This window comes from Mesorhizobium sp. WSM4809, assembly GCF_055811655.1.
In genome coordinates, this window is the sequence record NZ_JBVVQW010000012.1 from 112,920 (window position 1) to 154,857 (window position 41,938).

37 protein-coding genes, 6 pseudogenes and 1 riboswitch (1 of these 44 running past the window's edge) are annotated in these 41,938 nt (G+C 63.6%); of the genes and pseudogenes, 15 read left to right on the forward strand and 28 right to left on the reverse strand.

The window, feature by feature from the left end; genetic code table 11:
* Positions 1 to 177: the 5' portion of a 16S rRNA (guanine(966)-N(2))-methyltransferase RsmD gene (rsmD, locus tag AC0L24_RS24840; protein WP_127810766.1), read on the reverse strand. The gene continues 378 nt to the left of window position 1, outside the view; only the first 177 of its 555 coding nucleotides appear in the window; its start codon is at positions 175 to 177; the stop codon falls past the left edge of the window.
* Complete coding sequence (locus AC0L24_RS24845; RefSeq protein ID WP_473564229.1) at positions 177 to 2,282, reverse strand: pseudouridine synthase; 2,106 nt, start codon at positions 2,280 to 2,282, stop codon at positions 177 to 179. Before AC0L24_RS24845 ends, rsmD begins: the two co-directional genes overlap by 1 nt.
* 281 nt (positions 2,283 to 2,563) lie before the next feature.
* On the opposite strand from AC0L24_RS24845, the gene AC0L24_RS24850 reads away from it, so the two are divergent.
* Entirely contained in the window at positions 2,564 to 3,013 is a 450-nt protein-coding gene (locus tag AC0L24_RS24850) for a nucleoside deaminase (RefSeq protein ID WP_127271509.1), read from the forward strand.
* Positions 3,014 to 3,049: 36 nt separating this feature from the next.
* Here the strand turns inward: AC0L24_RS24850 and AC0L24_RS24855 are convergent, their stop codons facing one another.
* From AC0L24_RS24855 to AC0L24_RS24865, 3 genes are all read right to left on the reverse strand, one after another.
* Entirely contained in the window at positions 3,050 to 3,730 is a 681-nt protein-coding gene (locus tag AC0L24_RS24855; RefSeq protein WP_127271160.1) for a hypothetical protein, read from the reverse strand.
* Positions 3,731 to 3,936: 206 nt separating this feature from the next.
* Positions 3,937 to 6,897 (reverse strand): isoleucine--tRNA ligase, encoded by a 2,961-nt coding sequence (gene ileS / locus AC0L24_RS24860; RefSeq protein WP_127810768.1) that lies wholly within the window; start codon positions 6,895 to 6,897, stop codon positions 3,937 to 3,939.
* A 233-nt stretch (positions 6,898 to 7,130) separates the two neighbouring features.
* Complete coding sequence (locus AC0L24_RS24865; RefSeq protein ID WP_127810769.1) at positions 7,131 to 7,937, reverse strand: MipA/OmpV family protein; 807 nt, start codon at positions 7,935 to 7,937, stop codon at positions 7,131 to 7,133.
* Between the two features lie 194 nt (positions 7,938 to 8,131).
* On the opposite strand from AC0L24_RS24865, the gene AC0L24_RS24870 reads away from it, so the two are divergent.
* Positions 8,132 to 8,686, forward strand: a complete 555-nt coding sequence (locus tag AC0L24_RS24870; protein WP_127331536.1) for an HdeD family acid-resistance protein — start codon at positions 8,132 to 8,134, stop codon at positions 8,684 to 8,686.
* A gap of 15 nt (positions 8,687 to 8,701) precedes the next feature.
* On the opposite strand, the gene AC0L24_RS24875 is transcribed toward AC0L24_RS24870, so the two are convergent.
* Together AC0L24_RS24875 and AC0L24_RS24880 are read right to left on the reverse strand one after the other, a co-directional pair.
* Entirely contained in the window at positions 8,702 to 9,682 is a 981-nt protein-coding gene (locus AC0L24_RS24875) for a bifunctional riboflavin kinase/FAD synthetase (protein ID WP_127810770.1), read from the reverse strand.
* Positions 9,683 to 9,688: 6 nt separating this feature from the next.
* The gene (locus AC0L24_RS24880; RefSeq protein WP_164873864.1) at positions 9,689 to 10,549 is read right to left on the reverse strand and encodes a TIGR01459 family HAD-type hydrolase; all 861 of its coding nucleotides are present in this window, start codon (positions 10,547 to 10,549) and stop codon (positions 9,689 to 9,691) included.
* Between the two features lie 387 nt (positions 10,550 to 10,936).
* On the opposite strand from AC0L24_RS24880, the gene AC0L24_RS24885 reads away from it, so the two are divergent.
* Positions 10,937 to 12,100, forward strand: coding sequence for a pilus assembly protein (locus AC0L24_RS24885; RefSeq protein WP_164874005.1), 1,164 nt, complete (start codon positions 10,937 to 10,939; stop codon positions 12,098 to 12,100).
* 180 nt (positions 12,101 to 12,280) lie between these two features.
* Here the strand turns inward: AC0L24_RS24885 and AC0L24_RS24890 are convergent.
* The 3 genes and pseudogenes from AC0L24_RS24890 to AC0L24_RS24900 all read right to left on the reverse strand — a co-directional run bounded on the left by AC0L24_RS24890 (position 12,281) and on the right by AC0L24_RS24900 (position 14,846).
* Positions 12,281 to 13,097: pseudogene (locus AC0L24_RS24890) on the reverse strand (dienelactone hydrolase family protein).
* A gap of 14 nt (positions 13,098 to 13,111) precedes the next feature.
* A pseudogene (locus AC0L24_RS24895) lies at positions 13,112 to 13,937 on the reverse strand (DUF2189 domain-containing protein).
* A 204-nt stretch (positions 13,938 to 14,141) separates the two neighbouring features.
* Positions 14,142 to 14,846 (reverse strand): glutathione S-transferase family protein, encoded by a 705-nt coding sequence (locus AC0L24_RS24900; protein ID WP_127395620.1) that lies wholly within the window; start codon positions 14,844 to 14,846, stop codon positions 14,142 to 14,144.
* A gap of 106 nt (positions 14,847 to 14,952) precedes the next feature.
* Between AC0L24_RS24900 and AC0L24_RS24905 the strand changes: the two genes are divergently transcribed.
* Both AC0L24_RS24905 and AC0L24_RS24910 read left to right on the forward strand, forming a co-directional pair.
* On the forward strand, positions 14,953 to 15,309 hold the full coding sequence (locus AC0L24_RS24905; protein ID WP_127395619.1) for a winged helix-turn-helix transcriptional regulator: 357 nt from the start codon (positions 14,953 to 14,955) through the stop codon (positions 15,307 to 15,309).
* 59 nt (positions 15,310 to 15,368) lie between these two features.
* The gene (locus AC0L24_RS24910) at positions 15,369 to 15,878 is read left to right on the forward strand and encodes a CAP domain-containing protein (RefSeq protein ID WP_127322629.1); all 510 of its coding nucleotides are present in this window, start codon (positions 15,369 to 15,371) and stop codon (positions 15,876 to 15,878) included.
* A 2-nt stretch (positions 15,879 to 15,880) separates the two neighbouring features.
* Here AC0L24_RS24910 and AC0L24_RS24915 read toward each other — a convergent pair whose 3' ends face one another.
* The 3 genes from AC0L24_RS24915 to AC0L24_RS24925 all read right to left on the reverse strand — a co-directional run bounded on the left by AC0L24_RS24915 (position 15,881) and on the right by AC0L24_RS24925 (position 19,377).
* Entirely contained in the window at positions 15,881 to 17,413 is a 1,533-nt protein-coding gene (locus AC0L24_RS24915) for a DHA2 family efflux MFS transporter permease subunit (RefSeq protein ID WP_127331522.1), read from the reverse strand.
* Between the two features lie 306 nt (positions 17,414 to 17,719).
* Entirely contained in the window at positions 17,720 to 18,901 is a 1,182-nt protein-coding gene (locus AC0L24_RS24920) for an HlyD family secretion protein (RefSeq protein ID WP_127271614.1), read from the reverse strand.
* Positions 18,898 to 19,377: a MarR family winged helix-turn-helix transcriptional regulator gene (locus AC0L24_RS24925; protein ID WP_027038640.1), complete on the reverse strand. Its 480-nt coding sequence runs from the start codon at positions 19,375 to 19,377 to the stop codon at positions 18,898 to 18,900. The genes AC0L24_RS24920 and AC0L24_RS24925 overlap by 4 nt, the downstream gene beginning before the upstream one ends.
* A gap of 194 nt (positions 19,378 to 19,571) precedes the next feature.
* On the opposite strand from AC0L24_RS24925, the gene AC0L24_RS24930 reads away from it, so the two are divergent.
* The 6 genes from AC0L24_RS24930 to AC0L24_RS24955 are packed head-to-tail and all read left to right on the forward strand — an operon-like array spanning position 19,572 to position 25,369.
* A complete protein-coding gene (locus AC0L24_RS24930; protein WP_127810772.1) occupies positions 19,572 to 20,180 on the forward strand; it encodes a CDP-alcohol phosphatidyltransferase family protein in 609 nt (202 codons plus the stop codon).
* A 39-nt stretch (positions 20,181 to 20,219) separates the two neighbouring features.
* Complete coding sequence (locus tag AC0L24_RS24935; RefSeq protein ID WP_164874006.1) at positions 20,220 to 22,004, forward strand: bifunctional alpha/beta hydrolase/class I SAM-dependent methyltransferase; 1,785 nt, start codon at positions 20,220 to 20,222, stop codon at positions 22,002 to 22,004.
* A gap of 5 nt (positions 22,005 to 22,009) precedes the next feature.
* Entirely contained in the window at positions 22,010 to 23,335 is a 1,326-nt protein-coding gene (locus AC0L24_RS24940) for a phosphatase PAP2/dual specificity phosphatase family protein (protein WP_127810774.1), read from the forward strand.
* Positions 23,332 to 23,775, forward strand: coding sequence for a hypothetical protein (locus AC0L24_RS24945; protein WP_127810775.1), 444 nt, complete (start codon positions 23,332 to 23,334; stop codon positions 23,773 to 23,775). Before AC0L24_RS24940 ends, AC0L24_RS24945 begins: the two co-directional genes overlap by 4 nt.
* Positions 23,772 to 24,434, forward strand: coding sequence for a lysophospholipid acyltransferase family protein (locus tag AC0L24_RS24950; RefSeq protein WP_473564230.1), 663 nt, complete (start codon positions 23,772 to 23,774; stop codon positions 24,432 to 24,434). The genes AC0L24_RS24945 and AC0L24_RS24950 overlap by 4 nt, the downstream gene beginning before the upstream one ends.
* The gene (locus AC0L24_RS24955) at positions 24,434 to 25,369 is read left to right on the forward strand and encodes a phosphatidate cytidylyltransferase (protein ID WP_127289053.1); all 936 of its coding nucleotides are present in this window, start codon (positions 24,434 to 24,436) and stop codon (positions 25,367 to 25,369) included. The genes AC0L24_RS24950 and AC0L24_RS24955 overlap by 1 nt, the downstream gene beginning before the upstream one ends.
* A gap of 37 nt (positions 25,370 to 25,406) precedes the next feature.
* Here the strand turns inward: AC0L24_RS24955 and AC0L24_RS24960 are convergent.
* The 8 genes and pseudogenes from AC0L24_RS24960 to AC0L24_RS24995 all read right to left on the reverse strand — a co-directional run.
* Positions 25,407 to 25,541 (reverse strand): annotated as a pseudogene (locus tag AC0L24_RS24960) (iron chelate uptake ABC transporter family permease subunit); the annotation flags it as partial.
* A gap of 33 nt (positions 25,542 to 25,574) precedes the next feature.
* Positions 25,575 to 26,261, reverse strand: a complete 687-nt coding sequence (locus AC0L24_RS24965) for an ABC transporter ATP-binding protein (protein WP_127271619.1) — start codon at positions 26,259 to 26,261, stop codon at positions 25,575 to 25,577.
* A complete protein-coding gene (locus AC0L24_RS24970) occupies positions 26,258 to 27,007 on the reverse strand; it encodes an ABC transporter ATP-binding protein (RefSeq protein ID WP_127321152.1) in 750 nt (249 codons plus the stop codon). Before AC0L24_RS24970 ends, AC0L24_RS24965 begins: the two co-directional genes overlap by 4 nt.
* Positions 27,000 to 27,971: a branched-chain amino acid ABC transporter permease gene (locus tag AC0L24_RS24975; protein ID WP_127810777.1), complete on the reverse strand. Its 972-nt coding sequence runs from the start codon at positions 27,969 to 27,971 to the stop codon at positions 27,000 to 27,002. Before AC0L24_RS24975 ends, AC0L24_RS24970 begins: the two co-directional genes overlap by 8 nt.
* Positions 27,972 to 27,979: 8 nt before the next feature.
* Complete coding sequence (locus AC0L24_RS24980; RefSeq protein ID WP_127270515.1) at positions 27,980 to 28,900, reverse strand: branched-chain amino acid ABC transporter permease; 921 nt, start codon at positions 28,898 to 28,900, stop codon at positions 27,980 to 27,982.
* A gap of 137 nt (positions 28,901 to 29,037) precedes the next feature.
* The gene (locus AC0L24_RS24985) at positions 29,038 to 30,174 is read right to left on the reverse strand and encodes an ABC transporter substrate-binding protein (RefSeq protein ID WP_127270513.1); all 1,137 of its coding nucleotides are present in this window, start codon (positions 30,172 to 30,174) and stop codon (positions 29,038 to 29,040) included.
* Positions 30,175 to 30,216: 42 nt separating this feature from the next.
* Positions 30,217 to 30,362 (reverse strand): annotated as a pseudogene (locus tag AC0L24_RS24990) (tryptophan 2,3-dioxygenase family protein); the annotation flags it as partial.
* A gap of 1 nt (position 30,363) precedes the next feature.
* Positions 30,364 to 30,548, reverse strand: a pseudogene (locus AC0L24_RS24995) (2-aminobenzoate-CoA ligase); the annotation flags it as partial.
* Between the two features lie 273 nt (positions 30,549 to 30,821).
* Here AC0L24_RS24995 and AC0L24_RS25000 point away from each other — a divergent pair.
* A pseudogene (locus AC0L24_RS25000) lies at positions 30,822 to 31,163 on the forward strand (phosphatidate cytidylyltransferase); the annotation flags it as partial.
* A 25-nt stretch (positions 31,164 to 31,188) separates the two neighbouring features.
* Here the strand turns inward: AC0L24_RS25000 and AC0L24_RS25005 are convergent.
* The 3 genes from AC0L24_RS25005 to AC0L24_RS25015 all read right to left on the reverse strand — a co-directional run bounded on the left by AC0L24_RS25005 (position 31,189) and on the right by AC0L24_RS25015 (position 34,096).
* Positions 31,189 to 32,175, reverse strand: a complete 987-nt coding sequence (locus tag AC0L24_RS25005; RefSeq protein WP_473564242.1) for a FecCD family ABC transporter permease — start codon at positions 32,173 to 32,175, stop codon at positions 31,189 to 31,191.
* Between the two features lie 135 nt (positions 32,176 to 32,310).
* Positions 32,311 to 33,258: an ABC transporter substrate-binding protein gene (locus tag AC0L24_RS25010; protein ID WP_473564231.1), complete on the reverse strand. Its 948-nt coding sequence runs from the start codon at positions 33,256 to 33,258 to the stop codon at positions 32,311 to 32,313.
* 49 nt (positions 33,259 to 33,307) lie between these two features.
* The gene (locus AC0L24_RS25015) at positions 33,308 to 34,096 is read right to left on the reverse strand and encodes an ABC transporter ATP-binding protein (RefSeq protein ID WP_127267057.1); all 789 of its coding nucleotides are present in this window, start codon (positions 34,094 to 34,096) and stop codon (positions 33,308 to 33,310) included.
* Positions 34,097 to 34,258: 162 nt separating this feature from the next.
* Positions 34,259 to 34,465, reverse strand: a riboswitch (cobalamin riboswitch).
* Positions 34,466 to 34,720: 255 nt separating this feature from the next.
* On the opposite strand from AC0L24_RS25015, the gene AC0L24_RS25020 reads away from it, so the two are divergent.
* Positions 34,721 to 35,554, forward strand: a complete 834-nt coding sequence (locus AC0L24_RS25020; protein WP_127331504.1) for an AraC family transcriptional regulator — start codon at positions 34,721 to 34,723, stop codon at positions 35,552 to 35,554.
* Positions 35,555 to 35,558: 4 nt separating this feature from the next.
* On the opposite strand, the gene AC0L24_RS25025 is transcribed toward AC0L24_RS25020, so the two are convergent.
* Genes AC0L24_RS25025 through AC0L24_RS25035 form a run of 3 tightly spaced genes read right to left on the reverse strand, consistent with a single transcriptional unit; the run spans position 35,559 to position 39,176 of the window.
* On the reverse strand, positions 35,559 to 36,698 hold the full coding sequence (locus AC0L24_RS25025) for an alanine racemase (RefSeq protein ID WP_473564232.1): 1,140 nt from the start codon (positions 36,696 to 36,698) through the stop codon (positions 35,559 to 35,561).
* Positions 36,698 to 37,975 carry a D-arabinono-1,4-lactone oxidase gene (locus AC0L24_RS25030; protein WP_473564233.1) on the reverse strand — a complete coding sequence of 426 codons (1,278 nt, stop codon included), beginning with the start codon at positions 37,973 to 37,975 and terminating at the stop codon, positions 36,698 to 36,700. The genes AC0L24_RS25025 and AC0L24_RS25030 overlap by 1 nt, the downstream gene beginning before the upstream one ends.
* 13 nt (positions 37,976 to 37,988) lie before the next feature.
* The gene (locus AC0L24_RS25035) at positions 37,989 to 39,176 is read right to left on the reverse strand and encodes an MFS transporter (RefSeq protein WP_473564234.1); all 1,188 of its coding nucleotides are present in this window, start codon (positions 39,174 to 39,176) and stop codon (positions 37,989 to 37,991) included.
* A gap of 124 nt (positions 39,177 to 39,300) precedes the next feature.
* On the opposite strand from AC0L24_RS25035, the gene AC0L24_RS25040 reads away from it, so the two are divergent.
* Entirely contained in the window at positions 39,301 to 39,927 is a 627-nt protein-coding gene (locus AC0L24_RS25040; protein WP_473564235.1) for a TetR/AcrR family transcriptional regulator, read from the forward strand.
* Positions 39,928 to 39,953: 26 nt separating this feature from the next.
* On the opposite strand, the gene AC0L24_RS25045 is transcribed toward AC0L24_RS25040, so the two are convergent.
* The gene (locus AC0L24_RS25045) at positions 39,954 to 40,805 is read right to left on the reverse strand and encodes a hypothetical protein (RefSeq protein WP_473564236.1); all 852 of its coding nucleotides are present in this window, start codon (positions 40,803 to 40,805) and stop codon (positions 39,954 to 39,956) included.
* 112 nt (positions 40,806 to 40,917) lie between these two features.
* Between AC0L24_RS25045 and AC0L24_RS25050 the strand changes: the two genes are divergently transcribed.
* Positions 40,918 to 41,715, forward strand: coding sequence for a class I SAM-dependent methyltransferase (locus AC0L24_RS25050; RefSeq protein WP_473564237.1), 798 nt, complete (start codon positions 40,918 to 40,920; stop codon positions 41,713 to 41,715).
* Positions 41,716 to 41,938 lie beyond the last annotated feature (223 nt).

Genomic DNA, 41,938 nt, shown 5'->3' on the forward strand with positions numbered 1-41,938 from the left:
CAGCGCACCGGTGCCGGCGAACAGGTCGAGCACGCGCGCGCCGTCCAACTGCTCGGCAAAGCGATGCGCCAGCACGTTGAAGACCGCCTCGCGGGTGCGATCGGTCGTCGGCCGGATGGCGTCGCTGCGCGGCGTGGCCAGCGGACGCCCGCGAAACTCACCGCCGACGATCCGCATTACTTGCCCTTGGGGCCGCCGCGCGGCCGCTCACCGCGTGTGCTGGTCGGACGGTCGCCGCGCGGCTTGCCGAACGGCTTTGCGCCGGCCGGTTTGCCATAGGTCGGTTTGAACGATGCCTTTCGCGCCTTTGCTTCAGCGGCCTTGGCTGCGTCTGCATCGGCCCTGCCCTTGCCGATCGGCCGCGCGCCCGGTGCCATCCAGACATTGGCCTTGCGCTGGCCGGGCGGCTCGATCGGCCGCTGCTCGCGCTCGGATTTCTTGCCGCCGCCCGGCTTGCCGCCAAAAGCACCACGCGGCTTGTCGCCGAAGCCGCCGCGCGGTTTGTCTCCAAAACTGCCGCGTGGCTTGTCGCCAAAGCTGCGTTCGGGACGCGGGCCGCGTTCGCCAAAACTCTTCTCCGCGCTTCTGTCGGGGCTTGTCGACAGCTTGCCCAGAGCCTCGTCGCGGCTGCCTTCGCGGCGTTTGCGGTTCTTGATCAAACCGCCCTCGCCGATCGGGCGGCGCTCACCGTCGCGGGTGAATTTCGGCCGCTCCGGCTCCGGCTCGCGAACTTCCGTGCGCCGCACCGGCTTGTTGGAAAACGGCTTGGTGACATCGGCGTCGAAATTGGCGCCGGATTCCTCGACCAGGCGCTCGCCGAGTTGGTCACGCAGAACCCTGCCCTTGATCTCGAGCACATGGCCCTCGGCGAGGTCATCGAGTTGGAACGGCCCGTAGGAGATGCGGATCAGCCGCGTCACGTCGAGGCCGAGCGAGCCGAGAATGTTTCTGACTTCGCGGTTCTTGCCCTCGCGCAGGCCGATCGTCAGCCAGGCATTGGTGCCTTGCTCGCGGTCGAGCGTGGCTTCGATGGCACCGTAAAACACGCCGTCAACGGCAATGCCCTCGCGCAGGCCCGCAAGCGCGCTTTCCTCGACCTTGCCGTGGACGCGCACCCGGTAGCGGCGCAGCCAGCCGGTGGCCGGCAGTTCGAGCACGCGCGACAGGCCGCCATCATTGGTGAGCAGCAGCAGGCCTTCGGTGTTGATGTCGAGCCGGCCGATGGTCATCAGCCGCGGCAATTCAGCCGGCAGCACGTCGAAGACGGTCTTGCGGCCCTCGGGATCGCGGTTGGTGGTGACGACGCCGGCCGGCTTGTGGAACAGGAACAGCCGGGTGCGCTCGATCGGCGGGATTTCCATGCCGTCGAGATGGATGATGTCATCAGGCATGACGTTGAAGGCCGGTGAAGTCAGGGCGCGGCCATTGACCTTGACCCGGCCGGCAGCGATCAGCTCCTCGGCATCGCGGCGCGAGGCCAGGCCGGCGCGGGCCAACCGCTTGGCGATGCGCTCGCCTGCCTCTTCCGCGCCCTCGGCGGGACGCTGGCGTGGCTTGAAGCTGCCGCCTGCCGCGCCTTGCGGCCGATCGTTGAAATCCCGCTTCGGGCGATCGCCGAAATCGCGCTTGGGGCGATCGGCGAAGTCACGCTTCGGGCGATCGCCGCCGTCGCGCGGCGCGCGGTCACTGAAATCACGCTTGGGACGGTCGAAACGCTTTTCGCCGCCCGCTGCCGCCGCAGCCGGCCGGTCGCCCCGCGGTGCATAGGGTTTGCGCGGTCCTTCGCGCTTTTCATAGGGCTTGCGCTCGCCTTCGGCGGCCATTGGCCGGTCGCCACGTGGCGCATAAGGCTTGCGCGGCCCCTCGCGCTTTTCATAGGGCTTGCGCTCGCCTTCGGCCGCCACCGGGCGATCGCCGCGCGGTGCGTAGGGCTTGCGTGGTCCCTCGCGCTTCTCATACGGTTTGCGCTCACCCTCGGCGGCCATCGGGCGGTCGCCGCGCGGTGCGTAGGGCTTGCGCGTCCCTTCGCGCTTCTCAAAAGGCTTGCCTTCGGGACGCGGGTCTTTGCTGAAAGGCTTGTCGCCGCCCTTGAAATCGCGCTTCGGCCGCTCGCCATCGGCAGCCATCGGCCGATCGCCACGCGGTGCGTAAGGTTTCTTGGCGCCAAAGGACGGCTTGCCGCCCTTGCCCGCAGCGCCATCACGGCTGCGCGGTCCCGCGGCTTTCGGCCCACTCTTGGCCGGACCCTTCCTGGGTCGGAATTTCTTGTCGCTGTCGTCCATGTGGCCTTTATCCGTTTGCGCTGCTACAGCGTGGCGCATCCTTTCGGGCGCGCAACGAACGCTGTAGCACTTTTGATGTGGCGCATGATCATTTTCGAAAACCGAGTCCCGATTTTCGAGGTCCTGCGCTCAATAACAGGATCACTGGAGTTTGTCAGGGAAAAGTGGAGACCGGTTTTTCCAAAAAGACAAACGAAAATCAAAAGCCTGGAGCAAGTGCGGTTCATTCGAAACGAACTTGCTCCGTCAGGTGGCGAGGAGATAATCGGAGTGGAAATCGCGTGAAGCGGCCCGATTTCATGGCGCTGGCGCTGAAGGAGGCCGAGGCTGCCGCCTTGCGAGGCGAAGTGCCGGTCGGCGCCGTCATCGCCAATGGCGCTGGTGTTGTCGCCAGCGCCGGCAACCGCACACGCGAACTTGCCGACCCGACCGCGCATGCCGAGATGCTGGTCATCCGCGAAGCTTGCCGCAAACTGTCGGCCGAGCGGCTGACCGGCCATGATCTCTATGTGACGCTGGAACCTTGCGCCATGTGCGCCGGCGCCATTTCCTTCGCCCGGCTGCGCCGGCTTTATTTCGGCGCCGCCGACGACAAGGGCGGTGCCGTGGTCAATGGCGTACGTTTTTTCGCCTCGCCGACCTGCCACCACGCGCCCGACATCTATCCGGGCATGGGCGAGACCGAAGCGGGTCTATTGCTCAAGGAATTTTTCCGGGAACGGCGCGGCTGAACCGGGCGCAACGCCCGGCGACACAACGTGGTGTTCTTACAGAGACGGCATCCAGTCGAACCAGCCGCTGCCCTTCTTGCCTTCCGCCTCTTTCTTGAGGCGGCGTTCCTTCTTGTACTCGTCCTCGCCAAGCTGATCTTGCGGCGCCGTGCCGGCCGCGACACGATATTGCACTGGAGGCTCGCTCAGATATTTTCGGGTGTTCGGATCGCCTTGCTTGCTGTCGGCAAGGCGGCGCTGGATCTCGGCGGCACGGCCCTTGTCGGAATCGGCCGGTGTCCATGCCGGCGGGTGGCTCGACCCTGACTCCGCCATCGCCCTCTTCACCGAGGCCGGGTCCGTCTGCACGTCGTCGATGATCTCCGACTGATAGGCCGGGTCGTTCTGATGGGCGGTGGCGTCGGCGCGCAAGCGGGCGCGGCGCTGCTCGGGCGATTCGGGCCATTCGGCGCTCGCCGTCTCGATGCTGTCCTGCGGGGCCGGCAGCGCTTCCTTCTGGCCTGGCGCCGGCTTCACGAGCGTCGGACGCGGCTTGTAGTCGATCTGTTCCTTGCGCTTCGGCGCGAACGAAAAGGCGCCCGAAATATCGCCGGCCAGCTGTTCGCCGGCGGTCTTGTCGGTGCCGTAGGTCGGAGAGCCCATGCAGCCGGACAAAGCGAGGCCCGACGCGACAAGCGGCGCCAGCAGCGCCAAGCGCGCATTATATCTCTCGGTCATGCGAAAAAGTCCCACTCTAGACAGCCTCTCGATTGCCACCAGCCTTGTGGCCGGTCCCCATCGTCCAAGCACTTGCGACGGAAATCCGGCGACAATTTGTCTTCCGGAGTTTCGCGTGTTTACCTCAACCACTCGTTAAGGGCAACGCGCGGGCGGTTTTCGCCCGCCCGGCGTGGCATTTGTGCACCGATCCAGCCGACTAACCGTTAAAGCCGGCCAAGCGCCTTCAATTCATGCAGCACCGCCGCATCCCTGGCCGAAACATCCGGGAATTCCGGATCCTGGCCGACATCGGCGGTGTAGCGCCAGGAGCGTGCACATTTTAACAGGCCACGATCCTCGGCCTTCTCGACCACCACGGCGACACCCTTGACGTCGTCGATCGCGAAGGCGCCAGCCGGTGCCTCGCCATGAGCGATGACCAGATCGCTGGTGATCGCCATCTCGGCCATGTCGACATCTGAAATCGCCGCTTCGAGCGCTGCGTCGTTGATTGTGACGACCGGCACCGCTTCCAGCGACGATCCGATCACCTTCTGGGCGCGTGCGATCTCCAGCGCGCCGGTGACGACGCGCCGCACCTGCCGCACCTGGCGCCACTTTTCCGCCAGCGCCTCGTTCTTCCAGTCCGCCGGGATTTGCGGGAACTGGTCGAGATGCACCGAGACGGCGTCGGGATGACGGTCAAGCCAGGCCTCCTCCATGGTGAAAGGCAGCATCGGCGCCAGCCATTTCACCAGGCAGTCGAAGAGATGGCGCACCACCTGCACCGAAGCCTTGCGCTTCAGGCTCGACGGCGCGTCGCAGTAGAGCGCGTCCTTGCGGATGTCGAAATAGAACGCCGACAGCTCGACCACCATGAAATCGAGCAGCATGCGGGTGATGCGCTTGAATTCGAAGGCGTCGTAGCCCGAGCGCACGACCTCATCGAGCTCGGCCAGCCGGTGCAGCATCAGCCGCTCCAACTCCGGCATTTTCTCCAGCGGCACCTCTTCGCCATCGTCATGGGCAAGCGTACCCAGCATCCAGCGGATGGTGTTGCGCAGCTTGCGGTAGGCGTCGATGTTGGTCTGCAGCACGTTCTTGCCGAGCCGCTGGTCCTCCCAGTAGTCGGTCGTCACCACCCACAGACGCAGTATATCGGCGCCCGACTGCTTGATGACGTCCTGCGGCACCACGGTGTTGCCCAGCGACTTCGACATCTTGCGGCCATCCTCGTCCATGGTGAAACCATGGGTGACGACGGTGTCGTAAGGCGCCCTGCCCCTGGTGCCGCAGCTTTCCAGCAGCGACGAATGGAACCAGCCGCGATGCTGGTCGGAGCCTTCGAGATAGACGTCGGCCGGCCATTTCAGGTCAGGACGATCTTCCAGCGTGAAGGCGTGCGTCGAGCCCGAATCGAACCAGACGTCGAGGATGTCCATCACCTGCTTCCACTTCGAAGCGTCGTGATTGCCAAGGAAACGCTCCTTGGCATCAGCCGCGAACCAGGCGTCGGCGCCCTCCTGCTCGAAGGCGTCCATGATGCGCTGGTTGACCGCTTCGTCCTTCAGCACATTGCCGTCGGCATCGGCGAAGACGGCGATCGGCACGCCCCAGGCGCGCTGGCGCGACAGCACCCAGTCCGGGCGCTCCTCGATCATGGCGCGGATGCGGTTCTGGCCGGCGGCGGGCACGAAGCGGGTGTCGTCGATGGCCTTGAGCGCCCGGCTGCGCAGTGTCGAGCCGTCGCCGAGGTCCTTGTCCATGTAGACGAACCACTGCGGCGTGTTGCGAAAGATGATCGGTTTCTTGGACCGCCAGGAGTGAGGGTAGCTGTGCTTCAGCCGGCCGCGCGCGAACAGCGCGTTGCGCTTGATCAGCTCGTCGATGACGGCCTGGTTGGCGTTGCCCTTCTTGCCGTTGTCGTCGATGACACGCGCCGGTCCACCCTCCCGGTCGGGGCCGAAACCCGGCGCGTCCCTGGTGAAGAAACCGCCGTCGTCGACGGTGAACGGGATGGCGGGATCGATGCCGCGTGCGCGCAGATCCACCGCCGCATCCATCCAGGCGTCAAAGTCCTCGCGGCCGTGGCCGGGCGCGGTGTGGACGAAGCCGGTGCCGGCATCGTCGGTGACGTGGTCGCCGGCGAGCATCGGAACGGCAAAGTCGTAGCCGCCGCAAAGGCCCTTGAGCGGATGCGAAAGCGTAAGGCTTCCAAGCTCTTGCGCCGAAACACTGCGGAGACGATTCAAGGTGACCTTGGCCTTGACCGAGGAGTCTTCAGCCAGCGCGTCGGCAAAAATCAGTTTTTCACCCGGCTGCGGGCCGAATGCGTTCTCGGCTGCCGTGACCTCATAGAGGCCATAGTTGATGCGCGGCGAATAGTTGACGGCACGGTTGCCGGGGATCGTCCATGGCGTCGTCGTCCAGATGACGACATGTGCCTGCAGCAGATCGAGTGCGCCCTCCGTCAGCTTGGTCTCGCCATCGACAGGGCGGGCCAAGCTGGCGACCGGAAACTTCGCCCAGATCGTGTCGCTCTCATAGTCGTGGTACTCGATCTCGGCCTCGGCCAGCGCCGTACGCTCGACCACGCTCCACATTACCGGCTTGGAGCCGCGATAGAGCTGGCCCGACATGGCGAATTTCAAAAGCTCGCCGGCGATGCGCGACTCGGCATGGAAGGCCATCGTCGTATAGGGATTCTCGAAATCGCCGATGACGCCGAGGCGCTGGAACTCGGCCCCCTGCACAGCGATCCAACCCGCGGCGAACTCACGGCATTCCTTGCGGAATTCGTTGACCGGCACCTCGTCCTTGTTCTTGCCCTTGGCGCGGTACTGCTCCTCGATCTTCCACTCGATCGGCAGGCCGTGGCAGTCCCAGCCGGGCACATAGTTCGAGTCGTAGCCGCGCATCTGGAACGAGCGGGTGATGACATCCTTGAGGATCTTGTTCAGCGCATGGCCGATATGGATGTTGCCGTTGGCGTAGGGCGGCCCGTCATGCAGCACGTATTTCGTGCGGCCGGCAGCGCTCTCGCGCAGCTTTCGGTAGAGATCCATGTCCTGCCAGCGCTTGACCAGCAGCGGCTCCTTCTCCGGCAAGCCGGCGCGCATCGGGAAATCCGTCTGCGGCAGGTAAAGCGTCTTGGAATAATCGATCGTTTCAGTTGTATCGGTCATTGGTCTGCCATTTGCATTGCCCGGCGGGCGTACAAGCTCGGGCGTGAACTATCATGTTATGGAAAAAGCGCGAGGGGGCGCGCAGAAACTCCCGGCGGCTCCGGCGGCGCTCAGGCCACCCGGAACACCGGGCCTGTAATTCGTATCGCGATCGCGAAAAGGCGCGAAAAGCTGGTCATGGCTGGGCTTTTAGCCGAAGCCACGGCAGGAATAAAGCGTCTCGTTCGATTCACTTACATCGTGAAATCGAAGCGATAGGTGGTCGACACGCCGACCGTGAACTGGTTGCGGTCGCCACGCTCCTTGACCAGGCTGGAATCGGCCGCCGGTCCCATCAGGCGCGAATATTCGCCAAACAGGCTGGCGGTCATCGGCTCGGTCACCTTCCAGGTGATGGCGCCGCCGAGGCCTGTCGATTTAAGCCCGCCACCGGGATGATATTCGCTCAAGCCCGAGGCCACCGCTTCCTGCGCATTGACGCCATAATAGGCGTCGAAATAGTTACCCGACGCGAAGGAAACACGCGGTCCGCCCGAAATCCGCACGGTTGGCGTCACATCGTAGAAGGCGTCGGCAGCGATGTCGGCGACAAAGCCGTTGTGAGCGCGAATGCCGTGGCGCAGTTCGGCGCGGGCGCGCAGCCAATCCGTCGGATAGAATTCGAAGAAGCCGCCGACTTCGCCGCCCCAGCGCACCGGATCGAGGCCCTTCAGCTCGTCGGCATTGTCGTCGTCACGGGAAAACAGGAATTTGCCGGTCAGGCCGGCGCGGAAACCGCCATCATCGACCAGCGCCAGCGAGATGTTGTCGTTGCGCGAGACAAAGCGGGCAGCAGGTCCGGCCTTGCCCAGCGAAATGATCGGCGAGGCGCTGAGCAGGTACTTTTTGCCGCCCTCGAAATTCGGCGCCACCATGCCGGTGGCACCTACGGTCAGATACCAGTCGCCGGACAGCCAGCTGCCCTCGCCCGCATTGGCAGCGCCCGTCCCACCCAGCACCGCAGCGGCCAACACAAGAGAGATTCTTCCGACCGAACTCATGGCCACTCCACTAACACAACGCATATGATTGCCGATGACAGCTTTGACGGCCGTTTGGTAAAATTTGATTTAAACCCGAGACATATGCTCGCCCTTTGCCGCGATCCCGCTGCCGGTCATCGGCTGGACGTTGGCTCGCGCCCGGATTACCTTCCATCCGCAGTATTCCGCAGCCCTCGATGGAGACCGCGACAATGACCCTGCATGGCGATGCCTTGAAGATTGGGATCGAACAGACACGGACAAAATGGGGATGGTTTGTCGCACTCGGTGTGCTGCTGCTCATCTTCGGCGGCATTGCCTTCGCCAATCTGTTCGTCGCCACGGTGGCTTCCGTCTACGTCGTGGGATGGCTGATGCTGATGGCGGGTATCATCGAGATCGTGCACGCGTTCGGCGTCAAGTCCTGGAATCGCTTCTTCTACTGGCTGCTCAGCGGACTGCTGTACGCCGTCGCCGGCTTCTTCGCTTTCGGCAATCCGTTGCTTGCCTCGGCGGTGCTGACGTTCCTGCTGGCGATCGCGCTGGTCGCGTCAGGGGTGCTCAGGGCCTGGGTCGGCTACAGCCACCGGCCGGAACGCGGCTGGGGCTGGCTCGTCGCCGCCGGTGTCATCAGCGCGCTTGCAGGTCTGATCATCGCCATGGGCTGGCCGGTCAACAGCCTGTGGGTGCTCGGTCTGTTCCTTGCGATCGATCTGATCTTCCAGGGCTGGACCTTCATCGCCGTCGGCCTGGCGCTGAAAAAGTAGGGATCATGCCTGGACTCAAAAAGCCATGGCCGCGTCGAGATCGGAGAGCGGCTTGACGCCGGCAAGCAGCGCGCGTGCCTCGGCTTCATCGCGCTTCATCTGCGCGACCAGCGCGTCGAGCCCATCGAACTTCACCTCCGGGCGCAGGAAACCGAAGAAGGAAACCTGACAGACCTCGCCATAGAGGTCTTCGGAGAAGTCGAAGACGAAGGTTTCCAGCAGCGGCGCGCCATTGTCGTCGACGGTCGGGCGACGGCCGAAGCTGGCGACGCCGTCGTGAAGCGTGCCGTCGGAGCGGCGGAAGCGGACGGCATAGATGCCCTCCTTGAGTGCGGCTTCAGCCGACAGCCTCATATTCGCGGTTGGAAAGCCAAGGGTGCGGCCAAGCTGCTGTCCGCCCACCACCTCACTTTCGACGGTGAAGCGGTAGCCGAGCAGACCGGCGGCTTCAGCCACTTCGCCCTCGCCCAGCAATCCGCGGATGCGGCTGGACGACACCACCTCGGCGCCCTCGTCCCGGAAGGCGTCGACGAGCGTGACGCCGAAGCCGTGACGCTCACCCGCCGCCATCAGGTAGGCCGGGCCGCCTTGACGATCCTTGCCGAAGTGGAAATCGAACCCGGTCACGGCGTGGGTAATGCCAAGGTTCGTTTCAAGCACGTCCGTCACGAACGCTTCCGCCGACAGCGAGGCGAAGTCGTGCGTGAACGGCTGCTCGACCAGCGCGGCAAAGCCCAGCAGCGACAGGAGCCGCGCCTTCATCGGCGGCGGCGTCAGCACGAACAACGGGATATCAGGCCTGAAGATCTTGCGCGGATGCGGTTCGAACGTCAGCACCAGGGCCGGTACGCCGCGCCGTCCGGCCTCGGCAGAGGCGCGCTCGAGCACCGCCTGATGGCCGCGATGGACGCCATCGAAATTGCCGATCGCCACCACGCCGCCGCGCAGGTCGGCGGGAAGCGGCGCGGTTGCCAGGACGCGTTGGAAGGCTGCCATCGTCACCTACCGAAGTCTGGGAATGACGGCCACCGGACCATAGCCATGCTTTTCCAGGAACGCCGCCAGTCTTGCCGGATCCGGTTGCAGGGCATCGCCATAGTCGCGGGCATGGATGCCGCCGGAGACATAAAGAACATCGAAGCCATTGTCGGCGGCGCCCTTCACATCGGTCATCATGCCGTCGCCGATGGCCAGCACCTGGCCGCGCTCGACCGGCTGGCCAAGAATCTCGGCGACCTCCTTCATCGCGAGATTGTAGATCGGCGCGTATGGTTTTCCAGCGATCAATGTGCGGCCGCCAAGCTGGGCATAGTCACGCGCCAGCGCGCCGGCACACCAGATGATGCGTTCGCCACGCTCGACCACGATGTCGGGATTTGCGCAGATGAAAGGCAGGTTCCTGGCGCGCAGCCGCCGCAGGAGCTCCGTGTAATCCTCGAGTTTTTCGACCTCGTCGTCGAACAGGCCGGTGCAGACGACGCCGGACGCCTCGAACTCCTCGACAAGCTCGACGTCGAGACCTTCATAGAGGGTGAAGTCCCGGTCGGCGCCGATATGGAAAATCTTGCGCGGCCCTTCGGCGATCAGATCCCGCGTCACGTCGCCTGAGGTAACCACCCGGTCGTAGGCTGACGGTGGAACACCGATCGCGTTCATCTGCGCCACGACATCGGCACTTCTGCGCGGCGAATTGGTGATCAGGACGACGGGGATTTTCGCCTCTCGAGCCCTTGCCAGTGCGGAAGCCGCCACCGGGAAATGCGTTTCACCATTGTGGACCACGCCCCAGACATCGCACAGGATTGCCGAATAGGCTTTCGACACGTCTTCGAGCGAGCCGATCATTTCAGGCGAATCCGCCATGCCGTTTCCTTCAGTCATGATCGTTGCGATCGCTGCCACCGACGGTTCGCCGCAGCCGGTTCGGATTAGCCGAACCGCCCCGGCCTGTCACCAGTTTTCGCCAGGCGCGCGAGCGGCAGTGGATGTCTCGCGCGAAAGGCTGCGATGGGTAAGTCCAAGGTTTCCTCGCTTCAGTAGCTGCAATGGCGGCGCACTATCGTGCCGTGGGGCCGGCATGGTTAACTAGCCTCCAAAAAACTGGCCGGTCTTTGACGCATCCAGCAACGTGAAAATTAGCGTTTTATGAGCATCGTCATGCCGACCACTGGTTTCTGGGCTGGGATGCTAAAAGCGATGATCCTCGGATTCGCGCGCGACAGGCGCGGCAACTTTGCCTTGGCAACCGCCATGGCGATGCTGCCGATGATGCTTGGCGTTGCCGGAGTCATGGATCTGGTGGGCACCAGCGAGGATGCCGCGCAATTGCAGAACTCACTGGACGCGGCGGGGCTCGCCGTCGGCACAAAGTATTCGCCCGGCATGACGGCAGGTGATGTCCAGGCGCTCGGGCTGACATTTTTCGCGGCCAATATGAGCATTGCCGACCAGCAAGAATATTCGGGCAGCGTCTCCGCCTTTTCGGCAGCCGCGAGCGGCGACCCGAGCGCCTACTACATCTCGGTTTCGTCCAAAATCAGCCGAGCAAGCTTCATCAGCGGCGCGCCCGCTTGGCAGGCTCATCGCTCGGCCTCGGTCAAACTTGAGCCTGGCGCGCAAGCCTGCGTGCTGGCGCTCGATCCGCAGGCATCCGCCGCCGTGAGCCTGCAGGGCTCGACCAGCGTCTCGATGAGCAACTGCGTGATCGCGGCAAACTCGGATGCGCCCGACGCCGTGAACAGGGGCGGTTCCGCACTGGTTTCAGCGGGCTGCGTCTCGACTGTCGGCGGCACTTCCGGGCTTTCGTCACCCAACGCCACACTCACCTGTGGAATGCCGCTCGAACATCAATATGCGTCTTTTGATCCTCTGGCCGACGTCGTCCCTCCCCCCTTCACATTGTGTCTGCCGGTCCCGAACGGCAAAACCTACACGCTGTCGCCCGGCACGTATTGCGACAAGACATTGTCGGGGGACATCACACTTGATCCGGGCGTCTACATCCTGCGCGGCACCACCATCAAGCCCGGCGGCAACGGTAGCCTGACAGGCCACGGCGTGACTATATTCCTCATGGAAGGCGCACAGCTCTACATAAATGCCAATGAGAAAGTGGACCTTTCCCCGTCCACCAGCGGCCCCTATGCCGGCATCACCATTTTCGAGGATCACGGGAACACGTCCGCCTTGACGCTCAATGGCGGGGCAAATTCCACGATCAGCGGTTTCGTCTATGCGCCTGACGCGCCCATTTCCTACGCTGGCAACTCAGATATGAGCAGTCAGGGCGATTGTCTGAGGCTTGTCGGCAAGACCGTGCTGATGACGGGAAACTCGTCCGTCAGGACGGATTGCACGGCCATGCTTGGAAATCGCGAGATGTATGCCAGTCGCCGCATCACTCTCGCGAAATGAAGAGGCCACGTTTCGTGCGTCAGCGGTAGTGAAAGCGCCGGTCGCCCACCGTCTCGATCGGCACATCGGTTGCGAAAATCGGTCATCCGGCGCCGGATGATGGCACGGTGCGGAAGGCACTCGCGCTGAAGATGGCGACAGACGCGCAGCGCTGAGAGTGCAAAACGGCAGTCGCCACTATCAGCCGCCGAAGACGTCTTTCAGGAATGCATGAGAGGCAAGGATGGATTGCTCGGCCGCATTGTACTGCATCCGGTGACCATAGGTCTCGATGCCAGTCTTCAATCCTGCGGAGTCAAATCCGTGACGAGCACCCGGGTAGACGTCAGCTGTACGGAGCTTCCCTTGCCGCTGCGCTGCGTAGCGCCGATCAGTATCAAGGTCGGGGCCGCCATGTCGCCATTCGTTGCCGAACAATCCGGATAGTAGGCGATCGCAGCCTTGAATTTGCGCTCCATAAGCCGCTCGTCTCCACCAGATTGCAAGGCCTCGAGCGTTGCGTTCCCGCCAGCGGAGAACCCCATCAACGCAATGCACCGCGGGTCGCAAAACTGTATTTCGATAGGAATTCCAGAGCGCCGTAGGCGTCATATATGCGATCAACAGAGTGGAGGCCATCACAGGTCTCCTTTATGCCGCGGTTGCTGAAGCTGTCGACGACGAGGACGACGTAACCCCAGGAGGACAGTCGCTCGGACCAGGTTTTCTTTACACTTCCGGGCAGACCTGAACATCCGTGCAGAACCACGACAGCCGGCAACGGCCCCTCACCCGGCGGACGCGTTAAATACCCCTGCAGCGGCGTGCCGGGAACGGCCTTCGGGACCTTGCCGCCTGCTTGCGCAATGCGCTTCTGAAATGACGTTGGCTTCGAAGCCGCGCTTTCAAACTGCACCGGCTGGTCAGCGCGCGCTGGCGCGGCAGGCAGATAGCTACCGATACAAAGGCAGGCCAGACAGACGATCTTGTTGGGCAGGCTCGGCAGGGTGAAGGCCATGGGTGCCTGCTTCGTTACATCGGCCGCCTTATCTGCTGTACCCGCTCGGGCTCGACCACCTTGCGGTAGAGATGCCAGGTGGCATGGCCGAGCACCGGCATGACGACGGCGAGCCCGGCAAACAGCGGGATCGAACCGATCACCAGAAGCACGGCGACCAGCAAGCCCCACAGCGCCATTTGCAGCGGGTTGGCCATCACCGCCCGGGCCGAGGTCTCGATCGCTGAAACGGCGCCGACGTCACGGTCGAGCAGCAGCGGGAAGGCAACCACGGTGGTGGCCAGCACAACTACGGCGAAGACAAAGCCCGCGGCATTGCCGGCAAGGATCAGCGTCCACCCCTTGCTGGTGGTCAGCACGTCGCGGATGAAGCCACCAATCGAGGCCGGCGGCTGGTCGCCAAACAGCCCAGTGTAGATCGATTGCGCGGTGTAGAGCCACAGCAGGAACAGCGCCACCAGCATGACGCCGATGACAGCGATCGACGGAACCGCGGACGAGCGCCGCACGTCAAACGCGTGCCGCCAGGAGGTGTTCATGCCGAGCTCGCGCCGGCGGCTGATCTCGTAAAGGCCGAGGGCCGCAAATGGCCCAAAGCAGCGCGAAACCCGACATCAGGGGATAGATGAGCTGGATGGCATTGGCGCCGGACGTCCACTGCGTCAGGATCAAGCCGACAATGGGATAGATCAGGCACAGGAACACGTAGTGCGATGGTTTTGCCCAGAAATCCTCGAAGCCGAGACGCAGCGCGTCCCAAAGGTCCGACGTGGTGATGCGGCGCACCGTTGGCTGCACATGCATTCCACGTGCGTCCGCCATGACATGAAAGCCGGCCATAACCTTCCTCCCGTGTGTCGGGGCGGTGTGTCGGGGCGGTCACCGCCTGGATGGCCGCCCGGAGCTGCCATTTCTCGTACAGCGTTATCCTAGCCGATTTAGAAGCAGTTGTCGCCAAGTCCGCCGGTAACGGCTGGTTGAACCGGGCGGCAGCAGACTTGGCGCCGCGCGCCGCCATGCACTTGGCGCCGCGCGGCTGGCAACTTATGAAGCGAAGCGATCGATCACCTCAGTCAGGGGGACGTGGCCAAGGCAGGCGCCAGAACCGGCGGGCTGTTCGCCATCCTCGACAGCCAGCGCATAACGCACGGCCGGATCGGATTCGATGCGAAGGCGCAATCCGGCCAGCTTGGGATAGGCAGCGCCGTCGATCGCCTGGTGAAACTCCGCCCAGCGCGCCACGCCGATCAGCGTGGTATCGGCCAGCGTCAGCCGGTCGCCGACCAGGAAATCCGTGTCGGCGATCATCGCCTCGAGCCGATCATGACGTTCCGCAACGGCCTTGCGGCCGAACTCCCGCAAGGTCGCCTTCAGCGCCGGTTCATCCGCCGCCATTTCCAATGCCACCCAGAGCGGGCTGAAGGCGGCGGTGAAACCGGTGTTCACGAAGGCCATCAGCTGGTGCATGCGGTCGGCTTGCGGCGTGCGCGGTTCGAAGCTGATGCGGCGCTGTGTGTCGCGGGCTTCGAGCCACGAGGCGATGGCCATTGTCTCGGTGAGCACCCGGCCTTCGTCGGTGATCAGCACCGGCGTTTCCTGACGGTCGTTGATGCTGGCATAGGCATCGTTTTTCATCTCGGTGAGCATGTCGACGCGGCACAGGCGATAGGGTTGCCCGACGCGTTCAAAGGCAGCGACAAGCCCCATCGAGCTTCCCGCCGGGAAGCCGTAAAGGAGGATAGGTTCCATTTGTTTTCTTCCGTGATTGAGAGGATCACGCCGCGCAGCGAAACTTGACCCTAAACGCTTGTCGTCCCATGTAAATTACGCACAATTCTGTAACCAGGATCCGCCCATGAAAGACGTCGTCTCACGCTGCCCGATCGAAGAGACCATGCGCGTGCTCAGCGGTCGCTGGCCCACACTGCTGCTCTATTATCTGAAGGACGGGACCAAGCGGTTCAGTGAACTGAGACGTGACAACCCGACCGTGTCGCATCGCATCCTGACCCTGGAACTGCGCAAGCTGGAAGAAGCCGGCATCGTGCGGCGCACGGTGCGTCCGGGTTATCCGTTGCGGGTCGACTATGACCTCACGGCGCCTGGCCGCCGGCTTGTACCGCTCATCGACGCGCTCGGGTCGTGGTGGGTGCATACGGAAGACGACCGGATGGGCGGTTCCTCGGACGCAGATCTCGATACTGCCGCCTAACATCTTCGATTTTCGCGGCCCTGCCCGGCAAAAGCCATGATCGACGTTATCTCAGGGGCATGACCATAGCGAAAATCGAAACCCACCCGATCCCGAATCTGCACAGACGCATGGTGCTGACCGGCCTCGCAGCCTTGGCGGGCCTCGCCGCCTGCAGCACCGTTTCACTGCCGTCAGGCGAAGGCGCCGGGGTCTCCTCCTCCGCCACCAGCACGCTGGCCAGCATCCGCGCCTCGGCGGGGCTCGCGCCGCTGGTCGCCGACCGGCAACTCGAACAGGCTGCCCTGCAGCAGGCCGGCTACATGGCGCAGCGCCGCCGCATGAGCCACACCACCGGCTGGGGCAAGGATTTCGCCTCGCGCGTCAAGGACAATCGAATCTCCGGCGCCGCGGCGGAGAACATCGCCGAGGGTCGTTTCGACCTCGAGAAGCTGTTCGACATCTGGGTGCATTCACCTGGCCATCGCCGCAACATGCTCGACCCGCGCTTCACCCGCTTCGGCCTTGCCTATGTGCGCGACGGCGGCGACAGCAAGCTCCGTTACTGGAGCCTCGTGCTCGGAAAATAGAGCTAGTCCATATGCGCTGCCGGCGCGCCGCCGGCAGGCGCCTGCTTGGGCTTGCGCAGCAGGAAAACAAACGGGATGGCAAGCAGCGTCATCACCATGAGTATTTTGAAGTCGTTGACGTAGGAAATCATCATCGCCTGCAGATTGACCATGCGATCGACCTGCGAAAGCGCCGTCGGATCGCCGCTCGCGGCGGCAGGAGAGACCGCCCAAAGATTGGGGTTGAATGGGTTGATGAAGGCCGAAAGCTCGGTGTGATTGATCTGCGTGTTGCGCACCATCAGAACCGTCACGACCGACACGCCTATGGACGAGCCAAGATTGCGCACCAGGCTGAACAGGGCCGTGGCATCGGTGCGGAAGCGAACGTCAAGCGTGGCGAAGGCAACGGTCGACAGCGGCACGAACACCATTCCCATCCCCAGGCCCTGGATGACGCCGGAGCTGATGATCAGCCAATTGTCCATCTGCGGCGTGAAGCTGGACATGGTGTAGAGCGACTGTGCGGTCAGGAGGAAGCCGATGACCACGAGGATCCTGGCGTCGATCTTGCTCATGAGCCGGCCGACGACCAGCATTGAAATCATGGTGCCGACACCGCGTGGCCCTATGACGACGCCGATGGTGACGGTCGGATAGCCGAAGATGGTCGACAGCATTGGCGGCAACAGCGACATGCTCGCCAGGATGAGCACACCCATGATGAAGATGAACGCCAGCCCGGTCACGAAATTGCGGTCGAGGAAGATCTTGGGATCGATGAAGGGGTGTTCGGCGGTCATGGTGTGAATGATGAACACCCAGAAGCCGGTGAGCGAAAGACCAAGTTCGATCCAGATCTCGACCGAGGAAAACCAGTCGACCTCGCCGCCGCGATCGAGCAGCAGCTGAAGCGCGCCGACGCCGAGCGATATCATGGCGAAGCCGAAGAAATCGAAGCCGCGCACCCGCCGGGCAACGGCCGGCAAGTAGGCGGCCATGCCGAGAAAGGCGACGATGCCGACCGGCAGGTTGATGAAGAACACCCAGCGCCAGTTGAAATTTTCGGTCAGCCAGCCACCCAGCGTCGGGCCCAGAATCGGCCCCAGCATGATGCCGGCGCCCCAAATAGCCATCGCCTGGCCATGGCGTTCCCTGGGGTTGATGTCGAGCAGGAAGGTTTGCGACAGAGGCACGATCGCCGCGCCGAACACGCCCTGCATCAGCCGGAAGAACACTATGCTCTCCAGGCTCCAGGCGATGCCGCACAGCATCGAGAATATGGTGAAGCCGACCACTGCCGTCAGGAACAGTTCCTTGCGGCCGAAGCGGTCGGCCAGCCAGCCAGTGACCGGCGTCATGATGGCGGCGGCAACGATGTAGGAGGTCAGCACCCAGTTGATGTTGTCCGGCGAGGCGCCGAGATCGCCCGTCATTGTCGGCAGAGCGACGTTGGCGATCGTCGTGTCGAGCGCCTGCATGACCGTCGCCAGCATCAGCGCGACCGTGATCAGGCCGCGATGCGGCACTTCTTTGAAGGGTTCGGGCGTGCTCATGGCGTGGAACTTCCAGCAGGTAACAAAAACGTGTACAAGGGGTTTCCGGGCGGCAACGCCTTCCGTTGAGAGACCCTCGTCGCGGTGGGACGCGATCGTCGATGTGGGGGTTACATCGACTGAAAGTCTCTGATGAGCGGATGCCTGCCGCCCGGAAACATGAGGACCGATGGGTCCGCGTCGGAGATTTCAGATTTCGGCCAGGCCGCGACGCGGCAGCGCCAAAACGCTGATCCTTCCAGCTCTTCCCATCAGACCAATCCTGCTATTCACCTCCGCTGCTGGTCCTGCGGCATTCTGTTGACGTTACTGCGCGGCCTCGCCAGCCGTGGCGTGACCGAAGATCGAAGGCAGGCCACGCGCCACGCCGGTGTCGACGGTAACGGTGGCGCTCATGCCGGTGCGCAACGCCATCTTGGCGTCCGCATCGATCAGTTCGAGACGAACCGGGATACGCTGTGTGACCTTGACCCAGTTGCCGGTGGCATTTTGGGCCGGCAGCAGCGAGAACTCGGCTCCCGTGCCGGCGCCGATCGCCTTGACCGTCGCCTCGAAGGTGCGCCCTGGATAGGTGTCGACCACGATCTCGGCCTTCTGGCCGGGCTTCATGTGGGTGAGCTGCGTTTCCTTGAAATTGGCATCGATCCAGGTGTCACCGGTCTCGACCAGCGAAAACAGCGGCGTGCCGGAACCGACATACTGACCGACCTTGAACGACGAGGCCTGGCTGACGATGCCGTCCGCCGGCGCCTTGACCGTTGTCTGGGCCAGGTCGTAGGCCGCCTTGTCGCGCGCGGCGAGCGCGGCCATCACGGTCGGGTGCTTGTCGGTCTCGATGTCGGGATTGCCGCCAAGGCCTGCCTTGGCGCTGATGATGCCTTGCTCGGCAACCGCCAGCTGCTGCTTGGCCTTGTCGAGATCGTTCTTGGCTTCGTCGAGCGACGATTTGGCGTTGATGCCCTTCTGGGCGAGGTCGGCGGCGCGGTCGAACTGCGACTGGGCGAAGGCGACCTGGCTGGCATCGGACTTTTGCTGAGCCATCGACTGGCCATAGGCCGCGCGCAACTGCTCGACATTGAGACGCGCGCCCGCAACCGCGGCGTCGGCCTGCGCCAGCGCGATCCGGTACGGCTCGGGGTCGATGGCAAACAGCTCGTCACCCTGCTTGACCAGCTGGTTATCGAAGATGTCGACCTTAACGATGCGGCCGGCCGTGTCGGAAGCGATCGACACCTTGGCCTGCTGCAGATTGGCGTTCTCGGTCTCCTGATAGCGGCCGCCGGTGACCCAGACATAGCCGCCGCCGACAGCCAATGCCGCAGGCAGCGCTACCATCAGCAGGAAGCGGCCCAGCCGGCGCTTTTTCTTCACGGGCACTGGGGCCGGCTGCACCGGGGGAGCAACCGCCGGCGGGGCCGCGGCCGGCTGCGCCGGCGCTTCCATGTCCAGTTCGGTCACTTTCTCGTCTATCTTGGCTACCGCGTTCATGCTGCTGCGCCTTCTGTATTCTTCACTTTTTCAATGGACGGCGTCTCGTCGTCGGTCAGGTTGCGAACCATCGCCTCGAGCCCTTCGATGAGGACGCGACGGGCTTCCGGCTTCACGCCGACCAGCGATTCCTCATAGACTTCTCCGGCAATGCTCTTGATCACGGCGTAGGCATCGCTTGCCTTGGGCGTCAGGAAGATCATGCGGACGCGACGATCGGCGGCGTCGGACCGACGCTCGATCCAGCCTCCCTCTTCCATGCGGTCGACCAGGCGCGAAACGCTGATCGGCTCGATTTCGAGAAGTTCGGCCAGCCGCGCCTGCGCCACACCGTCTTCCTTGGCAACGCGGACCAGAAGCCGCCATTGCGCCGAAGAAAGCCCCAAGCCACTGGCCCTCGCCTCGAAGCGCTTGCGCATCAAGCGCTGCACGTCGTGGATCAAGAAGCCCAATCTGTCGATGCCATCGGAAACCATGAGCGAGATATATAATAAGCGTGCTCACTATTCAAGACGCCGCGTTGCACGAGAAGCCGGCAAATGTGCATGGCAGCTTGCCGGACCAATCATGGTTAGCGATTTGCGAACGCATGATGGCCGCGCCGCCTCTACACTGGTCGCGTCTGGCATATTGATGTACAGCCGCTGAACAGGATCGGGGGATCAACGCAATGCCGACGCTTTACGCTCTCAAGCCGGCCTTCCAGGGTCGACTGCGGCCGCTGGTCAACCGGCTGGCGGCAATCGGGGTCACGGCAAACAGCATAACCATCCTGGCGGCCGCGATGTCGATAGCCGCCGGCGCGGCCATTGCGATCTGGCACGAATGGCGCTGGCTGCTGTTGCTTATCCCCGCGGTGATGTTCGTGCGCATGGCGTTGAATGCCGTGGACGGCATGCTGGCGCGCGAGCATGGCCAAGCCTCGACGCTTGGCATGTATCTGAACGAGTTGTGCGACGTCGTTTCCGACCTCGCGCTGATTCTCCCTTTTGCCGTCTTTCCGGAATTTGGCGCATGGGGCGTCGTCGCCTTCGCGATAGCGGCCGTGCTGACCGAGTTCGCCGGCGTGCTCGGCATCGCTGCCAAGGTCGGGCGTAATTATGCCGGGCCGTTCGGCAAGAGCGACAGGGCGCTGGCGCTCGGCGTCGTCGCCGTGCTGTGCGCCGCCGGGCTGTGGCCGGCATCGATAGCGGCGTTTGTGTTTCCGGCCATGGCAACGCTTTCGCTGCTGACCGCCATAAACCGGATACGCGCCGGCATTATTGGCAGCGCCAGCTGAGCATCGAGGCTCGCCATGCCGCCAGAGGGGAAGACCATGATGCACGAACCGATCGCCGCCGCGGCCACGGAAAGCCTTGCGCGGCAAGCACAGGAGCGGGTTTTCCGCAGCCATGACGGGACGGAGATCTTCTACCGATTCTGGCCGGCGGCCTCCGCCGATGCCAAGGGCGCAGTGGTGCTCTTCCATCGCGGCCACGAGCATGGCGGCCGCATGGCCCATCTCGTCGATGAATTGCAGATGCCGGACCACGCCTTCTATGCCTGGGATGCCCGCGGCAATGGCCGCTCGTCCGGCGAGCGCGGCTATGCGCCCTCCTTCTCGGCCCTGGTGCGCGACATCGACTGCTTCATGCGCGAGATTGCAGCCAGGGATGGCTTTGCCACTCGGGATATCGCGCTGATCGCACAATCCTTTGGCGCCGTGCTGGCCGCCGCCTGGGTGCATGACTATGCGCCGAAGCTGCGCGCCATGGTGCTGGCCTCACCGGCCTTCTCGGTGAAACTCTACGTGCCCTTCGCCAAGGAGGGCATCGCACTCTGGCAGAAGATCAAGGGCCGCTTCTTCGTCAATTCCTATGTCAAGGCGAAATTCCTGACCCATGATCCCGTGCGCATCGCCTCCTTCGAGAGCGATCCATTGATCACGCGGCCGATCGCTTCCAACATCCTGGTCGAACTCTACCAGCATGCCGCACGCATCGTCAGTGACGCCCGCGCCATCACCGTGCCGACCCAGCTTCTGCTTTCGGGCAGCGACTGGGTGGTGCGCCACGGCCCGCAGCACGAGTTCTTCGCCAATCTCGGCAGCCGCACCAAGGAACGCCATGTGTTGCCTGGTTTCTTCCACGACACGCTGGGCGAGCGCGACCGGGCAAAGGCCCTCGAGTTGATCCGGCCATTCCTGGCCAGGCAGTTCACGGCACCGGACGCGCCTGTCGACCTTAAGCAGGCGGACATTGCCGGCCACACCCGCGACGAGGCGGACCGACTTGCCTCGCCGCTCGCTTTGATGTCGCCAAAGGGCCTCTATTGGGCATTCAGCCGTGCCTCCATCCGCATGGGCGCCTGGGTCTCGCAAGGTATGAAGGCCGGCGTGACCACCGGCTTCGATTCCGGCTCGACGCTGGACTACGTCTACGAGAACAATGCGCGCGGGCTTACGCCTCTTGGCCGCGTCGTCGACCGCATTTTCCTGGAGGCCATTGGCTGGCGCGGCATCCGCCAGCGCAAGCTGCATCTCGAAGAACTGATCGGCTCTTGCCTGGCGACGCTCAAGGCCGCTGGCCGGCCAGCGCACATTCTCGACATCGCCGCCGGCCACGGCCGCTATGTTCTCGATGCCATCGTGAAGAGCCCCGATCAGCCGGCGAGCGTTCGCCTGCAGGATTATTCCGACCTCAACGTCGAGCTTGGCCGCAAGCTGATCGCCGAGCGGCAATTGCCGGCTGATGTCTCTTTCCAGCGCGCCGATGCCTTCGATGCCGACATGCTCGCATCGAGCGATCCAGCTCCGGATCTTGCCATCGTTTCCGGCCTTTACGAGTTGTTCTCCGACAATGCGATGATAGCCCGATCGCTCGGTGGATTGGCCAGCGCCATGCAGCCGGGAAGCCTGTTGCTCTACACCAACCAGCCCTGGCATCCGCAGCTCGAGATGATCGCCCGCAGCCTGACTTCGCATCGCGGCGGCGAGGCCTGGGTGATGCGGCGGCGCACGCAGGGTGAGATGGACCAGCTCGTCGAAGCCGCCGGTTTCGAAAAGCTCGACCAGCGCATCGACCAATGGGGCATCTTCACCGTCTCGGTCGCACGGCGCCGCTGAGCAGCATGGCCTCGTCGCTTGCACCCATCGCGCGCACCGAGCCTTATGGACGGGTGGTCGTCAGGGCCGCGCTCTGGCTGGCCTTCCTGGCGCCGTTCTTCTACCTCAGCTACGGCTTCGCCAACTGGCTGGCCTCGCGGCGCGACGAGGTCGGCAGCATCGTGTTCTCGTGGGAACACAGCATTCCGTTCGTCGCCTGGACCATCGTGCCCTATTGGTCGATCAATCTGTTCTATGGCCTGTCGCTGCTGCTCAACAACGACAAGCAAGGCGTCGACCGCCTGGCCGGGCGCTATCTCACCGCGCAGGTCGTCGCCGTTATCTGCTTCATCCTGTTCCCGCTGACCGCGACATTCGTGCGACCTGCAACGACCGGACTGCCCGGCTTCCTGTTTGCCGTGCTTGGTGGTTTCGACAAGCCGTTCAACCAGGCGCCCTCGCTGCACATCGCCCTTTTGGTGATCATCTGGGATCATTGGCGCCACCGGCTCCGCGGGTTGCTCCTGCCGCTCTGGCATGGCTGGAGCTTCCTGATCGGTGCCTCGGTGCTGACGACCTGGCAGCATCACTTCATCGACATTCCGACCGGCGCGCTGCTCGGGTTCTTTGCGCTGTGGCTGTTTCCGCGCAGCGGCGCGTTGCCGTTTTCAGGCTTCCGGCTGACCAGCGATGTGAAAGCGCGGCGGCTGGCGCGGTTCTACGCGCTGGGCGCGGTCCTCGCGCTGGCCGGTGCAGCGCTCGGCGCCTTGTTCTGCGCCGTCGCGCTCTTCCTGCTTTGGCCGGCGCTGGCGCTGGCCATCGTCGCCTTCGCCTATGCAGGAGCAGGCGAAAAAGTGTTCCAGAAATCCGCCGATGGCAGCATCACGCTCGCAAGCCATGTCCTCCTCTTGCCTTACCGTCTCGGCGCCAGGGCAAACATATGGGCCTGGACGCGCAGTCTTACTCCTAAGGTGGCGATTGCTGACGGCGTCTTTCTCGGGCGCTTTCCCACGGCACGCGAGGCCAGCAGCTTCGGCACGGTCATCGACCTCGCCGCCGAACTTAAGAGGCCTGCGGCAGCCGATTGCCGCTGGATCAGCTTTCCGATGGTCGACCTGTTGCCGCCGCCAGTGGCGATACGGCAACAGGCAGCCGGCGCGCTGGAGAGTGCGCGCCGCGACGGCACCGTGCTGGTGTGCTGCGCGCTCGGCTTCCAGCGCAGCGCCGGCGTCGTCGCCGAATGGCTGGTGGCGACCGGCAGGGCCAAGACGCCGGCGCTTGCCCGCGAAATGCTCGCGGCCCTCGGCCGGCCGGTTCATCTTGCCGAGGCCATAGAGCGCGCGGCGTCATGACCGGCAATGCCTACCAGGACCGCACCGACCGCTTCGCCGGCATGCTGATGCGGCAGGCAGCGTGGCCGGCCGCAATCGTGGTGGCGGCAAATATCCTTGCGCCGCTGGCTGCCTCGACGCGCGGCGGCTTCGAGACTTTGCCGGCGGCCGTTGCGCTGTCGATCACAGCCGCGAGCGCTGTCGCCGTTCTGGCGCTGTCGGCATTGCTGGCATTCGACGCCCTGTTGTTCCGGGTCATGGCTGGCCATGATGACGAAGCTTCCGGCGGTGCCGCGGTGGACGACATGCTGGCGCGCATGCGCCTGAAAACGGCCCCGCCCGCGACACGCTCGCTCGATGACCGCATTGCTGGCACGCGTCGCCTACTGTTCAAGCAGCGCGCCGCCCTGGCTCTGTTTGCCGCAGCACTTCTGGCGGCAGGGTTCTGGGCGCCGCGATGAACAGGCTTTCGCTCAAGACCTTCACCTTGCTGCAGACGGCAACCTCCGTCGGCCTGTCGGCGCTGGCCCGGATGGTGACGGGCGTGCGTCCGATCTGGAACGGCAGCCTGCCCTCCGACCGGCAGCGCATCTATTTCGCCAACCACACCAGCCATGGCGACTTCATCCTGCTGTCGGCCTGCCTCAGCGAAGGGGAGCGCGCGATCACCCACGCGGTTGCCGCCGGCGAATATTGGGGAAAGTCGCGGCTGCGCCGCTTCATCGCGCAGGACATGCTGTCGTCGGTGCTCATCAACCGGCAGTGGACGAGACCTGAGGAAAATCCGATCGAGATCATGCTGTCGGTTCTCGACCAGGGCCACTCGCTGATCCTGTTTCCCGAAGGCACCCGCAACATGACCGAAGAGCCGCTGCTGGCCTTCCGCTCCGGGCTCTACAATCTGTCGACGGCGCGGCCTGAGGTCGAGCTGATACCGTGCTGGATCGAGAACATGTCGCGCGTGCTGCCCAAGGGCCAGTTCCTGCCGGTGCCGCTGCTGTGCCGTGTCGTCTTCGGCCCGCCGGTGGCCGTGGCGCCTGGTGAAGAACGCCGCGCCTTCCTCGAACGCGCCCACGCCACGCTTCTGGCGCTCAACCCGCGTCCCGAGCGAGACGATTGATGCGCCACGAAATCTCCATCCTGATCATCGGCCTGCTGGCGGTTTTGACCACCGCCAGCATCGTCGCCACCATCCTTTCGGCGCGGGCGCCGAAGCCGCTCAGTTCGACGCTGGTCAATCTGACCCAGCGGATCAACGCCTGGTGGGTGATGGTGGCGCTGATGACGGTCGCCTTCTTCTTCGGCCGTTACGGGATGACCATCCTGTTCGCGCTGATTTCTTTTGCCGCGCTGCGCGAATTCGTGACGCTGACGCATACGCGCCGCAGCGACCATTGGGTGCTGCTCGGCATGTTCGGCATCATCATACCGTTTCAATATTGGCTGGTGTGGACCGCCTGGTATGGGCTCTTCGTCATCTTCATTCCGGTCTATTGCTTCCTGTTGATGCCGGCCATCACGGCGCTGCATGGCGACACCGAACGCTTCCTCGAGCGCATCGCCGCGCAGCAATGGGCGGTGATGATCTCGGTCTATTGCGTCAGCCACGTCCCTGCCCTGCTGACACTCGAGGTGCCGGGCTTCGAAGGCCGCACCCTGCTGCTGATCGCCTTCCTGATCATCGTGGTGCAAGGCAGCGACGTGCTGCAGTACATCTTCGGCAAGCTGTTTGGAAAACACCGTTTTTCGCCGAACGTCTCACCGTCGAAAACCTGGGAAGGGCTGATCGGCGGGCTGGTGTCGGCGAGCCTGCTCGGCGCGCTGTTGTCGTTCGTCACCCCCTTTTCGCCGCTGCAGGCGGCGGCCGTGGCCTTCGTCGCCTGCTCGATGGGATTCCTCGGCGGGCTGGTCGCCTCGGCCATCAAGCGCGATCAGGGCGTCAAGGACTGGGGCCATCTGATCGAAGGCCATGGCGGCATGATGGACCGCACCGACAGCCTGGTCTTCGCCGCCCCGGTGTTCTTCCACATCGTGCGCTATTTCTGGACGGTCTGAGCCGGCGGCCTGTTGCAAGAGCGGTTCATTGGCGCGCTCAGAGCCGGTTTTGGATCAGCATGGTGACGACGAAGAACGCGCCGACGGAGCTGGTGATGATGCCGATCGGCATCTCCTGCGGCAGCAGCAGCGTTCGGGCCAGAAGATCGCTGGCCAGCAACAGCACCGCGCCGGGTCAGTTTGGAAGCCGTTTGACACCCTTTTTTCATACGCCGAGATAGCGGTCCTGAATTTCTGGCGTCAGCGCCTCGGGCGTGCCTTCGAAGACGGTCATACCCTTTTCCAGAACGAAGCAGCGGTCGGCCACAGGTAGAAGCTCGGCAAGCGTCTTGTCGACGATAAGGATCGACTGTCCGCTCGACTTGAGCTTGCGGATTGCTGCCCAGATGTCCTGGCGGATCACAGGTGCCAGACCCTCGGTCGCCTCGTCCAGAATGAGCAGGCTCGGATTGGTCATCAACGCGCGGCCGATGGCTACCATCTGCTGCTCGCCGCCCGACAGTGTACCGGCATATTGGTCGCGGCGTTCGCCGAGACGCGGAAACAGCTCGACAACTTTTTCCAATGTCCACGCGCTGCCGCGTGCTGCGGCCAGCAGGTTCTCCAGTACGGTCAGATTGGGAAAGCAGCGCCTTCCCTCCGGCACCAGACCCAGGCCAAGGCGCGCGATGCGGTGCGGGCGCATGCCGGCGACTTGGCGGCCGCCAAAGCTGATCGAGCCTGAGCGCGGTTTCGCGAGGCCGAGAATGGAATTGATCGTCGTCGTCTTGCCCATGCCGTTGCGGCCCATGAGCGCCACGACCTCACCCGCCCTGACGTCGAGCGAGACGCCGAACAGCGCCTGCGATGCGCCGTAGAAGGTTTCGACGCCGTTGAGTTCCAGCAGGCTCACGCAGCTTCTCCGAGATAGGCCCGGCGCACTTCGGGATCGTTGCGGATCTCGTCCACCGTGCCGGTGGCGATGACGCGGCCATAGACGAGGACCGAGATACGGTCGGCAAGCGCGAAGACGGCATCCATGTCGTGCTCGACGAGCAGGATCGGCGCTTCGTGGCGCAGGCCGTCGAGGAATTTCGTCAACGCTTTCGATCCGTCTGGCCCCATGCCGGCCATCGGCTCGTCGAACAAAAAGGCCTTCGATCCAAGGGCCAACGCAATGGCGATTTCGAGTTGACGGCGTTCGCCATGCGACAGCTCAGCGGCTGGCACGTAGGCGCGCCCGGCAAGGCCGACGCGCTCCAGCATCGCCATCGCCGGTTCTGTCAGGCTCTTGTCGCTCATCACGGGGCGTAAGAAGCGGAAGCTCGTTCCCTGGCGTGCCTGCACCGCCAGCATCACATTGCGCAGCGCGGAAAACTCCTGCGCGAGTGATGAGATCTGGAAGCTGCGGCCGAGCCCAAGCCGCCCGCGGGCCGCCATGTCGAGCCCGGCCATATCCTGGCCGAGAAAGCGGATACTGCCGCTGTCTGGCCGGAGCGAGCCCGAGATCTGGTGGATCAGCGTGCTTTTGCCGGCTCCATTGGGGCCGATCAGCGCGTGGATTTCGCCCGGCTTGAGATCGAGGCTGACGCCGTCGGTGGCCTTCAGCGCGCCGAAAGTCTTTTTGAGATCGCGTATTTCGAGGACCAGCTCAGCCATGACGCGCCTCTCCAGCCAAAAGGCCAAGCAGCCCGCCGCGCGCGAACAAAACGACGCCGAGCAGGATCAGGCCAAGGAAGAACTGCCAGCGTTCGGTGAAGCCGCCAAGCGCGAATTCGAACAGCACGTAAAGCATCGCGCCCGCAACCGGGCCGAACAGCCGACCCTTGCCGCCAAGGATGATGAGCACGATCAGCTCGCCCGACATGTGCCAGGACAGCATCGAGGGGCTGACGAAGCGGTTGAGATCGGCAAACAGCGCGCCGGCGAGGCCTGTGACCATGGCAGAGATGGCGAAGGCAACGAGCCTGATGTTGAAGGGTGCGATGCCGACGGCGGACAGCCTGGTCGCGTTCTGCCGTGCCGCCTGCAATGCGGCACCGAAGCGCGATCCGCGCAGCAGCCAGAACAGGCCAAGTGCTGCCATCAGCACGACATAGCAGATCAGGAAATAGGTCAGGGGCTGCGCCGTGTTCATACCGGGAAAGCCATTGCGGACATAGATCGACAGCCCGTCCTCGCCGCCATAGGCCGGCCAGGAGATGGCGAAGTAGTAGATCATCTGCGCGAAAGCGAGCGTGATCATGATGAAATAGACGCCCGTCGTGCGCAGGCTGATCGCGCCGATCGGCAAGGCGACAAGGCCGCAAACCAGGATAGCCACCGACCAGATGACCGGCATCGAGGTCGTGCCTTGCAGGCCAAACAACAGCGGTTCGGCGTTGAAGGCATGGGTCGCCAGGATGCCGGCGGCATAGCCGCCAAGGCCGAAGAAGGCGGCGTGGCCAAAGGATACCAGCCCGCCAAGACCAAGCGCGATGTTGAGCCCGACAGCAGCGAGCGCAAGGATCGTAATGCGCGTGGCAAGCGTGACGTAGAATTGCTCGCCCATTGCAGACGCACTGAACGGGATCGCTAGCAGCAGAAGTGCCAGCAGTATATTGATGATGGTTTCGCGGCTCATGGTGGCCCTTACGACTGCGCCGCAAACAGGCCGCTTGGCCTGAAAGCGAGGATCAGGGCCATGACTATGTAGATCAGCATGGAGGCAAGTGAGGCACCGATCAGCCCGGCCTGTGCCGTCGGCATCATCAACGCCAGCGCCTTGGGCAGGAGGAAGCGGCCCATCGTGTCGACGAGGCCGACGAGGATGGCACCGAACAGCGCGCCCTTGATCGAGCCGATGCCGCCGATGACGATGACCACGAAGGCGAGGATGAGTGCTGGCTCGCCCATGCCGACCTGCACCGATTGCAGCGCACCGACCAGCGCGCCGGCAAGGCCGGCAAGGGCAGCACCTAGCGCGAAGACAACAGTGTAGAGCGTGCGGATGTCGACGCCGAGGGCTGCGATCATCTCGCGGTCGGATTCGCCGGCGCGGATGCGCATGCCGAGACGGGTGCGCGAGATCAGCAGATAGAGCCCCACAGCAACGGCGATGCCGACGCCGATAATGGCGAGGCGGTAGAGCTGGTACTGGCCACCGCCGGGCAGGGGCACCGCGCCTTGCAGCAGCGGTGGGATGTCGAGATAAAGCGGAAACGAGCCAGACAGCCAGCGCGTGCCTTCCGAAAAGATCAGGATCAGCGCAAACGTCGCCAGCACCTGGTCAAGATGGTCGCGCTCATAAAGCCTGCGGATGACAACGATCTCCATGACCGCACCGGCGGCTGCCGCAGCGATCAGGCTCGCCACCAGACCGATCCAGAACGAACCAGTGGCGGCGGCGACCGTGGCACAGGCAAAGGCGCCGACCATGTAGAGCGAGCCATGGGCGAGGTTGATCAGGCCCATGACTCCGAAGATCAGCGTCAGGCCGGCGGCCATGAGGAACAGCATCACTCCGAGCTGCAGCCCGTTGAGAAGTTGTTCGATCAGAAGGGCGATGGACAAATGAAAGATCCGGACTGTGGTTCAAGGCGGGGAATGCCGAAGCAAGCCGCTGCAAGATACGGCGATGCGGCCTCGCCGCGGCCCCGGCCCCGTCGATGACGAGGCCGGCACTTTAGCAAAGCGGATGCAGCCTTGGGCTACATCTTGCACTGGTCGGCATAGGCGTCCTTGTGGTGTTCGAAGGCGGTGGCGATGATCTTGTTGGTCAAGACATCGCCTTCCTTTACCACCTCACGGACGTAGATGTTCTGGACCGGATGATTGTTGGTGTTGAAGGTGAACTCGCCGCGCACCGACTTGAAATCGGCTGCCTTGAGGGCCGCGCGGAACGCGTCCTTGTCCTTAACACTGGCCTTGGACAGCGCGGACAGGATCAGGTTCGCCGTATCCCAGCTCTGGGCGGCGTAGATTGAGGGCAGGCGATTGTATTCGGCCTTGAAGGCCTCGACGAACTGCTTGTTGGCTTCGTTGTCGAGGTCCCTGGACCAGCTCGCCGAGTTCTTGACGCCGAGGGCTGCGTCGCCAACCGCGGGCAAAATGTCCTGGTCGAAGGAGAAGCCAGGACCCATGACCGGGATGTTCACGCCCGACTGGGCGTACTGCTTCATGAAGGAAATGCCCATGCCGCCAGGCAGGAAGAAGAACACCGAGTCGGCACCGGAATCGCGGATCTGGGCGATCTCGGCGGCGTAGTCGGCCTGGCCGATCTGGGTGTAGGCCTCGCCTGCCAGCTCGCCCTTGTAGTAGCGCTTGAAGCCGGTCAGCGAATCCTTGCCAGCCGGGTAGTTGGGCGCGAGGATGAAGGTCTTCTTGTAGTCCTTGTTGGCGTACTGACCCATCGCCTCATGGAAATTGTCGTTCTGGTAGGCGACGTTGAAATAGTTCTTGTTGCACTTGGCGCCGGCAAGCGCCGACGGGCCGGCATTGGGCGACAGATAGATGACGTCCTGCGCCACCGCGTTGGGCACCACCGCCATCGCCAGGTTCGACCAGATGATACCGGTGAGCAGGTCGACCTTGTCGCTCTGGATCATCTTTTCGGCGAGCTGCACCGCGATCTCGGGCTTCTGGGCATCGTCTTCGATGACCAGCTCGACATCTTTGTTGCCGGACTGTTTCATCGCCAGCGTAAAGGCATCGCGCATGTCGACGCCGAGACCCGCACCGCCGCCCGAAAGCGTGGTGATGACGCCGATCTTGACGGGTTCGGCATAGGCAAGGCCAGATGTGGCCAGCGACAAAGCGAACATGCTGGATGCCAGGATATTCTTCATTTTTCTCTCCTTCCCAGTGTTTTCAATATAGATAAAATAGCTTTAGAGCCGGGTGCGAACTTTCCAGAGTTCAGTGAACAGTTCAACCTCCAGCATCTCTTCAGACACGAAGCGCCCGACGTGCCGCCGGTGCTGCGTTTCATGCCGATGATGCGTTCGACTGTGGTGACATGATTGAAGCGCCAGCGCCCGGCCATTGCCGATCGGCGCGGTGTGGTCACCCAGACCCTTTTCGACCAGACGTCGGTCAGTTCGACACCGGCATTAAGGTATTCGGGGTAGTCGAAGCCATCGAGCAGGAAGTTCGGCCACTGTTCCTCGGGCGGAAGGTTGTCGCGCGTGAAAGTGTCGATATGCGCTGACGGTCCAAGCATTCTGCGGCTGTCCCCTAGATGCTCGTTGCCACGGTCTTGTCGCCGTGCGTGTGTTTGAATACGCAACTTGCCGGGAGGCTTTGCGCCGACGCCGGGCTGGTCATCCGCATATGCGGCAGCACCCGGCGCGATCGAATATGCGACCGGCATTTGGCACAGCGAGACCTCCCACGCTCTCGACTGACGATTGAGAGTTGCACCAGACCAAATTTATTTCAAGCCTAAACTTTTTACCCTGCCCGAGCGTTGGTGCACAAATGCGGCATGTTCGCCATCTTCGGCAAGCTCTTTGGAAAACACCGTTTTTCGCCGAACGTCTCGCCGTCGAAAACCTGGGAAGGCCCGATCGGCGGACTGGTGTCGGCGAGCCTGCTGGGCGCGTTGTTGTCATTCGTCACGCCCTTTTCGCCGCTACAGGCAGCGGGCGTGGCCTTCGTCGCCTGCTCGATGGGATTTCTTGGCGGGTTGGTCGCCTCGGCCATCAAGCGCGACCAGGGCGTCAAGGACTGGGGCCATCTGATCGAAGGCCATGGCGGCATGATGGACCGCACCGACAGCCTGGTCTTCGCTGCCCCGGTGTTCTTTCACCTCGTGCGCTATTTCTGGACGGTGTGATCCGGCGCCCAGTTGCCCACCGCACTCACAGCCGGTTGCGGATGAGCATGGTGACGACGAAGAACGCGCCGACCGAGCTGGTGATGATGCCGATCGGCAGTTCCTGCGGCGGCAGCAGCGTTCGGGCCAGAAGATCGCTGGCCAGCAACAGCACCGCGCCGAAGACGGCACAGCTGGCAACCAGGCGCAGATGCAAGGGACCCGCCAGCGGCCGCGACAGATGCGGGATCATCAGCCCGACGAAGCCGATGACGCCGGCGACCGAGACCAGGATCGCCGTCGAGAAGGCGGCGACGAGAAAGGTCATCCGGCGCATCCGCGCCACCGGCACGCCCAGGCTTTCGGCGGCGTTTTCGCCGGCCAGGAAGGCATCGAGCCGGCGGTGGTTCCATAGCGCGTAAGCCAGAATGGTGCCCGCACCCAGCGCGCCCAGCCAGATATTATCCCAGCGCGCCAGGCCGAGCCCACCCATGGTCCAGAACAGCACGGAGTGGGCGGCGCGCTGATCGCCGGCAAAGACAAGATAGTTGGTCAAGGCGGTGAACATGAAGGACACGGCAAGGCCGGCAAGGATCAGCCGCTCCGGGCCTTGCCCCCTCACCCGCGCAACCAGCAGCAGGACGACACCGGCAGCCAATATGCCGCCGGTGAAGGCCGCGACCGGCAATGTCCAGATGCCGAAACTGTCTCCGAAAACGGTGATGACGGAAACGGCACCGGCGGCGGCGCCCGACGACAGGCCGAACAGGAACGGATCGGCAAGGTCGTTGCGGGTCACCGTCTGCAGCAGCGCACCGACGACGCCGAGACCGGCCCCGACGCAGATGGCCAGGACCGTGCGCGGCAGCCGCAGGTCGACGACGATCTTGCCTACCGGCCCGGCCACGTCGTGCCCGCTGAAGCCAATCGCACGGCCAAGCGAGGCAACGACGTCGGCCAACGGGATCAACGTCGAGCCATAGGCGATCGACAGCAAAGCAAGAGCGGCGATCGCCGCCGCCCCTACCAGCATGGCCAGCGCGAATGCCGGATGGCGCAAACCTGGAAATGCGTCGTGTCTGTCAGGACGCGTGCGACGCACTTCCAGGATCTTTTGCTCATGCATGTCGTTGCCCCAAAACCGCTGCGCACTTTTGGGCGACAGGCATCAAAACGCTTCCGGATGCATGGCCTTGGCGATTTTGTCGATCGCTTCGATATTGGCGGGTCCGGGCGTCAGCTCGGCATAGCGCAGGGCGACGAAGCGCTCGTTCTTGACCGCGTCCGTTTCTTTCATCGCCGGGTGGGACTTCAGGAAATCAAGCAGTTTCCTGTAGCCGCCGCCGTCCTGGTAATCGAGCAGGATGAGGAATTGCGGATTGCGCGACGCCACCGTTTCCCAGTCCGTGTTGCCCCAGCTGGTGTCCATGTCGGCCATGATGTTGTCGCCGCCGGCGGCTGATATCATGGCGCTGGGGATGGCGAACTTGCCTGCGGTGAAGGGCTTGTCCTCGCCGGAATCATAGAGAAACACTCGCGTTGCCTTGCCGTTGCCGACCTTGGCGGTGATGTCGGCGAGCCGCGTCTTCCAGCCGGCAACAAGCTTCTCCGCCTCGGCCTCCTTGCCGAAGATCTTGCCCAGCTTTTCGACGTCGCCATAGAGCAGGTCCATCGAGGCGGCTGGACGGCTCTTGTCGAGATGCACGCAGCTTTCCGTCAGCACCAGCGTCTTGATGCCGTGCGGGGCAAGCGTATCGGGTGTCACCTCGCCGCCCGGCTTCATGCCATAATACCAGCCGGCGAAGAAGAAATCCGGCTCGACCGCGACGAGGTTTTCGAGCGTCGGATATTTCGGCGCCAGTTCCGGGATCGAACCCTGCTCGGCCTTGAATTCGGGACCCACCTTGTACCATCCGGTGATGCCGGTCAGGCCGACGATCGACGGCTGCAGTTTCAGCGCGAAAGCCATCTCGGCCATGTTGAGATCCTGGATGACGGCGCGCTTCGGCGGCGCATCGAAGGTCAGCGGCTTGCCGCAGCTGTCGACCGTGACCGGGAAGGCCAGGGCTGTCGAGGCCAGCAGCGAGAAGACAAGCGAAAAGGCCAGGCGTTTCACGGGTTTGCTCCTTGTGGATGGGATTGGGTCGACTACGAAATGGCTTCAATCACGTCGGCGGCGCGGCACGGTTCGGCACATCGAACACCGTCAGTTCGCGGTCTTCGGTCGGATGGCGCAGACGCAGCACATCGATGCCGAAAATCTCGCGGATCAGCTTTTGGGTCAGCGCTTCGCGCGGTGCGGCGAGCGCTTGCAGACGGGCATGGTTCATCACCGCCACCCTGGTGGCGAACGGTGCCACCAGCGCCAGATCGTGCAGCACCGCGATCACCGTCATCTCGAAGCCTGCCACGAGGTCGAGCAGTTCGCCGCGGGCACGCGGGTCGAGATGGTTGGTCGGCTCGTCGAGGAACAGGATTTTTGGCTGCTGGGCGATGGCGCGCGCAAGTTGGGCGCGCTGGCGCTCGCCGCCCGACAGCGAGCCGATGGTGCGGCCAAATAGCGGCAGCAGGCCGGTCCGGCGCAGTGCATCGACGACGATCTCGCGCTCCTCGCTCCTGCGCCGCAGCCCGGCGTGCGGAACCCGGCCAAGCTCGACATAGTCGATCACCGCCAGCCGCGGATCGGGCTGGTCGGTCTGGCCGACCACGGCAATGTGCAGCGCCCGTTCGGCGGCTGAAATCCTGTCCAGGCGGCGCCCGCCGAGCTTCACCTCGCCGGAGCTCGGCCGCAGCATGCCCGACAGCATGCGCAGCAGCGTCGTCTTGCCGGCGCCGTTGGGACCGATGATGGCAAGGCGATCGCCGGCGGCCACCGAGAAGCTGACCGCCTGAACCAGATCCCGCCCATTCGCCGTGACGCAGAGGTCACGGGCTTCGAGAAGCGCTACGGTCATCGGCTGCTGCCCGCCGGCTTGCCGGGACGGCAAAGCGTATATACGACGATGCGATGGATGGAGCCGTCCAACTTTCCGTCACTTTCCAAAACTGGCGACGGAAGGAAGCTGGCGAACCGGCCGACAAGACCGGGATTCGCGTTTCCTCCCGGCACACCCCGTCCGGTCAACTCAGTGATGGCAGGTCTCCTGGCTCACGGGTCGTTGCGCCATCCAGCCTTCCCAGCCTTGCCGGCCAGTGGCATTCACGGATTTTGCTCGCCGCTTACAGTTGCGGGGGCAGCCACGGTCTCGACCTGAGCAGGCCTCACCGCGTTCCCTTTTCACCCCTCGCCTTTCGACTCGGGGACCATCACCGCTTCAGCGTAGATTTGCGCCGATCGCTTCGCAATGGATTTCTCGGACGGAGTGGTGGGCCAGCTAACGGAAACAGGCATCGCATGCTCTCTTTATGTAATAATATAACATACCTAAGAGATGACGCCGGTCGCTGTCAAGCGAAAGCTCATGGGGCGGTTGGCCGGATGGCGACCGGCGTCGGGGCAGATTGCACGGGATGCGCAATTTCGATCAAACTGGCCGTGCCAGGAAACGGCAGGATGATCCGGCCAATGCGAGGAGAAAATGGACCCGACCGAGAAAGCGCTGTGGTTCGTCGAAAGCCATCTGCCGGAGGCGATCTCGCTTGATGATGTCGCGCAAAGCAGCGGCGTGTCGCGTTTTCATGTGACGCGCGCCTTCGGCGCCGCCACCGGCCGGTCGGTGATGGGCTACATGCGCTCACGCCGGCTGACCGAGGCGGCGCGCAAGCTGGCGGGCGGGGCGCCCGACATCCTCGCCGTCGCGCTCGACGCCGGCTACAACTCGCATGAGGCGTTCACCCGCGCCTTCCGCGATCAGTTCGGCACCACGCCGGAACTGGTGCGCGCGCAGGGCACACTCGACAAGCTCGACCTCGTGGAGCCGATCCTGATGGACCAGTCCCTCCTCACCAATCTCGAACCGCCGCGTTTCGAGACCAGCCGGCCGTTCCTGATCGCCGGCCTCGGCGAACGCTACAGCTGCGAAACCAGCGCCGCCATCCCGATGCAGTGGCAGCGCTTCGGCCCCTATATCGGCAACATTCCGGGCGAGACCGGCGACGTCGCCTATGGCGTCTGCGTCAACGGCGACGATGCCGGCAATTTCGACTACATCGCCGGCGTCGAAGTGTCTGACTTCTCCGACCTGCCCAGGGACTTCTACCGGGTGCGGGTGCCGGCGCAGAAATATGCGGTCTTTGCCCACCGCGAACACATCTCGACCATCCGCCGGACGGTCAATACGATCTGGAACAAATGGCTGCCGGCCTCCGGGCATGAGATCGCGGACGCGCCGGAATTCGAACGCTACGGCCCCGAATTCGACCCGCGCAGCGGCAAGGGCGGGCTGGAGATCTGGATACCGGTGAAGGCGTAGTCGGTCAGGCCATCGGCAACGCCGGCCAGCGATCGGCGATCCGGCCGCCGGAAAACACCGCGATCGACCCGAACTGCTGCAGCACGGCTTCACTCTGCGTCGGCCTTAGAAACGCGTAGTCGCCGGGCTTTGCGGTCGCGTCGGCGGGCAAGCCCATGAATTGCTGGTTGGAGGACAGGCCGAGCAGCCCGTTTGCCTTCATGCCTTCTGGGAAGACCGGCTCGGCCATCCACTTGCCGCCATAGAGGTAGCAACCCTTGCGCGGGAACCGGCCGAGCGCCTGCAGCAGGCGGGTGACGGCCGGCGGGCCGGGCAGCATCGGCTCGACCATTTTCAGGATCGGGGCGGCGATGAAGGCCGCCGGCTGGAAGCCGTCGAGACCGGGCGTATCGAAATCGCTGGGCAGCACAAAGGCCGAGCCCATCGAGACCTCATTGGCCGCGCCGCCATGATGAAGCAGCGCGGTCTTGCTGCCGCCGATATTCAGGATGCGGCGCTGGTCGGCGCCGAGACAGGCGACGAATGCCGCAGCCTGCGCCGACGCCTTGGTCAATGCCTTTGCCGGTCCGCCGAAAAGGCCGGGGATGAGCGGCGCATGCGCCTCGTAGGCCATGACGCCTTCGCAATGCAGCCGGGCCGGCAACGCGCTCAACGCCTTCGACAAGGCTGCGGGATCAGCAAAACCGCCGCGATGCAGCCCGACATCGATCTCGAAAGCGATGCGCAGGCCGATGCCGAGTTCGCCAGCGAGGGCGCCATATTCCGCCAGTCTCTCCTCGCTGTCGATCAGCCAGCAGACACGCGACCAGTCGGTATCGGCTTTCACCAGCGCCGCCCTTGCCGCGCCGATCGGCATCGGCTTGCCGTAGAGCAGATCGGCATCCGGGAACGCCTTCAGCACCGCCTCGCTGATCGGCGGGTGGAAGGTCATGAAGCGCTCACTGCCAAGCGCCTTGGCAATATACGCAAGCAGCGGCATGCAGGCGAGCGATTTGTCGACCAGCCGCACGGCCAGGCCGGGATCCACTCTCCCCTTCACCAGGGCAATGTTGCTGTCCAGCCGGTCGCGATCGAGCAGCAGGCAGGGTTGGAAGATGCCGGCTTCCTTCAGCGCATCCGAGAGGGTGGAAAAATAGGTGGTCATCATTCGATGCCGAACAAGCCGGCCATATAGGGCGAGACGAAGCGGTTTTGCGGATCGACGTCGCGGCGCACCGCCATGGCGTCGTCCCAGCGCGGATAGAGCTTTTTCAGATCCGCCGCTTTCAGGCTGTGCATCTTGCCCCAATGCGGCCTGCCGCCATATCTGCGGAAGATCGGCTCTGCCGCCCGCATGAACGGCAGAGGATCGTTCGCTGCATCATGGTGGATGGCGATGGAGCAGGTCAGCCTGTTGTAGAATGGCGAAAGCCAGAACTGGTCCGGCGCGACCGAGCGCACCTCCATCGGGAAATAGACCTCGGGAAAACGCTTCTCAGTCAGCTCGATGATCTCGGCCAGCGCCTTCGGCCCCTCCTCGAACGGCAAATGATATTCCATCTCGTTGAACTTGGTCTGCCGGTCGCTGGCATAGACGTTGAGCCAGTCCTGCACGTAGTCCTCGGCGGGAAATCTGGCGGCCGCCGAACGGATCAGGCGGCCACGCAGCGATGGCAGCCAGGCAAGTGAAGTGCGCAGCCTGCGCAGCGTCCTCAAACCCGCCTCGTCCTCTTCCGGCGGCCGTGCGGTGGGTGCGGCGTCGCTGAAATCGCTGGCGATGAACTGCGCATAGCCGGAGAACGGAATGTAGTAGAATTCGGCCGAGCGATGCGCGGCCATCATCGCCTCGAAGTCGCGCAGCATCTCAGTGATCGGCAGCACATATTTGCGGCGGCGCAACCGGTAGGTCGCGATGTTGTTCAGCGTCACTTCGGTGAGCACGCCGAAAGCGCCGAGCGCGACACCGATGGCATGGATCATGTCCTGATCCCCTGCCTGCTTGAAGTCGCGGACCTTGCCGAGCCCGTCGACGATCTGCACCGTCTCCAGCTGCGTGTGATAGGCGCCGAGCGTCGGTCCGGAGCCGTGCGTGGCGGTGCCCAGCGCGCCGCCGATCGCCTGGCGGTCGATGTCGCCCATGTTGGGCAGGCCCTGGCCAATGCCTTGCAGGATGTGCATCAGCGGGCCGAGCCGGGTCCCTGCCCGCACCCGCGCCTGATGTTTTTGCACGTCTTGCGAGACCAGCCCTTCCAGCCTCTCCAGGGACAGGATCGTGCCCTGCGATTTCACCAGCGGCGTGAAGGAATGACCGGCACCGGCGACGCGCACGGGGCCAGGCGCGGTCCGGACGAGATCACCGAGTTCACCGGCGTCGCCGGGGCTGGCGATCAGCTTGGGCTCGGCGCTTACAAAGCCCGACCAGTTGCTCCAAATGTTTGACATGCCACCTCCCCGCTCAGGCAACCGCACGACGGTGACGCGACACAAGGACGAAGAGACCGAGCAGCGCCACGCTGGCCACCGCGCTGGCGGCGGCGAATTCCGGAACTGGCCGGAAATCCTTGCCATCGATGAGCAGCGACGCCGCGATCGGTCCGATCGCCAGGCCGAAAAGCTGGGCTGCCGGCACCAGCAGCACAGCGGTGCGCGTCTCGTCGGCGGTGATCGCCAGACGGATCTGGTAGGGCACGATGAACAGCAGGATAAAGCCCATGGCCAAGGCAGCGACCCAGAACGTTGTCAGGCCAGGGCTACTGGCAAGAACCAGGGAGCTGACAAGCGCGACGACGCCGATCGCCGCGATGGCAAGGCGATAATCGATGCGCGCCTCGAACACGGTGGCCGTCATAGCACCCAGGACCTGCACGGCGAGGCTGGCCGAGACGATCAGGCCGACGGTGCGGCCATCGATGCCATACTGTGCGCCAAGCGGTTCCAGAAAGGCCCAGACCGCGCCGAAGAACATGAAATAGCAGAAGACCGACAGCAGCGCGGTCGTCGAGGGAAGCGTCAGCACATTGACCAGGTTCTCCTCCTTGGGCAGGTCGGCATAGTCACCGGGAACAGTGAAGGCGACCACCAGCGACGCGACGCAGACGACGGCAAGAACGATGAAGCCGCCCGCCGATCCTGCGGCCGGGATGACATAAAGCGCCAGCAACAAGGCGAGCGCGCATTGCGCCAGCGTCTGCATGGTGACGAAATAGCCGCCGATGCGCTCGGCGCGCCGCGAGCGGGCGTTCAGTTCGGTGGCGATGGCGACCAGACCGCCCTCGGCGAGCCCAGCCAGGGCGCGGGCCGCAATTAGCGTGCTGGCACTCGCGGCATAGGCCGTCCACACATGGGCGAGCGCCAGCAGCAGCAGAAGGACGGCACTTTTCCAGCGCATGTGGTGCGCCGAAAGCAGCATCGCCACGACAGCCGAACCGATGGCAATGGCGATCATCTCGGCTGTGGCGACCAGCGCCAGTTCGTCGCCGCTGACATGGCCCTCAGTGTAAAGGGCGCCGAGCAGCACAGGTTGCAGGCCGAGAATGAGCAGGCCGACCGAACCGATCCACAAGGCCGAGGCGAGCTGCCAGCCGGTCGGATTGCCGACCAGCCAGTCGCCACTGCCTGCGGGGCCGGTATCTGTCGAAGCCAAAGGCGCCTCCCAACGTCCTTGCCGTGCGGCAAAAAAGCTGACAACCTGTCAGTATTTCAGAAACTGATACTTGATCATATTTCTTGTCAACCGGAATTTGGGAAGCCGTGCGAAAGATCGGTGCATGACGGAATTGAAAAGAATGGCGACCGAGCCGAGGCGCAGGCCCAAGCAGGAACGCAGCCGCGAGCGCATCGACGCGATCCTGTCGACGACCATGCGGCTGATCGGGGAAAAGGGTATCGACGCCGTCACCATGAAGGAAGTCGGCATGCTGGCGGGCGGGCCGATCGCCACCGTCTACCACTATTTTCCCAACAAATCGGCGATCCTGGCGATGCTCTATGAGCGGTTTTCAGAGGTCAGCCGGGCACGGCTGACGACGACCATCGCCGATGTCCGCGAGGCGAAGGACGTGATCGTGGCCGCCGACCGGCTGCTTGACGACTATCTCAGCCGCGTCGCCGGCGATCCGGCCATCCAGGATCTGCAGAACGCCATCCAGGCCGACAAGGCGCTCAAGAATCTCGACATCGCCGAAACCCGACATCAAGCCAAAATGTTCTGCGACCATGTCATCGCCCTGCTGGAGCCCGAGAAGCGCGAGCAGTTCGAACGCATGGTCCTCCTGATCTTCCAGCTCGCCGGCGGCGTGGTGCGCCTGGCGCTCGCCGAGGGTGAAGCGGAAAGCCGCCAGACCATCGAGGATTACCGGTCTATCATTCACACGCAGCTGCGACTGTTTCTCTAGGGCGTCCGCGGCGATCTCAGCCGCGCCTATTTCGCCCGATGGATGAGGCCTTCGAAGCCGTGAGTCAGATCGGAAGCGCCGGCCGCGAACATCTTGACGAGGTTTTGCGGACGGCCGGGAGTCTTGTTTGCATCGAGGAGGACGGCCCTGCCCTCATGCATGACGAAATCGAATTTTCCATAGTCAAAGCCGAGTTCACGCCGGCGCTCACGCAATTCGTCGGGCACCGGGACGGACTCGCGCCGGATCGTCTCCGATGCCTTGACCAGCCCGTTCGGGGAGACGTAGCGGGTGCAGCGCTCGCGCTCTCCGCAAAACACCCAGAAACGAACAGCAAAACCGTCGGGTTCTCTCTCCGGAATGAACTTTTCCACGACGAGATCGTCGCAATCAAAGACGCCATCTGGAACGTCGCCGAGAGATCGATGGACCTCATAAGGATGCAAGGCTGGCAAGCGCGGAAACGGCTGCTGTTTCCCGGCGCGCTCGGATCGCCGGTTGAGGAGCGTCTCCGGAATACCCCGATTGTTGAGATTGCTTTTGACGATCACCTGACCTTGCCAGCTGTCGGTTCTGTCGACCAATGCGCCGCTGATCCGCCGCTTGGATATGTCGGCGGCGCCGATGTTGAGGCAGAAGGCAAAACTCCGGGCGTAGTCGACATAGTCCGCGGGCGTCACCGTGGCATCGACATGCAATACCGCCATATCGCCGCTGACCGGCTTCGACAGGCCTTGCTGAACCTGAACCGAGTGGCCGCGCCTTTTCAATTCCGCAAGAATGTCGAACAGCATGTATGGGCTGCTCCTGCGCAACAGGATGTCGCGCCTGCCCAGGAACCTGTCATGCTCGTGCGTTATCACAACGATGCGCGCCACTATCTACCTCTTGGACCGTCTGTAAATTCTTGAAATGTCTTGGCTTGTCCGACGACCTCTATTAAGCCCCGGCGGGTATCCAAATCCAGGCGTCCAAGGGCCAATAAATTGCATGACAAATCATTGGGACGATTACCACCGCCATTGGAAACTTCTGGAAGCGCCGCTCCGGCCAACAGCGGAAACCGTCGCTATATTCGATCGCGAACTTGATCTCGGAAATGCCGATGTCCTCCTCTTGGGGGTGACCCCGGAATTGGCAATTCTGGGCAAGTCGATGTTGGCGGTCGACCAGTCGGCGGCCATGATTTCCGGCGTATGGGCCGGCGATGACGGCTCGCGAAGGGCAATCGCCGGCAACTGGCTTAACCTGCCCGTGGATCACGCAAGCATCGACGCCGTCATCGGCGACGGATGCCTGTCGGCGGTCGATTCCCAGGCGGCGCGCAGTTCGTTGTTTGGCGAGGTTGCCAGGGTGCTGAAGCCTGGCAGGCGCGCAGCGATCCGCGTCTTCGCACGACCGGAAACGGCAGATGATCTGCGCGGCGTCGAAGCTCTGGTTCTGGCCGGCGGGGTCGAGAATTTCCACGCGCTCAAATGGCGGATCGCGATGGCGTCCACGACGAACGACCCCGATTTCGCCATCAAGGTGGCAACGATCCGCGATACGTTCGGCAGACTGTTCCCAGACCGCGAAGCTCTTGCCGCAAGGACGGGGTGGAGCATGAGCTCGATCAACACGATCGACGTCTATGCCAGCTCGGACATAGGCTACAGTTTCGCGACGCTGGCCACGCTGATCGAAGAGGCCGCCAACTGGTTCGGCGAGGTGCGCGTCGTGCCGAGCGGCAGCTATCCGCTGGCCGAACGGTGCCCGCTTCTGGTACTCGGTTCGGCCAGGCACCGGTAAGTTCATCATCATGCCGCCAAGAGGCGCTCCGAGCGCCTTGACTCCGGCGCGCCGCCAGCCTATTTCAGCGCCACGTTAGCACTCGCCTTTGGTGAGTGCTAACCACATGTCCGGCGCCGCCGGATGGAGGAACTGTTTCTCACCGTTCTCATCGAGGAAGAAAAAATGGCAAAGTCGAAGTTCCGCCCGCTTCATGACCGCGTGGTCGTTCGCCGGGTCGAAT

Excerpts from the sequence above, each read along its gene's own strand:
- AC0L24_RS24845 (WP_473564229.1), bottom strand. The coding sequence starts at position 2,282 with ATGGACGACAGCGACAAGAAATTCCGACCCAGGAAGGGTCCGGCCAAG.
- AC0L24_RS24855 (WP_127271160.1), bottom strand. The coding sequence starts at position 3,730 with ATGACCGAGAGATATAATGCGCGCTTGGCGCTGCTGGCGCCGCTTGTC.
- ileS (WP_127810768.1), bottom strand. The coding sequence starts at position 6,897 with ATGACCGATACAACTGAAACGATCGATTATTCCAAGACGCTTTACCTG.
- AC0L24_RS24865 (WP_127810769.1), bottom strand. The coding sequence starts at position 7,937 with ATGAGTTCGGTCGGAAGAATCTCTCTTGTGTTGGCCGCTGCGGTGCTG.
- AC0L24_RS24870 (WP_127331536.1), top strand. The coding sequence starts at position 8,132 with ATGACCCTGCATGGCGATGCCTTGAAGATTGGGATCGAACAGACACGG.
- AC0L24_RS24875 (WP_127810770.1), bottom strand. The coding sequence starts at position 9,682 with ATGGCAGCCTTCCAACGCGTCCTGGCAACCGCGCCGCTTCCCGCCGAC.
- AC0L24_RS24880 (WP_164873864.1), bottom strand. The coding sequence starts at position 10,549 with ATGGCGGATTCGCCTGAAATGATCGGCTCGCTCGAAGACGTGTCGAAA.
- AC0L24_RS24885 (WP_164874005.1), top strand. The coding sequence starts at position 10,937 with ATGGCGATGCTGCCGATGATGCTTGGCGTTGCCGGAGTCATGGATCTG.
- AC0L24_RS24900 (WP_127395620.1), bottom strand. The coding sequence starts at position 14,846 with ATGGAACCTATCCTCCTTTACGGCTTCCCGGCGGGAAGCTCGATGGGG.
- AC0L24_RS24905 (WP_127395619.1), top strand. The coding sequence starts at position 14,953 with ATGAAAGACGTCGTCTCACGCTGCCCGATCGAAGAGACCATGCGCGTG.
- AC0L24_RS24910 (WP_127322629.1), top strand. The coding sequence starts at position 15,369 with ATGACCATAGCGAAAATCGAAACCCACCCGATCCCGAATCTGCACAGA.
- AC0L24_RS24915 (WP_127331522.1), bottom strand. The coding sequence starts at position 17,413 with ATGAGCACGCCCGAACCCTTCAAAGAAGTGCCGCATCGCGGCCTGATC.
- AC0L24_RS24920 (WP_127271614.1), bottom strand. The coding sequence starts at position 18,901 with ATGAACGCGGTAGCCAAGATAGACGAGAAAGTGACCGAACTGGACATG.
- AC0L24_RS24925 (WP_027038640.1), bottom strand. The coding sequence starts at position 19,377 with ATGGTTTCCGATGGCATCGACAGATTGGGCTTCTTGATCCACGACGTG.
- AC0L24_RS24930 (WP_127810772.1), top strand. The coding sequence starts at position 19,572 with ATGCCGACGCTTTACGCTCTCAAGCCGGCCTTCCAGGGTCGACTGCGG.
- AC0L24_RS24935 (WP_164874006.1), top strand. The coding sequence starts at position 20,220 with ATGCACGAACCGATCGCCGCCGCGGCCACGGAAAGCCTTGCGCGGCAA.
- AC0L24_RS24940 (WP_127810774.1), top strand. The coding sequence starts at position 22,010 with ATGGCCTCGTCGCTTGCACCCATCGCGCGCACCGAGCCTTATGGACGG.
- AC0L24_RS24945 (WP_127810775.1), top strand. The coding sequence starts at position 23,332 with ATGACCGGCAATGCCTACCAGGACCGCACCGACCGCTTCGCCGGCATG.
- AC0L24_RS24950 (WP_473564230.1), top strand. The coding sequence starts at position 23,772 with ATGAACAGGCTTTCGCTCAAGACCTTCACCTTGCTGCAGACGGCAACC.
- AC0L24_RS24955 (WP_127289053.1), top strand. The coding sequence starts at position 24,434 with ATGCGCCACGAAATCTCCATCCTGATCATCGGCCTGCTGGCGGTTTTG.
- AC0L24_RS24970 (WP_127321152.1), bottom strand. The coding sequence starts at position 27,007 with ATGGCTGAGCTGGTCCTCGAAATACGCGATCTCAAAAAGACTTTCGGC.
- AC0L24_RS24975 (WP_127810777.1), bottom strand. The coding sequence starts at position 27,971 with ATGAGCCGCGAAACCATCATCAATATACTGCTGGCACTTCTGCTGCTA.
- AC0L24_RS24985 (WP_127270513.1), bottom strand. The coding sequence starts at position 30,174 with ATGAAGAATATCCTGGCATCCAGCATGTTCGCTTTGTCGCTGGCCACA.
- AC0L24_RS25005 (WP_473564242.1), bottom strand. The coding sequence starts at position 32,175 with ATGCTGGTAGGGGCGGCGGCGATCGCCGCTCTTGCTTTGCTGTCGATC.
- AC0L24_RS25015 (WP_127267057.1), bottom strand. The coding sequence starts at position 34,096 with ATGACCGTAGCGCTTCTCGAAGCCCGTGACCTCTGCGTCACGGCGAAT.
- AC0L24_RS25020 (WP_127331504.1), top strand. The coding sequence starts at position 34,721 with ATGGACCCGACCGAGAAAGCGCTGTGGTTCGTCGAAAGCCATCTGCCG.
- AC0L24_RS25025 (WP_473564232.1), bottom strand. The coding sequence starts at position 36,698 with ATGACCACCTATTTTTCCACCCTCTCGGATGCGCTGAAGGAAGCCGGC.
- AC0L24_RS25030 (WP_473564233.1), bottom strand. The coding sequence starts at position 37,975 with ATGTCAAACATTTGGAGCAACTGGTCGGGCTTTGTAAGCGCCGAGCCC.
- AC0L24_RS25040 (WP_473564235.1), top strand. The coding sequence starts at position 39,301 with ATGACGGAATTGAAAAGAATGGCGACCGAGCCGAGGCGCAGGCCCAAG.
- AC0L24_RS25050 (WP_473564237.1), top strand. The coding sequence starts at position 40,918 with ATGACAAATCATTGGGACGATTACCACCGCCATTGGAAACTTCTGGAA.